Origin of the sequence: Acidovorax sp. M2(2025), from assembly GCF_049330835.1 — a bacterium.
Lineage (GTDB): Bacteria > Pseudomonadota > Gammaproteobacteria > Burkholderiales > Burkholderiaceae_C > Acidovorax.
This window is the reverse complement of record NZ_CP186262.1, coordinates 2351084-2406442: the sequence shown is the minus strand read 5'-3', so window position 1 is coordinate 2406442 and position 55359 is coordinate 2351084. Positions and strand designations below refer to the sequence as shown.

The window sequence follows — 55359 nt, the reverse complement described above, 5'->3', positions numbered from 1 at the left end:
AGCCACACTGCCCACCTGCACCTGCCGCTCGTCGGCGAGGTGCACGTGGCCAGCGCGCTGTTCTTCGACATCGGCGTGTTCACGCTGGTTGTCGGCTCCACCATGCTCATCCTGACCGGCATCGCCCACCAGTCGGTGCGCAGCCACCGCTACCACAACGCACGCGCGGCCGAGGAAGCCCAGGCCGCCGGCGCACCGGGAGAAGGCCCATGGAACTGATCCTCGCGCTGGCCATCGGCGTGCTCACCGGCTCGGGCGTGTGGCTGCTGCTGCGCCCGCGCACCTTCCAGGTCATCATGGGCCTGTCGCTGCTCTCGTACGCGGTCAACCTCTTCATCTTCAGCATGGGCCGGCTGGGCCTGGCCATCGACAAGGAGCCCGTGCTGCAGCCCGGCGTGCCAACGGACCTGGCGCACTATGCCGACCCCATGCCGCAGGCGCTCACGCTCACCGCCATCGTGATCGGCTTTGCCATGACGGCGCTGTTCCTGGTGGTGCTGCTCGCATCGCGCGGCATGGCGGGCACCGACCATGTGGACGGGACCAAGGGCAAAGACGTGCAGGAAATGCCATGACGGGAGGAAGCAGCATTACTGCCTCGATCACTGCGTGGCTGATGCCCCACCTGATCCTCGCGCCCATTGCGCTGCCCCTGCTCACGGCCGGGCTGATGCTGCTGCTGCGCGAGGAGCGCCAGCGCACCAAGGCGGCGCTCAACATTGCGTCCACCTTCCTCGGCCTTGTCATCGCGGTACTGCTGCTGGTGCAGGCCAAGGCGCCGGGCCAGCCTGGCAGCCTGGGCGTGTACCTGCCCGGCAACTGGCCCGCACCGTTCGGCATCGTGCTGGCGGTGGACCGGCTTTCCGCGCTGATGCTGGTGCTGGCCAGCACGGTGGCGCTGGCCACGGTGCTGTTCTCGGCGGCGCGCTGGCACCGCGCGGGCGTGCACTTTCACCCGCTGTTCCAGTTCCAGCTCATGGGGCTGGCGGGGGCCTTTCTCACGGCGGACCTGTTCAACCTGTTCGTGTTCTTCGAGATCCTGCTGGCGGCCTCGTACGGCCTGCTGCTGCACGGCTCGGGCCGGCCGCGCGTGGCCGCCGGGCTGCACTACATCGCCATCAACCTCGCGGCCTCGTCGCTGTTTCTCATCGGCGTCTCCATGCTGTACGGCATCACCGGCACGCTCAACATGGCAGACCTCGCGCAAAGCGTGGCGGGCGTGGCCGAGGCGGACCGGGGCCTGCTGCACGCGGCGGCCGCGGTGCTGGCGGTGGCCTTCCTCATCAAGGCCGCGGTGTGGCCGCTCAACTTCTGGTTGGTTCCGGCCTACAGCGCCGCCACGGCGCCAGTGGGCGCACTGTTTGCGCTGATGACCAAGGTGGGCGTGTACAGCGTGCTGCGCCTGTGGACGCTTTTGTTCGGCCCGGAAGCGGGCGAGTCGGCCGGGTTCGGCAGCCAGTGGCTCGTCGGCTCCGGGCTGTTCACCATGGTCTTCGGCGCGGTGGGCATGCTGGGTTCCCAGCGCCTGGGCTACCTGGCGGGTTTCAGCGCCATCCTGTCGTCGGGCACGCTGCTGGCGGCCATGGGCTTCGGGCAGAACCTGCTCACCGCCGGGCTGCTGTACTACCTGCTCAGCTCCACGCTGGCGGTGAGCGTGCTGTTCCTGCTGGCCGACCTGATCGAGCGCTGGCGCAACGACGGCTCGAACCTTGCGCCCCACGAGCGCAGGGACGATGCGCCCTTCCTGTCGGCCGACCTGGTGCCACGCGAAGGCCTGAACCTCGACGACCAGGAAGAGGCGCTCATCGGGCAGGTGATCCCGGCCGCTGCGGCGTTCCTGGGGCTGGCCTTCGTGGCCTGCACGCTGATCATCGCGGGCCTGCCGCCGCTGCCGGGCTTCATCGGCAAATTCGCCATGGTGCATGCGCTGCTCAATCCGCTGGGCCTGGGCGCGTCCTCCGGCCTGCGGCCGGGCGCGGCGGGCTGGGCCCTGGTGGCGTTGCTGGTGGGCTCGGGCCTGGTGGCCCTGCTGGCGCTGGTGCGCGCCGGCATCCGCCACTTCTGGGCCGCGCAGGGCCGCCCCGCCCTGCGGCTGCTGGTGCTGGAGGGCCTTCCCATCGCCCTGCTGCTGGCCGCCAGCGCCGTCCTGGTCTGGCAGGCCGGCGCGGTGATGCGCTACACGCAGGCCACGGCCGATGCGCTGCACGCCCCCGCGGGCTACGTGCGGGCCGTCATGTCCGCCGCCCCGGTCCCCAACCCGCCCCGCGACAGCGCGCCAACGCCCGAAGGAGCGCGCCCATGAAGCCGCCCCGCAACGCATCTCCGGCGCGGCGGCCCCTGCGGCGCCTGGTGCCCGCCCCCGTGCTGTCGCTGGCACTGCTGGTGCTGTGGCTGCTGCTCAACCGCAGCCTGAGCGCCGGGCACATCGTGCTGGGGGCCGTGCTGGCGCTGGCCATTCCGCTGCTCACGGCCGGGCTGCGCCCCTTGCCGGTGCGCCTTCGCAAGCCCGGCGCCGTGCTGCGCCTGGCCGGGACCGTGGTGGCCGACACCACGCGCTCCAACCTGGCGGTCGCGCGGCTTCTGCTGGCCCCCGGCCGGCGGCGCCACCCCGCGGGTTTCGTGCATATCCCGCTGGACGTGCGCGACCCCAACGCGCTGGCTGTGCTGGCCATGATCGTGTGCATCACCCCGGGCACCGCCTGGGCCGAACTCTCGCTGGACCGCAGCGTGCTGATGCTGCATGTGCTGGAGCTGAAAGACCCCGCGGCCCTGATCGCCGACGTAAAGCGGCGCTACGAAGCCCCCTTGATGGAGATCTTTGAATGACACCCGTTCTGGACTGGGCGCTGCCCACGGCCTTGTTCATGCTGGCCCTGGCCATGGGCTGCGCGCTGATCCGCCTGCTCAAGGGTCCCTCGGCGCAAGACCGCGTGCTGGCGCTGGACTGCATGTACCTGTGCGGCATGCTCATGATGCTGGTGCTGGGCCTGCTGTACGGCAGCAAGAACTATTTCGAGGCGGCGCTGCTGCTGGCGCTGTTCAGCTTTGTCGGCAGCATGGCCATGGCCAAGTTCCTGCTGCGCGGCGAGGTGATCGAATGAGCGGCGCCGTGGCGCTGCCCCTGTGGCTGGAAATCCTGGTGGCCGCGCTGGTGCTGGCGGGCGCGGCACTGGCGCTGCTGGGCGCCACGGGCCTGCTGCGCCTGCCCACCTTTTTCGAGCGCGTGCACGCGCCCGCCATCATCGCCACGCTGGGGTGCTGGCTGATCATGCACGGCACGGTGCTGTACTTTTCGGTGGCCGACCGCAGCCTCGCGCTGCACGCGCTGCTGATCGCGGTGTTCGTGGCGGTCACCGTGCCGGTGATGTCGATCTTCCTGATGCGCGCGGCGCTGTTCCGGGCGCGGCAGATGGGGCAGGACGTGCCGCCAAGCCTGAGCCAGCCCAAGGCGCCGCCGGAAGCCAAAGACTCCTGATTTGATAGCTGCCAGCGCTTGCTGGATAAGCGCTAGAGGCAAGTTTTATTCAGAGTCCACCCACCTGCGCACTGTCAACCCCCTCGGCACTCCATCAGCTTCCAAATCCGCCACCGCCCGGCGTGTGGATCTCGAACACGTCGCCCGGCTGCATCTCGGCCTGGCCGATGTGGTCCAGCAGCTCCACGCGGCCGTCGCTGCGCACCACCTTGTTGATGCCCACCGCGCCCGGCTGGCCGCCGGCCATGCCGAAGGCGCCGTGGTGGCGGCCGTTGGACAAGATGCTGGCCGTCATCGGCTCCAGGAAGCGCACGCGGCGCACGCCGCCGTCGCCGCCCTTCCACCGCCCCGCGCCGCCCGAGCCCTTGCGGATGGCATAGCCCTCCAGCCGCACCGGAAAGCGGAACTCCAGCACCTCGGGGTCCGTCAGGCGCGAGTTGGTCATGTGGCACTGCACGACGCTGGTGCCGTCAAACCCGCCCACCAATTTCCCATCGGCATCCCACACGCCGCCCGCGCCGCTGCCGCCCGAGATGGTCTCGTAGTACTGGTAGCGCGTGCTGCCAAAGGTGAAGTTGTTCATGGTGCACTGCCCCGCCGCCATCAGGCCCAGCGCGCCGTACAGCGCATTGGTGATGCAGGTGGAGGTCTCCACATTGCCCGCCACCACCGACGCCGGCGGGTTCGGGTTGAGCATGCTGCCGGGCGGGATGATGACCTTGAGCGGCTTCAGGCATCCGGCGTTCAGCGGAATGTCGTCATCGACCAGCGTGCGGAACACGTACAGCACCGCCGCCATGCACACCGCCGTGGGCGCGTTGAAGTTGTTGGTCTGCTGCGGGCTGGTGCCGGTGAAGTCGATGGTGGCGCTGCGGCTTGCTGCGTCCACCTTGACGGCCACGCTGATCTGCGCGCCGTTGTCCAGCGGCAGGGTGAACTGCCCGTCCTTGAGCTGCGTGATCACACGACGCACCGACTCTTCGGCGTTGTCCTGCACATGGCGCATGTAGGCCTGCACCACGTCCAACCCAAACTCGGCCACCATGCGGCGCAGCTCCTGCTGGCCCTTCTCGTTCGCTGCGATCTGCGCGCGCAGGTCCGCCATGTTCTGCTGCGGGTTGCGGCTGGGGTATTCGCCGCTTTCCAGCAGCGCAATCATCTCCGCCTCGCGCAGCACACCGCGCTCCACCAGCTTCACGTTGTTGATCTGCACGCCCTCTTCCTCGATGCGCGTGGAGAACGGCGGCATCGATCCCGGCGTGGTGCCGCCCACATCGGCGTGGTGGCCGCGGCTGCCCACATAGAACGTAGGTGTCGCTTCATCGGCAATGTAGACCGGCGTGATGACGGTGATGTCCGGCAGGTGGGTACCGCCGTGGTACGGGTCGTTGAGCACGAACACATCGCCGGGCTGCATGCGGCCCGCGTTCTCGCGGATCACGGTCTTGATGCTCTCGCCCATCGAGCCCAGGTGCACGGGCATGTGCGGCGCATTGGCGATCAGGTTGCCCTCGGCATCGAACAGCGCGCAGCTGAAGTCCAGCCGCTCCTTGATGTTCACCGAGTACGCCGTGTTCTGCAGCTGCAGGCCCATCTGCTCGGCAATGTTCATGAACAGGTTGTTGAACACCTCCAGCAGCACCGGGTCCACCGTGGTGCCCACGGCATGCTGTACAGCCCGCGCCACACGGCGGTTGAGCAGCAGGTGGTCCAGCTCGGTCAGCGCGGCCTCCCAGCCGGGCTCAACGACGGTGGTGGCGTTCTTCTCGGCAATGATGGCCGGGCCGGGGATCACATCGCCGGGGCGCAGGTCCTCGCGCACCACCAATGCCGCGTCGTGCCAGGCGGGCACGCCGTCCACGCCGCCGGTGTACATGCGCACGGTGCTGCGGCGCGGCACCTCGCGGGCGGGCTGCAGCGCGTGGCGCGGCTCCACGGGGGCATCGCCGGGCACCACGGCCTCGACCGATACGGCTTCCACCACCAAGCCCTTGCCCTGCATCAGGAAGGCAAAGCGCTGGCGGTAGGCGGCTTCAAACCCTGCGGTGATTTCGGCCAGCGAGCCGAACGGCACGATGAGCGCGGAGTCGCTCCCCTCGTAACGCACATGCACGCGGCGGTGCACCACGGCTGTGCCTGCGCCCACCTGCTGGCGCTCCAGCTCGGTGCGGGCGGTGGTGGCCAGTTGCTCCAGGGTGGCTTCGATGCCCGCGAGTGCGTCGGGCACCAGCTTGGTTTCCACGGCCTGTTCGCGGATCACGTTCTGGTCCGCCAGGCCCATGCCGTAGGCGCTCAGCACGCCCGCCAGCGGGTGCACGAACACGCGGGTCATGCCCAATGCATCAGCCACCAAACACGCATGCTGGCCGCCCGCGCCGCCAAAACACTGCAGCGTGTAGCGCGTCACGTCATACCCGCGCGCCACGCTGATCTTCTTGATGGCATTGGCCATCTGCTGCACGGCGATCTGGATAAAGCCGTGGGCCACATCCTCGGCGCTACGGCCCGTTTGCGCGGCCAGGTCACCAAACTTCTGCGCTACCGCATCGCCATCGAGTGCCTCATTGGCCGCATGGCCAAACACCTTGGGGAAATGCGCGGGCTGGATCTTGCCCACCATCACGTTCGCATCGGTCACGGCCAACGGGCCGCCCCGGCGGTAGCTGGCGGGGCCGGGGTTGGCGCCCGCGCTCTCGGGGCCGACGCGGAAGCGTGCGCCGTCAAAGCCGAGGATGGAGCCGCCACCGGCCGCCACGGTGTGGATGCTCATCATGGGCGCGCGCATGCGCACGCCAGCCACCTGCGTCTCGAACTCGCGCTCGAACTCGCCCGCATAGTGGCTCACGTCGGTGCTGGTGCCGCCCATGTCAAAGCCGATGACCTTGTCGTGCCCTGCAAGGCCTGCGGTGCGCGCCATGCCGACGATGCCGCCTGCGGGGCCGCTCAAGATCGCGTCCTTGCCCTGGAACACCTGGGCATCGGTCAGGCCGCCGGAAGACTGCATGAAGAACAGCTTCACCCCCGGCATTTCGCTCGCCACCTGGTCCACGTAGCGGCGCAGGATGGGCGAGAGGTACGCGTCCACCACGGTGGTGTCGCCCCGGCTCACCAGCTTCATCATGGGGCTGGTGGCGTGCGATGCGCTCACCTGCGTGAAGCCGATCTGCCGCGCGATGCGGGCCGCCGCCTCTTCGTGCGCGGTATAGCGGTAGCCGTGCATGAACACGATGGCCGCGCTGCGCAGGCCCGCGTCGTAAGCGGCCCACAGGCGTTCCTTCAAATGCGCTTCGTCCAGCGGCTCGATCACCTCGCCGTGCGCGCCCATGCGCTCCTGCGCCTCGATCACGCGCTCGTACAGCAGCTCGGGCAGCACGATGTGGCGGTCAAACAGGCGCGGGCGGTTCTGGTACGCAATGCGCAGCGCGTCCTTGAAACCCTGCGTGGTGATGAGCAGCGTGGGCTCGCCCTTGCGCTCCAGCAGCGCGTTGGTGGCCACGGTGGTGCCCATCTTCACGCACTCCACCATCTCCGGCGTCACCGGTTCGCCAGGCTTGAGGCCCAGCAGGTGGCGGATGCCGGCCACGGCCGCGTCCTTGTACTGCTCGGGGTTCTCCGACAGCAGCTTGTGCGTGACCAGGGTGCCGTCCGGGCGCTTGCCCACCACATCGGTGAAGGTGCCGCCCCGGTCGATCCAGAATTGCCAGCGGGGGGGGGAAGCGAGGGGTTCCGTCATGGATTTACTCTGTTTTTGATAGCTGCTTGCGCTTGACCATCAAGCGCTGCAGTCATATTTGATTGAAATTTTTCCTGCGCGGCTACAGCGAGGCTGCCGAGCGTGCCGCCTGGTCGTATATGCCCGAGAGCACACGCAGCAATCGCGCCAGCTCGCCAATGTCCTTGTTCAGCGCGTCGTCGGCGTTGAGGGCATCGATCAGGCAGCTCTCGCGGATTTCGCGGTAGCGCTGCACGTAGCTGCGGCCAAGATCCGTGGCGGCGTAGGTCACTTCCTTGCCGTTCTTGTGCGAGGCGACCACGCCCAGGTTCTGCAGCTTTTTCAGCGAGTAGTTCACCAGGTGCGTGTCTTCCACGTTCATGATGAAGCAGATGTCCGCCAGACGCTTGTCGCGCGCGCGGTGCGTGACGTGGTGCAGCACGAGCACATCGAGCGGCATCAGGTCCTTGAGCCCGGCCGCGGCCATGCAGTGCACCACCCAGCGGTGGAAGGCGTTGCCCGCCACGATGAGGCCGAACTCGAACTCGCTCATCTCGGCGCTCTGGGCCGACACGAGGTGCGCGGAGGACACGATGGGCACGGTATCGGAAGGGTTCTTGGCCACAGGTTTGATCATCCTCGACTCCGCTGGCGCGCGGGCTGGCACAGGATGTGCATGCGCCGCATTGTAGGCATGTTGATAATAATTTGTCGGTAATTTGTCGACATTGAGGCAACTACCTATGCCGCAAACGGCCCGCCTCCGATACATTGCTTACATATCGTTTTGTCCCTCAACCAACCCACTGTGGAGTCTCCATGAAGCGTCGTCGCATCTTCCCCGTCACGGCATTGGGCGTGGCACTGGCCCTGGGCCTGTCCGCCGGTTCGGCGTTTGCACAGACCAAATGGGACCTGGCGGCCGCCTACCCGGCCACCAACTTCCACACCGAGAACATGGTGCAGCTGGCCAACGACGTGGACAAGGCCACGGGCGGCAAGCTCAAGATCACGGTGCACGCCAACGCAGCCCTGTTCAAGGCGCCCGAAATCAAGCGCGCGGTGCAAGGCGGCCAGGCCCAGATGGGCGAGATCCTGCTGGCAAACTTCCAGAACGAATGGCAGCTCTTCGGCGTGGACGGCCTGCCCTTCCTGGCGGACAGCTACGACGCGTCCAAGAAGCTCTATGCCGCGCAGAAGCCTTTCCTGGAAAAGAAGCTGGCCGAGCAAGGCATGGTGCTGCTCTACGCCGTGGCATGGCCGCCGCAAGGCATCTACACCAAGAAGGCACTGACCTCTGCTGCCGACCTCAAGGGCATCAAGTGGCGCGCCTACAGCCCCGCCACGGCCCGCATTGCCGAACTGGTGGGTGCCCAGCCCGTGACGGTGCAGGCGGCCGAGTTCTCGCAGGCGCTGGCCACGGGGGTGGTCGAATCGACCATGACCTCTGGCGCCACGGGTGTGGACAGCAAGCTGTACGAGCACCTCAAGTACTACTACGACACCCAGGCCTGGCTGCCCAAGAACGCCGTGCTGGTGAACAAGAAGGCGTTTGACGCGCTGGACAAACCGCTGAAGGACGCCCTGCTCAAGGCCGGCGCCGACGCCGAGGCGCGCGGCTGGGCCGCCAGCGCCAAGGTCAACACGGACACCGTGGCCAAGCTCAAGGCCAACGGCATGGCCGTGGAGGCCCCGCCCGCAGCCCTGAAGGCCGACATGGCCAAGGTGGGCGACACCATGCTCAAGGAGTGGCTGGACAAGGCCGGCCCCGAAGGCAAGGCCCTGATCGACGCCTACCGCAAGTAAGCCCGGGCACCCACGCAAATGCGCCGTCTGCTGGACTTTCTGTACGACAGCGCCGCCGCCCTGGCGGCGCTTTTCATGGTCGGGCTGCTGGGCATGGTGCTGCTGTCCATTGCCAGCCGGCAGTTCCACTTCCACGTGCCGGGCACCGACGCGTATGCCGGCTACCTGATGGCCGCGTCCGGCTTTCTGGCGCTGGCCCACACGCTCAAGCGCGGCGAGCACATCCGCGTGACGCTGCTGCTGAACTTCCTCAAGGGCGGCGCCAAGAAGGCCTTCGAGGTGTGGGCCCTGGCCATCGCCACGCTGCTGGCCGCGCTGTTCGCGGTGTACAGCTGCAAGCTGGCGTGGCAGTCGCTTGAATTCCACGACATCTCCACCAGCAGCGACGCCACGCCGCTGTGGATTCCGCAGATCGCCATGGCCGTCGGCACGGTGATCCTCGCCATCGCCTTTGTCGACGAGCTGGTGCTGGAGCTGCTGGGCCGGCGCGCCCAGGCCGCGCCGGGCGAAGCCCTGCGCAACGAATAGACCTTTCGACCTACCGGACGTCCCCATGAGTGACCTTGCCATTACCGGACTGCTGGTCCTTTCGCTGTTCCTGATCCTGGGCAGCGGCGTGTGGATCGGGCTGACCCTTTCGGGCGTGGCCTGGATCGGCATGCAGCTGTTCTCCTCGCGCCCCGCGGGCGATGCCATGGCGGTGACGATCTGGGGCAGCGCCTCCAGCTGGACGCTCACCGCCCTGCCCCTGTTCATCTGGATGGGCGAGATCCTGTTCCGCACCCGGCTGTCGCAGGACATGTTCAAGGGCCTGGCGCCCTGGGTGCAGGCCCTGCCGGGGCGGCTGCTGCACACCAATGTGGTGGGCTGCACCATCTTTGCGGCGGTGTCGGGGTCGAGTGCCGCCACCTGCGCCACCATCGGCAAGATGACGCTGCCCGAGCTGACGCGCCGCGGCTACCCCGAGCACATGGTGGTGGGCACGCTGGCGGGCGCGAGCACGCTGGGCCTGCTGATCCCGCCCTCCATCATCATGATCGTCTACGGCGTGTCGGCCGAGGTGTCCATCTCGCAGCTGTTCATTGCCGGCGTGCTGCCAGGCGTGCTGCTGGCCGCGCTGTTCTCGGGCTACATCATGGTCTGGGCCTTGCGCCATCCCGAACAGGTGCCCGCCGCGGACATGCGCATGACGCTGGCGCAGAAGCTGTCCGAGTCGCGCAGCCTCATCCCCGTGGTGCTGCTCATCGCGGCCGTGCTGGGCAGCATCTACACCGGCTTCGCCACGGCCACCGAAGCAGCTGCGGTGGGGGTGGTGGGCTCGCTGGTGCTGTCGGCCGTGCAGGGCTCCATGAACTGGAGCACCTTCAAGGAATCGCTGATGGGCGCCACGCGCCTGTACTGCATGATCGCGCTGATCCTGGCGGGCGCGGCGTTCCTCACGCTGTCCATGGGCTATATCGGGTTGCCACGCCACCTTGCGGAGTGGATCGCCTCCCTGGGCCTGAACCAGGCGCAGCTCATCGTGGCGCTGGCGGTGTTCTACATCGTGCTGGGCTGCTTCCTCGACGGCATCTCCATGGTGGTGCTGACCATGGGCGTGCTCATGCCCACGGTGCAGGCCGCGGGCATCGACACCATCTGGTTCGGCATCTTCATCGTGCTGGTCGTGGAAATGGCGCAGATCACCCCGCCCGTGGGATTCAACCTCTTCGTGCTGCAAGGCATGACGGGCCGCCAGCTGCCGTGGATTGCCAAGGTCGCGCTGCCCATGTTCCTGCTCATGTGCGGCGCCGTGGCCCTGATCTACCTGTTCCCCGCCATCGTGACCTGGCTGCCCCAGCAGATGGCGGCGCGCTGAAAAGCCCGGCTCCGGTGCCGCCCGCGGACCGGCGTCGTTGCGCGACAATGCCGTGATGCTGAACGTTCTTGCCATTTGCCTGGGTGCCTGCGTGGGCGCGCTGGCGCGCTGGCGCCTGGGGCTGTGGCTCAGCCCCGGCGGCCTGATCCCCTGGGGCACCGTGGCCGCCAACCTGGTCGGGGGCTATCTCGTCGGCCTGTGCGTGGCCCTCTTCCACGCCCTGCCGCAGATCGACCCGCTCTGGCGCCTTGCGCTGGTGACCGGGTTCCTGGGCGCACTCACCACGTTCTCCAGCTTCTCGGCCGAAGTAGTCGAAATGCTGATGGCCCAGCGCTACGCCCTGGCCCTGGGCACGGCGGCACTCCACCTGTTCGGGTCGCTGTGCCTCACGGCGCTCGGCATCCAGACCGCTTCACTATTCATAGCATCTCGCGCTTGATAGACTTGCGCCCCGGGCATTTTTTATGCTTATAGCCCGGTGCCAGGCCCCCGCAGTGCCGGCCCGCCCCGCGCCCCTGCCCCGACTGATTTCCTTTCAAAGCCTCCCATGGACGCCAACACCCAACTGAACGAACGCCGCCTGGCCGATGCCTGGGCGGAACTGCACAACCACGCCACCAACGGCAACCCGCTGCACGCCGACGCCTACCGCCTTGCCTTTGCCGACCCCGAGTTCCTGTTCCGCCGCGAGACACGCGGCATCCGCTTTCAGCTGGAGATGCTCAAGCCCGACCTGGGCCAGGCCGAGCAAGGCATCGAGAACACCGTGGTGGTCTACGGCAGCGCCCGCTTTGTGGCGCCCGACGAAGCCGCGGCCCAGCTGGCCGAGGCCGAAGCCAGCGGCGACGAAGTGCGCCTGGTGCGCGCGCGGCTGGCGGTGCGCAACGCCCGCTATTACGACCTGGCCCGGCAGTTCGCCAAGCTGGTGGCCGAATACAGCGAACGCCAGCGCCCGGCCGACCGCATCTACATCTGCACCGGCGGCGGCCCCGGCATCATGGAGGCCGCCAACCGCGGCGCCCACGACGCTGGCGCGCTGAACGTGGGCCTGAACATCGCCCTGCCCCATGAGCAAAGCGGCAACCGCTTCATCTCGCCCTCGCTGAGCTTCAAGTTCCACTACTTCGCGCTGCGCAAGATGCACTTCATGATGCGTGCCAAGGCGCTGGTGGCCTTCCCGGGCGGCTTTGGCACGCTGGACGAGCTGTTCGAGGTGCTGACCCTGGTACAGACCGGCAAGGCCAAGCCGGTGCCCATCGTGCTGTTCGGCACGGACTACTGGAAGCGCCTGATCAACTTCGACGTGCTGGTCGAGGAAGGCACCATCTCGCAGCAGGACCTGGGCCTGTTCCACTACACCGATGACCCCGAGGAAGCCTGGAAGCTGATCAAGGCGTTCTACCAGCTCTGACGCCGCCCCCGGCCCGCCGGGACCGGCGGGCACCAACTACCGCCCCGCGATCCGCCAGGCCAGCCGTGCGCCCAGGCCGCTGAGCGCGCCCACCGCCCAGAACAGGCCGTTGACCCCCACCACCGCGCCGGCGGACCCGAACAGCAGCGGCATGAGCACGCTGGACGCATTGATGGCCATGAGCCGCAGGCCGAGCGCCTCGCCCTGGCGGTGGTGCGGCGTGATCTGGTGCAGCAGGCTCATCACCATGGGCTGCCCCGTGCCCAGCACCAGGCCCAGCAGCACCGAGCACAGCCCCATGGCCCAGGCGCTGCCCAGCCACGGATACACGCCAAAGAGCACGGCCGTGGCCACCAGCGCCCCCGCCATCACGGCCTGTTCGCGCAGCCGGCCCGCCACGAACGGCATCAGCACGCGGACCAACGTCGCCGCCACGGCAAACGCGCCAAAGATGGTGCCGATGACGGCCGCCGACAGTCCGCGCTCGTGGCCCAGCAACGGCACGGCAAACGCGTGCACATCCCAGCACGAGGAGATCATCCAGTTGACGATCAGCAGGCGCCGGAACGGCGCGTCCTGCAGCAGGTCCCAGGCCCGCCGGGGTCCGTCGCCCGCGGTGGCGGCCGCTGGCGCGGGCGGAAGCTCCGGCACGCCCCGCACGGCCCACCACCCCAGCAGGGGCAGCACCGCCAGCAGCACGAAGGCGGCGCGGTAGCCCTGCAGGCTGCCGGGCGCGCCGGCCGCATGGTCGATGACCAGCCCCGCGGCAAACGGGCCGATGAAATTGGACACCGCCGGGCCGATGGACAGCCAGCTGAACACCCGCTTGAGCTCCGTGGCATCGTGCACGGCCCGCCCGGCGTGGCGCTGCACGGCAATGATGACGGCGCCGGAAGCACCGCCCGCCAGCAACGCAGCCAGGCACATGACCGGGAAGACCGGCCACGCGGCAGCCAGCCCGGCGCCCAGGCAGGTGGCGGCCACGGCGCCGCCCACCGGCCGGCGCAGGCCCCGCCGGTCCGCATAGCGGCCCGCGGGCAGCGCCAGGAACACCTGGGTCAGCGCAAACAGCGCCACCAGCAGGCCCACCGCCGCGGCGCTGTACCCCTCCCGCAGTGCCCACAGCGGCGCGGCCAGCCGCAGGCCCGCCATGCTGGCGTGCACGCAGACCTGGCCGGCGATCAGGCGGGCCAGCGTGGCGGTCACGGCGCGTCGTCCTCTGCGTCCATGCCGGGCAGCGCGGACGCGCCGCCGCCCGGCTGCGGCACGGCGGCCGCCCCGGCCTGGGGCGCCGGCAGCTCCTGCACGTCGCGCAGCTTGCGCTGGATGGCGCGGGTGCGCACGCCCACCTCGTCAAACTTCTTGGCGGCGGCGTCGATGGACTTCTTGGTCGCCTCCACCACGTCGCCGAACTTGGCGAACTCGGTCTTCACCGTGCCCAGCAGGCCCCACACCTCGGACGAGCGCTTCTCGATCGCCAGCGTCTTGAAGCCCATCTGCAGGCTGCTGAGCATGGCCGCCAGATTGGCCGGGCCGGTGATCATCACGCGGCAGTCGTTCTGCACGGCCTCCACCAGGCCGGGGCGTCGGATCACCTCGGCAAACAGGCCTTCGGTGGGCAGGTACAGCACCGCGAAGTCGGTGGTGTACGGCGGCGAGACGTACTTGGCGAAGATCTTGCGGGCCTCGAGCTTGATGGAGGTCTCGAAGGCATTGCCCGCCGCCACGATGGCCACCTTGTCCGCGGCGTCCTGCGCGTCCAGCAGGCGCTGGTATTGCTCCACCGGGTACTTGGAGTCGATGGGCAGCCACACGGGCTGCTCGTCGCGCTTGCCGGGCAGGCGGATGGCGAACTCGACCAGTTCGTCGCTGCCCGGCACGGTCTTCACGTTGCGGGCGTATTGCTCGGGCGTGAGCACGTTGTCGATGATCGCACCCAGCTGCATCTCGCCCCAGGTGCCGCGCGACTTCACGTTGGTCATCACGCGCTTCAGGTCGCCCACGCTGCCGGCCAGGGTCTGCATCTCGCCCAGGCCCTTGTGCACCTGCTCCAGCCGGTCGCTCACCAGCTTGAACGATTCGCCCAGGCGCTGCTCCAGGGTGGCGTGGAGCTTTTCGTCCACCGTGCGGCGCATTTCCTCCAGCTTGGTGGCGTTGTCGGCCTGGATGGCGGCCAGCCGCTCGTTGAGCGCGGCGCGCAGCTGCTCGGCGTTCTGCTGGCTGCCCTGCACCATGCCGGCAAGCTGCTGGGAAACCGCGTCCTGCAGCACGGCAAACTGGTTCCTGATCTGCGTGCCGTTGGCTTCGAGCTGGTCCTTGAGCGCTTGCGACATGGTGCCCAGCTGCGCATGGGTGTCGCCCTTGAGCGAATCGAGCGTCTGGCGCGTGGCGGCGTCCAGCGCTGCGAGGCGCTGCTCCAGCCGCGCCTCAAAGACGCCAAAGGCCGCCAGCAGTTCGGCGCGGCCGTTGCGCGATTCGGCCACCGCTTGCGCCAGGCGCTCGTCGACCGCGTGGCGCAGCCCCTCCTGCGTGGTCTGCGTGGTCTGCGTGAAGGCCCGCAGCTGCTGGCCCATGCCGTCCAGCGCCCCGTCGTTCTTGGCCACTGCCAGCTGGGTCGCCTGGACGGTGCGCTCCAGCACCTGCAGGCGGGCCAGCCATTCGGGCGGCAGGTCCACGCGGGGCCGGCGCAGCAGGAGCAGCACCAGCAGCACAAGAACCAGCACCACGCCAGCCAGCAGAACAAGGGTATCGGTCGTCAAGGTAAATTCACTATTATTTTGATAGCTGCTAGCGCTTTCTGCATAGGCTCTAGAGGCCATTTTTACCTGATTAGTTACTTGTCTCAGATACCACTCCATCCGTTCGGGCTGAGCCTGTCGAAGCCAGGGCTTGCAGCGTGCGGGCAAGGCTTCGACAGGCTCAGCCCGAACGGGTGGGGAAGAGAAAGCGTCTGAGGTAGGTCGCTAGTCAGGCAATTTTTCCAAAAAAGAAAATTGAAATATCTCAGCGATCAGCCATGCCGCTCGACAAGCTACTTTTCCCAGAAAGCGTCAATCAAATCGCCATCCTGGCTCATCAGCCACCATTCAATCACCAGATCACGGCGCCCGATTCCCACCACCCCGAGCATGCCGCGGGGTGCCGACAAACGAGGGCAACGCCACAGTACGTCGCCCGGTTGCATGACGGCGCGCACGGCCGTCCGCACAGCCTGCGGTACAGCGGGATCATCCACATCCACCGGACGGTCTTCAACCTCTTCTTCCATGCTGTTCCTTTACGGCGATCAGGTGCGCGCCGGCTGGTTCACCGGCGTGAGCGGGCCGCGCCCGTCAAAGAACGCAACCAGGTTGTCCGCGGCCAGGCCGGCCATGGCGCGGCGCGTGGGCACCGTGGCGCTGGCGATGTGGGGCGTGAGCACGACGTTGGGCACGGTGAGCAGGCCGGGGTGGACCTGCGGCTCGCCCTCGAACACATCCAGCCCCGCGGCGGCGATGCGGCCTTCGCGCAGCGCCACGGCCAGGGCGGCGTCGTCCACGATGCCGCCGCGCGCAATGTTGACCAGCGTGGCCGTGGGCTTCATCAGCGCCAGCTCGGCTGCGCCGATGGTGTGGTGCGATTCCGGGGTATAGGGCACCACCAGCACCACATGGTCGGCGGTGCGCAGCAGTTCCTCTTTGCCCACGTAGGTGGCCTTGCATTCGGCCTCCAGCGCGGGCGCCAGGCGCGAGCGGTTGTGGTAGACCACCTTCATGCCGAAGCCGTGCGCGCCGCGCCGGGCGATGCCCTGCCCGATGCGGCCCATGCCGATGATGCCCAGCGTGCTGCCGTGGATGTCGCTGCCGGCGAACATGTCGTAGCTCCACTTGGTCCACTTTCCGGCGCGCAGGTAATGCTCGCTCTCGGTCATGCGGCGGGCCGTGGCCATCAGCAGGGCAAAGCCGAAGTCGGCCGTGGTCTCGGTCAGCACATCGGGCGTGTTGGTGCCCTGCACGCCGGCGGCGGTCATGGCGTCCACGTCGAAGTTGTTGTAGCCCACGGCCATGTTGGCCACGATCTTCAGGCGCGGCGCCGCCGACAGCAGCGCCGCGTCGATGCGCTGGCTGCCGGTGGTCAGCGCACCGTCCTTGTCGGCCAGGCGCGCAGCCAGCTCGGCGGGCGTCCAGATGACGTCGCCGGGGTTGTCCTCCACGTCGAAATGCTGGCGCAGGCGGTCCACGATGTCGGGGAAGATCGCGCGGGCGACCAGGATGCGGGGTTTGCTCATGAGTCTTGAATCTCCAAACTATTCGCAAGGCACGCCCGCCTATGAACCTGGCGTGGTCCAAGCCAGTGGCCGCCGAGCTATCTAAACCAGATGAAAGTCATGACGATGAAGAGCGGCACCAGAATCCCGCCCGACCACAGCATGTAGCCGAAGAAGCTGGGCATCTTCACGCCGCGGTCCTCCGCGATGGCCTTGACCATCATGTTGGGCGCGTTGCCGATGTAGCTGTTGGCGCCCATGAACACCGAGCCCGCCGAGATGGCCGCAAGCGTGGGCGCCAGGGTGGTCATGAGCACGGCCGGGTCGCCGCCCGCGGTGTTGAAGAACACCAGGTAGGTGGGCGCGTTGTCCAGGAACGAGCTGAGCGCCCCCGCAGCCCAGAAGTACATGGCCGGGTCGGGGGATCCGTCCGCGCGGGTCACGGCCGACACGATGGCGCCGAACGGGCCGTTCACGCCCGCCTTGAGCATGGCGATGACGGGAATGATGGTGAGGAAGATGCCGGCGAACAGCTTGGCCACCTCCTGCATGGGGCCCCAGCTGAACTGGTTGTCCTCGTGCACCTGCCGCGGCGTGACGGCCAGCGACACGAGGGTGACCAGGATCAGCCCCGCGTCGCGCATGATGCCGGGCAGGCCGACTTCGGCACCCGCGACCGTGAACGACACCGGCGACTTCCAGAGCCCGCTCATCAGCACCAGCGCCACCACCACGCCCAGCAGCGCGAAGTTGGCCTTGCCGTCGAAGCCTATGGCAGGAGTGTCGGGCGTGGGGTCGGTCTTGAGCAGTTCTTCGCGGCGGTGGTAGTACCAGGAATCCAGCGCGAAGAACAGGGCCAGCAGCACGCCCACCAGGAACAGCGTTTCCGGCAGGATGTGCCCCACCGTCCAGAAGAAGTCCACGCCCTTGAGGAAGCCCAGGAACAGCGGCGGGTCGCCCAGCGGGGTGAGCGAGCCGCCCGCGTTGGAGACGATGAAGATGAAGAACACGACCACGTGCGCCACGTGCTTGCGGTTGTCGTTGGCACGGATCAGCGGGCGGATCATCAGCATGGACGCCCCGGTCGTGCCCATGAAGCTCGCCAGCACGGCGCCAATGGCCAGGATGGCCGTGTTCAGCAGCGGGCTGCCGTGCAGGTTGCCGCGGATGTAGATGCCCCCCGCCACCGTGAACAGCGCCGTCAGCAGGATCACGAAGGGAAGGTACTCGGCCACCAGCGCATGCAGGAAGCTCGCGCCCGCGGCGCCCGGCCCGAAGGCGACGGCGAAAGGCAGCAGGAACGCGAGCGCCCAGCCCGCGGCCACCTTGCCGAAGTGGTGGTGCCAGAAGATCGGCGCCAGCAGCGGCATCAGCGCGATGGACAGCAGGATGCCTGCAAATGGCACGCCCCACAGCACCGACAGCGTGCTGCCGTCGATGTCGGCCGCCTGCGCCAGGCCCGGCAGCAGGGCGAGAAGGCCGGCCCCCGCCAGCCCACGCGAAATCTTCATGGTCGTTGTCTCCGTCTCTGGGTCAAAAAACAGTGCGCCCCGGCCCCGGGTGCGCCGCGCCGCGCTTCAGGCGGGCGAAGGGATCTCGAACACCTGTCGCAGGTAGGCCAGGTACTTCTCGTCGTCGCACATGCCTTTGCCCGGGGTGTCCGAGAGCTTGGCCACCGGCTGGCCGTTGCAACGCGTCATCTTGATCACCACCTGCAGAGGCTCGTGCGCGGGCGGGCTACCCAGGTCGTTGGTCAGGTTGGTGCCTATGCCGAACGCCAGCTGGCACCGGCCGCGGAATTGCTGGTACAGCTCGATGGTGCGCGGCACGGTGAGCGCGTCGCTGAAGATCAGGGTCTTGGTCAGTGGGTCGACCCGGTTCTTGCGGTAGTGGTCCAGCAGCCGCTCGCCCCAGGCAAACGGATCGCCGCTGTCGTGGCGCGCCCCGTCGAAGAGCTTGCAGAAGTACAGGTCGAAATCGCGCAGGAAGGCGCTCATGCCGTAGACGTCCGACAGGGCAATGCCCAGGTCGCCGCGGTATTCCTTGGCCCACATCTCGAAGCCGAACACCTGGCTGTCGCGCAGGCGCGGGCCCAGGGCCTGGCAGGCCTGCAGGTATTCGTGCGCCATGGTGCCCAGCGGGGTGACGCCGAGCTTCATCGCGTAGAGCACGTTGCTGGTGCCGGCGAACTGGCCAGGGCCGGCCGGCGCGCCGGGGCGGCGGTCGCCCGTGCCCAGGCGCGCCACCAGCACACGCAGCACCTCCTCGTGCCACGCGCGCGAAAACCGGCGGCGCGTACCGTAGTCGGCAATCTTCAGGTCCGACAGGCCCTCGCCCTGCAGCAGCGCGATCTTCTCGTCCAGCCGCCGGCGGCCCTCCGGAAAGTCGGGCACCTTCTGCGTGTTGCGGAAATAGACCTCGTTGACGATGGCCAGCACGGGGATTTCAAACAGGATCGTGTGCAGCCACGGCCCCCGGATGGTGATGTCGATTTCGCCGTTGTGCTGGGGCGTGAGCGTGATGTACTTCTCGTTGAGCTTGAAGAGCCCCAGAAAGTCCACGAAATCGCTCTTGATGAAGCGCAGCGAGCGCAGGTAGGCCAGCTCGGCATCCTGGAACTGCAGGCTGCACAGCGAGCGGATCTCGTCACGGATCTCGTTGGCAAACGGCGCCAGCTGCACGCCGGGATTGCGGCACTTGAACTTGTATTCCACCTGCGCGCTGGGAAACTGGTGCAGCACCACCTGCATCATGGTGAACTTGTACAGGTCGGTGTCGAGCAGGCTGGTAATGATCATGGGCAGGGCGGGCGCAGGAGCAGGCGGGTGGGCCGCGGCCGGGGCAGCGAAGCCGCAAAGTGTAGGCCATCGGCGCCGGCCGCGCCGTGCAGCCGCCACGGCGTCAGCCCGGGTTCAGCCACGGCGCGGCGGCGCGGGGCCGCCCGCGTTTCAGACCGCGTTCCAGCCCGTCCCTTGACCGGTGTCTCAGCCCGGCACCACCAGGGCCTGCAGCACGGAGCGCAGGGCCTCCGGCACCGGCACGGGCCGGCGGGTGGCGCGGTCCACATACACATGGATGAAATGGCCTGCGGCGGCCGTCATCGGTTCGCCTTGCGCAAACAGCCCCACCTCGTAGCGCACGCTGGAGCCCCCCAGGCGCGCCACCCGGATGCCGGCCTCCACGGTCTGCGGGAACGCCAGCGGGGCAAAGTAGTTGCACTGGGTCTCGATGACCAGGCCAATGGTGCCCCCGGCGTGGATCTCCAGCACGCCCTGGTCGATCAGGTGGGCGTTCACCGCCGTATCAAACCAGCTGTAGTACACGACATTGTTGACATGGCCATACACGTCGTTGTCGGCCCAGCGGGTGCTGATGGAACGAAACGCGCGGTAGGCGCTGCGCGGCTGCGGGGCCGGACGGCCGGTGGGGGCGGAGGAAGTCATGGCCGGGCATTCTGCCAGCGGCGGTGGTATTCCAGCGCGACCCGCCAGGTGGTGAGCTGGGCCTGCACGGTGTCCGCAAGATCGCGCCCGTAGCCGCCAGCCATCACGAACGCCAGCGGAATGCGCCGCTGCCACGCCCAGTCGAACACGCGCCGGTCCCGCGCTTCCAGCCCGTCGTGGGTGAGGGACAGCCGCCCGAGGCGGTCGCCCTGGTGCGGATCGGCGCCCGCCAGGTACAGGAGGAACTGCGGGGCGAACTGCTGCTCCAGGGTGTCCAGCGCCTGCTCCAGCACCTGCAGGTAGTGCGCGTCGCCGCAGCCGTCGGGCAGCTCGCAGTCCAGGTCGCTGGCCTCCTTGCGGAACGGGAAATTGCGCGCGCCGTGCAGCGACAGGGTGAACACGCTGTGGTCCTCGCTGAAGATGTGGGCCGTGCCATTGCCCTGGTGCACATCCAGGTCGATCACCGCCACGGCCAGCGGGACGGCGCCGCGCCGCGCGCCAGCCGCCCGGCCCTGCTCCCGCTGCATCTGCCGCGCGGCCACCGCCACGTCGTTGAACACGCAAAAGCCGCTGCCCTTGTCGGCATAGGCATGGTGCGTGCCGCCCGCCAGGCTGCCGGCAATCCCGCGCTGCAGTGCGTCCCGGCTCGCGGCCAGGGTGGCGCCCACGGAACGGCGGGCGCGCTCGGCCATGGCCTCGCTCCAGGGAAAGCCGATCTCGCGCTGCGCGGCCGGCGCGAGGGTGCCCTCGGCCACCGCGTCGATGTAATGCCGCGTGTGAACCGTCGCCAGTTCGTGGTCAGTCGCTGCGGGCGCGGCGCACAGCGTCACCTGCGGCAGGTGCTGCACGATCGCGTCGCGCAGCAGCCGGTACTTGGCCATCGGAAAGCGGTGGCCTTCGGGCAGCGGCAGCACGAAATGGTCTGCGTAGTAGGCATGCATGACACGATTGTGGCCGGCGGGGGCGTTCTGGGGCCGCACCCCTAATTTGCTGCAGCGCAACAAAAACCCCTTGCAATGCCTGCGCAACGCCCTAGAATTCGCCCCATGCTGCACTGCAACATGACTTGATCAGTACAGGGCAGTTGTCTGTAGAACCACCTCGCTCCGCTGCGGAGCACCATCCTTAGGAGAGATGACATGACGCTGACCGCTGAACAAATCCTGGCCTCCCACAAAGCCAACATCGAAACGCTGTTTGGCCTGACCACCAAGGCCTTCGAAGGCGTGGAAAAGCTCGTCGAGCTGAACGTGACCGCCTCGCGCGCTGCCCTGTCCGAAGCCTCGAACCACGCACAAGCCGTGCTGGGCGTGAAGGACGCGCAAGAACTCCTGGCCCTGCAAGCCGGCCTGTTCCAGCCCCTGGCTGAAAAGACCGCTGCCTACAGCCGCCACCTGTATGACATCGCCTCCGGTACCGGCGCTGAATTTGGCAAGGCTTTCGAAACCCAGGCCGCTGACGCCCAGAAGGCGTTCACCAACCTGGTGGACAGCGCCGCTAAGAATGCCCCCGCCGGTTCCGAAACCGCCGTGGCCGTGATGAAGAGCGCCGTCTCGGCCGCCAACAACGCGTTTGAATCGGTGCAAAAGGCCGTCAAGCAGGCCTCCGATGTGGCCGAAGCCAACTTCAACGCCGTGGCCAGCACGGCAGCGAACGCCGCCAAGACGGCCGCTCCGCGCAAGCGCTAAGCCCTGCCGCGGTCTGGAGTCCCGACTCTAGGCCACGGTCCGGGAAAACCCGGATAATCCGATCACGCGTCGGGCCCTTGCGCTCCACGCACCAGTTGTCTCCTTGGATCCTCTCGAAACCCCCGTTTCAGGGATCCTTTTAAAGCCCGGTATCCACCGGGCTTTTTTTTGGCCGCGCGCCCACGGAACGGAGGGTTTCGCGGTCGGCACGCCCCCCTCGCCCGCGCTGCGCCGCAGGGCCTTGCGCGGCGCCATGGTGTCTCCAGCGCGGCCTGGGCCCTCCCCGAATTTCCGGCCTCAGCCCGGTTTTTTATTAAGAATAATTCGCGTTTGCTTTATCATTGGACGGTTACAACCTTGAAAGAAGTTTCCATGTCGATGACCGTGAAAGCCTTGCTGGGTGCTTGCGCCCTGGCCGCCGCCGCAGGTGCCGTACAAGCCCAGGAACAGGTGGTGAACCTCTACTCGGCCCGCCACTACTCCACCGACGAGGCGCTGTACAACGGATTCACCAAGGCCACGGGCATCAAGATCAACCGCGTGGACGCCGACGACGCCGGCATCCTGGCCCGCCTGAAGGCCGAAGGCGCCGCATCGCCGGCCGACGTGATCCTGCTGGTGGACGCCGCCCGCCTGTACAAGGGTGAGGTCGACGGCCTGTTCCAGCCCATCCACTCCAAGGTGCTCAACGACGCGATTCCCGCCAACCTGCGCAGCCAGCCGGCGGCCGACGGCGGCATCTCGTGGTTTGGCCTGTCCACCCGCGCCCGCCTGATCGTCTACAACAAGGTCAAGGTGCAGAAATCGGACGTGGACACCTACGAGGAGTTGGGCGATCCCAAGAACAAGGGCAAGCTGTGCATCCGGTCCGGCTCCCACCCCTACAACCTGAGCCTTTTCGGCGCCGTGACCGAGCACCTGGGCGAGCAAAAGGCCGAGGCCTGGCTCAAGGGCGTGGTGGCCAACCTCGCGCGGCCTCCCAAGGGCGGCGACACCGACCAGATCAAGGCCGTGGCGGCGGGCGAATGCGATATTGCCGTCACCAACAGCTACTACCTGGCCCGCATGATGCGGTCCAACAAGCCCGAGGACGTGGCCGTGGTCAACAAGGTGGGCGTGGTGTTCCCGAACCAGGAGTCCTGGGGCACTCACCTGAACATTGCCGGGGGCGCCGTGGCCCGGCATTCCAAGAACCAGGCCAACGCCATCAAGTTCCTGGAGTACCTTGCCAGCCCGGAGGCCCAGAACTATTTTGCCAACGGCAACAATGAATGGCCGGCCGCCAAGGGCGTGGCACTGGACAACCCGGCCCTCAAGGCCATGACGAACGGCCAGCCCTTCAAGAGCGAGACGATTCCGATCAGCGCCGTGGGCGCCAACACCACCAAGGTGCAGCAGATGCTGGACCGCGTGGGCTTCCCGTAAACCGCTGGACTGTCCCCTCCCCAGAGAGCCCGGCCCTGCCGGGCTTTTTTGTGGCACGGGCCGCCCCGGGCGGCTTTTCTGGCAAGGGTGGGCCATAATTGACGTTTACGTTAACGTCACTTACGGAGACAGCACATGGAAATCAAAGGCAAGGTATTCATCGTGACCGGCGGCGCGTCGGGTCTGGGCGAAGGCACGGCCCGCATGCTGGCGTCCCAGGGCGGCCAGGTGGTGATTGCCGACATGCAGCAGGAAAAGGGCGAAGCGGTCGCACGGGACATCGGCGGCGCCTTTGTGAAATGCGATGTGAGCAACGAGGCCGACGGCCAGGCCGTGGTGGCCAAGGCCGTCTCGATGGGCAAGCTGATGGGCCTGGTGAACTGCGCCGGCATCGCCCCCGCCGAAAAAACCGTGGGCAAGAACGGCGCCCACGCACTGGCCCTGTTCAGCAAGACCATCACGGTGAACCTGATCGGCAGCTTCAACATGATCCGCCTGGCGGCCGAAGCCATGAGCAAGAACGAGCCGGAAGCGACCGGCGAGCGTGGCGTGCTGATCTCCACCGCCAGCGTGGCAGCGTACGACGGGCAGATCGGCCAGGCGGCGTATTCGGCATCCAAGGGCGGGGTGGTGGGCATGACGCTGCCCATCGCCCGCGACCTGGCGCGCAACGGCATCCGCAACATGACGATCGCCCCCGGCATCTTTGGCACGCCCATGCTGTTTGGCATGCCGCAAGAGGTGCAGGACGCCCTGGCCGCCGGGGTGCCCTTCCCCAGCCGGCTGGGCACGCCCCAGGACTATGCCAAGCTGGTGCGCCACATTTTTGAGAACGACATGCTCAACGGCGAGGTGATTCGCCTGGACGGCGCGATCCGGCTGGCGCCGCGCTGAGCCATAGGGGCCGCGCAGCTGGCGCGATTCGCTCCTTCTTTAATAGCTGCTTGCGCAATCGGGGCGGGGGCGGATTCAAGTCCAAGTGCAACACTTATTCGCTCAGTGCATCGAACCAGGCTGTTGAGTCAACCGCTGTAAGTGCTGCGCATAAATCTCAAGAGGGGTGCTGTACCCCAAGGTCATCCTGGGGCGCCCATTGAGCTCGTCAGCCACCGCATCAAGTTGCTGCTGGGTGTAGCCACTGAGGTCGGTGCCCTTGGGGAAGTACTGGCGCAGCAGCCCATTGGTGTTCTCGTTGCTGCCCCGCTGCCAGGGACTGTAGGGATCACAGAAGTACACCTTCATGCCCGTTTTCTCGGTGAGCCTGGCATGCTCGGCCATCTCGCTGCCACGGTCGTAGGTCAGGCTCTGGCGCATGGGGCTGGCTATTGCATTGAGCTTGTCGCTGAACGCCTGTAGCACGTGCGCAGCCGTGGCCGGGTTGGGGTGTGGCAGCTTGACCAGCAGCACCAGGCGCGTGGTGCGCTCGACCAAGGTGCCGATGGCGCTGGCATTGTTGGCGCCCTTGATGAGATCCCCCTCCCAGTGGCCTGGCAGCTGACGGTCCTCAACCTCTGGAGGGCGCACATGGATGCTCAGCAGATCCTTGATCTCCCCACGCCGGTCATTGCCCTTGGAGCGAGGCCAACGCTTGGCATGGGCCAGGCGCAGGCAAGACACCAGCTCTTTCTTTAGCTCGCCGCGCGGCTGGGCGTAAATGCAGGTGTAGATGCTCTCGTGTGACACTCGTTGGCGCCGGTCGTTGGGGTGGAGTTTTTTCAGGTGCCCTGCAATCTGCTGGGGCGACCAATGCAGGTGCAAATACTCGCACACCTGCTTGAACAAGGCCCCTGGCCGGCTCAGTTTGGATTGAGGGCGACTAAAAATGCGGCGCCTACAACAGCGCTGATGGGCGAACCGGCTTGCGTAGCCGTTGCCCCCCGAGTTGCGGCGAACCTCCCTGCTGATTGTGCTGGCGCTGCGTCCCAAGGCTCTGGCGATAGCCCGGATGCTTTGCTTTTGCTGCAGCCCCAGCGCTATAGCGTGGCGTTCTGATTCTGTGACCTGCTCGTAGGTTCTTTTGCTCATAGACGTCTCAATTCTGAAGGGTGTTGCACTTCAGAATTGAGGCCGCCGGGCGCTAGCAGCCATTTCCCTGAGGCGCCCCGGCGCCTCTTGCTTTTTACAGGGACTCGCGCCCGGCCGGGCACACGAAATCTGTGGCCATCCAGGGGGCGAGCTCTTGCGCCGGAACGGGCCGGCTGAAGTAGTAGCCCTGCCCCGTCTGGCAGCCCAGCGCCCGCAGTGCCTCGCACTGCACCGCGGTCTCAACGCCCTCGGCAATGGCCTCCAGCTCCAGGCTTTGCGCCAGGCCGATGATGGCGCGCACGATATGCTGGGCGCTGGCGTCCTGGCCCAGGTGGCGCACAAAAGACTGGTCGATCTTGAGCTTGTGCACCCGCAGCCGCTGGATGTAGCTGAACGAGGAGTAGCCCGTGCCGAAGTCGTCGATGGACAGCTGAACGCCCAGCTCGAACAGTTGCTGCACGATGGCGATGACCTTCTCGGGAGCGTCCATCGCGATGCTTTCGGTCAGCTCCAGCTCCAGCACTTGTGCGGGAACGCCGCTCTCCTGCAGGGCTTCCCGCACCATGTCCACGAGCCCCGGATGGCGGAACTGCGCCATCGACAGGTTCACCGCCACCGTGAAGTCCGCACGCCCGGCCTGCCACCAGGTGCGCGCCTGGGCCAGCGCGGTTCGCAGCACCCATTCGCCAATGCCCAGGATCTGCCCGCTGCTTTCGGCCACCGGCACGAACTCCGCGGGGCTCACCGCCCCCAGCTCGGGGTGGTTCCAGCGCAGCAGTGCCTCCACGCCGGTCAGTTTTCCGTCCTTGAGCCGCACCTGCGGCTGGTAGTGCAGCGCCAGCTGGTTTTGCACGACCGCACTGCGCAAGGCATTCTCGATCTGCAAGACGCGCAGGGAGTGGGCCTGCATGTCGGCCGAAAAAAAGCGGTAGGTGTCGCGGCCCGTTTCCTTGGCGCGGAACATGGCCGCGTCGGCCCGCTGCGCCAGCGTCTCGAACTCGCGGCCGTCCTCCGGATACAGGGCAATCCCCACGGAGGACGTGACCACCAGTTCGTGACGGCCCAGCCTGCAGACCTGCCGGACCTCGGCCTGCAGTTTCTCGGCCACGTGGGCGGCATGCTGCGCATCGGTCAGCGGCAGCACGATGATGAACTCGTCCCCGCCGGGGCGGGACACGGTGTCTTCGTCGCGCAGCACATGCTGCAGGCGCCGCGCGATCTCTACCAGCAGTTCGTCGCCCACCTGGTGCCCCAGCGATTCATTGACGTTCTTGAAGTGGTCCAGGTCCAGGTACAGCAAGGCCAGGTGCTGGCCGCTGCGCTGGGACAGTGCCAAGGCCTGGCTGAACCGCGAAGCGAACATGGTCCGGTTCGGCAGCCCGGTGAGCGCGTCAAAGTTGACCAGCTTGCGGATGCGCTCCTCGTCCCGCTTGCGCTCGGTCACGTCCTCCTGCACCGCCAGATAGTGCGTGATGCGCCCGTGCTCATCGTGCAGCGGGGAGATGATGGCCGATTCATGGTACTCGCGGCCGTCCTTGCGGCGGTTGACGAACTCCCCCCGCCACGGCCGTCCGCTGGACAGGTGGGCCCACAGGTCGCGGTACACCGACTCGGGCGTCGTACCCGCGCTGAGCAAGCGGGGGTTGCGACCCATGACCTCCTCGGGGCCGTAGCCCGTGGTGACCGAGAACGACGGGTTCACGTACTCGATCCCCCCGTCCGCGCTGGTGATGACGATGGAGTTGGGCGCCTGCTCCACGGCATGCCGCAGCTTGCGCAGGGTGTCCAGGGCCTCCACACGCTCGGTGATGTCGCGCGCCAGCACCACAAAATGCGCCTCCGTGCCCTCCTCCATGGCCTGGCGGGCCACGGAAAGCTCGAACCAGTGCTTGCCGTCCGGCAGGTCCAGCGCATACTGGAAATTTCGGGCTACGCCGTGCTCGGCGGCGGCATCGATGGCCGCCTGGGCCACCGCCGCCACGTCCGGCGGCAGCACCTCTTGCAACGACCGGCCCAGCACGCGCTCCGCTGGCACCAGCAGCAGTTCGGGCTGCCGGGTGTGGATTCGCACGTACCGGCCTGTCCGCGTCATCTCGAACATCAGGTCGGGCACGGCGTCGAGCACGGCGCGCAGTGCCTTGTCCGACTGCTGCAGCGCGTTGTAAGGCGCCTCGATGGTGCCCACGAAGATCGCACGGTACAGGTAGTAGTAGCCCACCACCTTGTAGACGTGCCCGAGCAGGTTGAAAGGATCCGTCGCGGTGACGTAGAGCGTGAAGAAGAATTCGCTCAGTGCCATCACCCACACGGCCGCGAAGAGCCGCGGCACATCGAAGGACGCCCGCATGCGCGCACGCTGCAGCAGCACGGCCATGGAAACCGCATACAGGGCGATCACGCCATACTCCGCAGCCACCTTGAAGGGCGTGAGGCCCTGGGCGTCATAGGTTTGCGGATACCAGTGCGGGAATCCAAATATCACCGTGTGCACGGCGGCGACCACGAGCACCACCAGGGCCAGGATCCCGAACCGCCCGCCGCCCGCCGCGCCCAGCTCGCCCGGTGCCCGCCAGGGAATCGACAGCGCCCATAGCAGGCTCAGCGCTCCCATATAGCGTGCGGGCAGCCAGAAATTGATGGCTTTGGCGACGGAATTGGGCGTGACGTAGTCGGGCATGCCCGCATACGACAGCATGTGCGAGTAGTCGAGCAAGGCCACGCCAAGGAACCCGCACGCAAGGATGAAGACATTGCGCTGCGGATTGATGCTGTGGGCCTTCCACCCCACGGCGGCCACCAGCGCGGACACGACGATGGACAGCATCTCCAGCCCCTGGTGGAGCATCAGGTAGTGCTGAATCCGCCCGAGGTCCGCGGTCGAAAAATAGGCCCAGGCCGCCAGCATCGCCCCCGTCAGCCCCCACAACACCGGCATCACCGCCTTGAATCCGGTGATGTGCTGGGGATGGAAAAGCCAGTGGCGCGGAATCATGGCGGCGGTGTCGTTGTTATTTTTCCCCGGTCGAAACGCAGAGTGTTACACATTTTTGCACACCCGACGGCCATACTGCAGATGGCAGCGGCGAATAAAAAAACCGCTGCAGCCTGTTGACTGCAGCGGTTTTGGAACTGGCGGAGTGGACGGGACTCGAACCCGCGACCCCCGGCGTGACAGGCCGGTATTCTAACCAACTGAACTACCACTCCTGGCAGGCAGCTTTTTGCTTGCATTCCATGCAAGCCAAGCGCTACAAACTTGGCGACCCTACGGGGATTCGAACCCCGGTACTCACCGTGAAAGGGTGATGTCCTAGGCCTCTAGACGATAGGGTCAAAACCTGGGAACTAACCGTTCTCAATTATCAGATTGGTGGAGGTAAGCAGGATCGAACTGCTGACCTCTTGCATGCCATGCAAGCGCTCTCCCAGCTGAGCTATACCCCCACTTGAAGCAACAAACACTTTGTATTTGTTGTCATCATCTGAGCCTTGAATTATAGACAGATTTTTAGCGGTTTCGCAAACGCGCTACAACTTTTTCGCGTCCGACCAATTCAAGCACCGCATCCACCGAGGGCGTGTGCGCTGTACCCACGGTCAGAACGCGTGCCGGCATGGCCAGTTGCGGCATCTTCAGGCCGTGCTGGGCCAGCACCTGCTTGAAGGCCGCGGTGATGGACGCCTTGTCCCATGCGCAGGCGGCCAGGGCATCGGCCAGGGCGTCGAGGGCAGGCGCCACGGCTTCCGTGACATGCTGGGCACGCTCGGCCTCCACGGGCGTGACGTCGCCATAGAACACATGGGCCCAATCGGCCAGCGCAACCGTGGTGTCGCAGCGGTCCTTGAACAAGGCGCAGATCTTCACCAGGCGGCCATCGGCCAGGGCATCCTGCGCCACACCCCGTTGCAGCAGTTGCGGCGCCACCAGCGCGGCGAGCGCATCATCGGCCATGGCCTTGAGGTGCTGCGCATTCACCCACCGCAGCTTCGCTTCGTCGAACTGCGCCGCACTGCGGCCCAGGTGATCGAGGTTGAACCACTGCAGGAACTGCTCCCGGCTGAAGATCTCGTCGTCGCCATGGCTCCAGCCCAGGCGCGCCAGGTAGTTGACCATGGCGTCGGGCAGGAACCCTTCGTCGCGGTACTGCGTGACGGGCTTGGCGCCGTTGCGCTTGCTCATCTTCTCGCCCTGTTCGTTGAGCACGGTAGGCAGGTGGGCAAATACGGGCACCTGGGCGCCCAGAGCCTCGAAGATGTGAATCTGGCGCGGCGTGTTGTTCACATGGTCGTCGCCGCGGATCACATGGGTGATGCGCATGTCCATGTCGTCCACGCAGACGCAGAAGTTGTAGGTCGGCGTACCGTCGGGGCGCGCGATCACCAGGTCGTCCAGCTCGCTGTTCTGGAATTCGATGCGGCCCTTGCACTTGTCATCCCAGCCCACGACGCCGCCCTGGGGCGTCTTGAAGCGCAGCACGGGCTTCACGCCCTCGGGAACGGGCGGCAGCACCTTGCCGGGTTCGGGGCGCCACGTGCCGTCATAGCGCGGCTTTTCCTTGTTGGCCATCTGGCGCTCGCGCAGGGCGTCCAGTTCTTCCACGCTCATGTAGCAGGGATAGACGTGGCCTTTCTCCTGCAGCTGGGACAGGACCTCCTTGTAGCGGTCCATGCGCTGCATCTGGTAGAACGGGCCTTCGTCGTGGTCCAGCTCCAGCCACTTCATGCCCTCCAGGATCACATCCACCGCCGCCTGGCTGGAACGCTCGATGTCGGTGTCCTCGATGCGCAGGATGAAGTCGCCTCCCGTGGCCCGGGCGTAGGCCCAGGGGTAGAGGGCCGAACGAATGTTACCCAGGTGGATGAAGCCGGTGGGCGACGGGGCAAAACGGGTGCGCACGCGGGCGGAAGAAGCAGTGGTGTCAGTCATGATCAAGCAAGTCCGGCCCCGGTGGGGCCAGTGTCAGGGGTCTATCGATCCGCAGGGCCGTTCACACAGGGCGGCCCGCAGTCTTGTCCAGGGAAGGTACTAGGCCTCTTGCGCGTTTGGCAAGGCCAGGCGGGAAGTGTCTTCCTCGCCCTCTTCCGTTCCCACGCGCCCTTCGTTCATGCTCGCAATCCCTTCGGCGGTGATGTCTCCGGTCACATAGATGCCGTCGAAGCAGGACGCATCAAAGCCGGTGATGGCGCTGTTGAGTGCGCCCACGGCCTTCTTCATGCCATCCACATCCTGGTAGATCAGCGCATCGCAGCCAATGGCCTGGCGCACTTCTTCCACGGTCCGGCCGTGGGCCACCAGCTCACTGCTGGTGGGCATATCGATGCCATAGACGTTGGGATAGCGCACCGGGGGCGCGGCGCTGGCCAGGTAGACCTTGCGGGCGCCGGCGTCGCGGGCCATCTGCACGATCTCGCGGCTGGTGGTGCCCCGCACGATGGAGTCATCCACCAGCAGCACGTTGCGGCCCTTGAATTCGCTGCCGATCACATTGAGCTTCTGGCGCACGGATTTCTTGCGCACGCCCTGCCCCGGCATGATGAAGGTACGGCCCACGTAGCGGTTCTTGACGAAACCTTCGCGGTACGGGATGCCCAGCAGGTGCGCCAGCTGCGTGGCGCTCGGGCGGCTGGACTCGGGGATGGGGATGATCACGTCGATCTCGTTGGGCGGCACGGTGGAGATCACGCGCTTGGCCAGCGCCTCGCCCAGGTTCAGGCGCGCCTGGTACACGGAAATGCCATCCAGCACGGAGTCCGGGCGCGCAAGGTACACGAACTCGAAGATGCAGGGGTTGAGTTGCGGCTTCTCGGCACACTGGGCCGAATGGACCTTGCCGTCCAGCGTAATGAAGACGGCCTCCCCGGGGTCCACGTTGCGCTCGAACACATGGGACGTCCCTTCCAGGGCCACGGACTCGCTGCCGACCATGACGGTGCCGTCCTGGCCCCGGCCCAGCGCCAACGGACGGATACCGTGCGGGTCGCGGAAGGCCAGCAGGCCGTGGCCGGCGATCAGGGCGATCACGGCGTAGGAGCCCTTGATGCGCTTGTGCACGGCGCGGACGGCGGCAAACACGTCCTCCACCTGCAGCGGCACGCCCCGGGTGGCGCGCTCCAGTTCGTGCGCCAGCACGTTGAGCAGCACCTCGGAATCGCTCTCGGTATTGGTGTGGCGGTGATCGGTCTGGAAGAGCTCAGTGCGCAGTTCGCGGGCATTGGTCAGGTTGCCGTTGTGCACCAGCACGATGCCGAAAGGCGCGTTCACGTAGAAGGGCTGCGCCTCCTCCTCGCTGTACGCGTTGCCGGCGGTGGGATAACGCACCTGCCCCAGCCCCACGTTGCCGGGCAGCGCCCGCATGTTGCGCGTACGGAATACGTCGCGCACCATGCCCTTGGCCTTGTGCATGAAAAACTTGCGCCCTTGCTGGGTCACGATGCCCGCTGCGTCCTGGCCGCGGTGCTGCAGGAGCAGCAAGGCGTCATAGATCAGCTGATTGACGGGCGCTGTGCTGACGACGCCGACGATTCCACACATAGTTGATTTCCATCCGTTTGCGGGAACAGCCCCGCGGCAACCCGATGGCCGCGGCTTCCGGCCACGGCCACTTCGCTTTCAGGAAGGCAGATGCCTTCCAAATTCGTCCGGCAACGCCGGTTTCAAGCCCCGGAGCACCCCGGCCAGTACCGGCGCGCTTTGCGACTCCTGCCACCAGTCGGCCTCGTGCAGGGGCGTCAGGCCAGCCACCACGGCCACCGCCAGCAGCAGCACCACGCCCCGCAGCAGCCCGAAGGCGGCGCCCAAGGCCCTGTCCGCGGGCCGCAGGCCGATGGCCTCGACCATCTTCTTGGCCACCCAGGTCAGAAACCCGCAGGCAAACACCGCGCCGACAAACACCAGCGTGAACCCCGCCGCATAGCGCAGCGCCGCAGCCGAATTCCCCATCGGCAGCACGGCCGCCATGTCGTCGGCAAACCACTGCGCCACAAAGAACGAGACCACCCAGCCAAGCAAGGACAGCACTTCAAACACCAGTCCGCGCCACGCCCCGATGAGCATCGACGCCAGCAGCAGGCCGGCAAAAATCCAGTCCAGGGCGGTCATCACTGCGCGAAGCCCTCACGCGGCGCACGTCACAGCGTCAGCACAGAAGCAGAGAGGCCCAGCCCCTTGATCCGGGCGGCGGCCTTGTCCGCCTCGGCCCGGTTGGTAAACGGCCCCACGCGCACCCGCGTGCGCTTGCCGTCCTTGGTATCCGCCACCTGGGTATAAGTCTTCAACCCTGCACGCTCGACCTTGGTGCGGGCCTCCCGCGCCTTGTCGGCATCGGCAAACGCCCCGACCTGCACGATGAAGCGGCCCTCCTCGCCCTGGGCGCTGGCGCCCGCGGACTCGGTGGAGCGCCCCTCGAGCAGGGCGCGGGCGCGCGCCGCTTCGTCCGTGCGGGGCGCGGGCTTGGGCTCGGCGGGTGTCGGTGCGGGCTTGGGCTCAGGCTTGTGTTCCGGCTTGGCCTCGGGCTTCGATTCCGGCTTCGATTCCGGCTTCGATTCCGGCTTGTGTTCTGGCTTTGGCTCGGGCTTTGCTTCAGGCCTGGACGGCGCCTGGGCCGCTGGCCGCGGCGCCGCGGGGCGTTGGCTGGGCACCAGCTCCTCGCCCTCGGAGAGCCCGTTTGCGGCACCGGCACCGGTGCTGCGCGGCGCCGTCGCAGCCACCTGGGACGGCGCGGGGGATGCGGGCTTGGCCGACGCGGGAGCCTCTGCCACCGGGGCGGGCACCACGAGCGGGGCCACCTTGTTGCGGTCGGGAATCTCGATGGGGATGTCGACGGGCACCGGCCGCGGCTGCGTGTCGAACAGCATCGGGAAGCCGATCACCCCCAGCAGCACCAGCACGGCCGCCCCAATGAGGCGATGGCGCGCACGCCGGCGCATCACCTCAATGCTCTCGCCCTGCGGCGAGCGAGGGCGTTTGGCAGGCTTTTCGGCCTGGGGTTGCTCACTCTGACCGGGCCACCGAAACTTGAAAAATGCCATGGAGTAACGACTCGTTCGGGCCTCAGAACCTGCCTAATGGCCCAGATGTTTGGCCTGCAGGCGGGGTGTTCCGTGGAGCAGCACACCGCCGACTGTGTAAAACGAGCCAAAGACCACGATTCTATCAGCCGGGTCTGCGGCAGCCACGGCAGCCTGCAAGGCCTCCAGGGGGTCGGCATGCAGCGAGGAGTGCACCTCCCGCCGCCCGCCCGCAACCATCTGCACCGCGTTCCATTTCTGCTGCAGAACGGCGGCCGTTTCGGCCCGCGGGGTCGGCAGGTTGGTGAAATACCAGCGGTCCACCAGGGGCCCCACCTTGGCGAGCATCGGGCCCAGGTCCTTGTCGGCCATGGCCCCGAACACCGCGTGGGTGGTGGGGAAGTACCCCATGGCGTCCAGGTTGGCCGTGAGCGCCGCCACGGAATGGGGGTTGTGCGCCACGTCCAGCACCAGCGTGGGCTGGCCGGGGATGATCTGGAAGCGCCCGGGCAGTTCCACCAGCGCCAGCCCGTTGCGCACCGCCTGGGCGGTGACGGGAACCCGGTCGCGCAGCGCTTCCAGCGCCGCCAGCACGCCAGAAGCGTTGATCAGCTGATTGGCCCCGCGCAGGGACGGATAGGCCAGCCCCGCGTAGCGGCGCCCCCGCCCTGCCCAGCTCCACTGCTGCTTGTCGCCGGCAAAGTTGAAATCCTTGCCAAAGCGCCAGAGATCGGCGCCGATTTCGCGGGCGTGGTCGACCACACTCTCGGGCGCCATGGGGTCGCTCACGATCACGGGACGGCCGGTGCGCATGATCCCGGCCTTCTCCCGGCCGATGCTCTCGCGGTCCGGCCCCAGGAATTCGGTGTGGTCGATGTCGATGCTGGTGATGATGGCGCAGTCCGCGTCGATGACGTTGGTGGCGTCCAGGCGCCCCCCCAGCCCCACCTCCAGAACGGCCAGGTCCAGGCGGGCATGGCTCATCAGCCGCAGGATGGCCAGCGTGGTGAACTCGAAGTAGGTCAGCGACACATCGTCACCCTGGAGCGTCCTCGCGGCTTCCACGGCCTCGAAGTGGGGGACCAGATCCGCCGCCGCCACACTCTCGCCATGCACCCGGCAGCGCTCTTCGAAATGCACCAAGTGGGGCGAGGTGTACACGCCCGTGCGGTAGCCCGCCTGCAGGGCCACGGCCTCCAGCATGGCGCAGGTGGACCCCTTGCCGTTGGTGCCGGCCACGGTGATCACCGGGCAGTCAAAGCGCAGGGCCATCCGGCGGGCCACTTCGCGGACGCGGTCCAGCCCCATGTCGATGTTGCGGGGATGCAGCTGTTCGCAGTGGCGAAGCCAGCCTTCCAGGGTGTGGATTTTGGTGTGCATACAGCCCTGGATTGTCACCGAGGCCGCGCTTCGCGCATGATGCGCGGCATGACAACCTCACGCCACATCACCCTCTACGGCATTCCCAACTGCGACACCGTCAAGAAAGCCCGCACGTGGTTCGCCGCGCAGGGGCTGGACTTCACCTTTCACGACTTCAAGAAGCAGGGCGTGCCCGCCGAGCTGCTGCCCGGCTGGATGGCCGCCGTGGGCTGGGAAAAGCTGGTCAACCGCCAGGGCACCACCTGGCGCAAGCTGGACGCGGCCACCCAGGCCGCCGTGCAGGACGCTCAAAGCGCCAGCGCGCTCCTGCAGGCGCAGCCGAGCGTGATCAAGCGCCCCGTGGTGGCCTGGGCCCAGGCGGGGCAGAACCATGTTTCGGTGGGCTACGTGCCGGACCAGTGGCTGGCCTGGATGGGGCCAGCGCGCCCGGGCGCGTGAATTCTTGCGGCAAAGCGCGGAGATATTGCACAAATCTTTACGCAGCTTTACGGCCTCCCCTCGCCCAATTCACCCGGCCGGTCTAAACTTTTTTGCAGTCTGGTGCGTTATGTACCGACCGAAAGGAGTCTCTCCATGAAGAAGATCGTGATTTTTTCTGCCCTGGTGGCCGTGGCCGCCGTGGCCAGCGCCCAGGAGCAAGGGCGCGTGCTGTCCGCCACCCCCGTCGTGCAGCAGGTAGCCGTTCCCCAGCAGGTGTGCGGCAACGAGACGGTGTACTCCGGCAACCGCACCTCGGGCGCAGGTGCCGTGATGGGCGCGATTGCCGGCGGTGCTGCGGGCAACGCCATTGGCAAGGGCAGCGGCCGGGCCGCGGCCACCGCCCTGGGGGTGATTGGCGGTGCCGTGCTGGGCAACCAGATCGAGGGAGGCCAGCCCGAGTACCAGAACGTGCAGCGCTGCACCACCCAGACCTACTATGAGAACCGCACGGTGGGCTACGACGTGGTGTATGAATACGCCGGGCGCCAGTACACCACCCGCACGCAAACCGATCCGGGCCGCTGGATCCCGGTGAGCGTGCAGGCAACGGAGCCGGCCTACTCCACCAACCCCTACGCCCCTTCCGGCGTGTACAGCCAGCCCGGCGTGGTGACCTCCCCCTACCCGGCGCAGCCGGTGTACCAGCAGCCCACGTACGTCACGCCCCCGGTCACGGTGATCGAGTACGGCTACGACCGGCGCCCGTACTACCCGCCCCACCACAACCCGTACTGGCGCTGAGCGATCGCGCGCCGCCCCACGAAAAAGGAGCCCTCGGGCTCCTTTTTTTGTGCTTCGGCGCTGCCGCGCGCCGGTTTGCCCCGCAAGACCCCGCCCACGTGCAGTCCGGCAAGACCCCCTTGCCCCTAAAATCCCGGGTTTTTCCTCTACCTATCCAGCGCACCCATGACCACCGAAAAAATCGACGGCGTGTCCGTCACCACCCAGGCCAATGTGTACTTTGACGGCAAGTGCGTGAGCCACGGCATCACGTTCCCCGATGGCACGAAGAAGTCGGTGGGCGTGGTGCTGCCCTCCAGCCTGACCTTCAACACCGGAGCCCCCGAGATCATGGAATGCGTGGGCGGCGCCTGCGAATACAAGCTGGCAGGCTCGGACACCTGGGTGAAATCCGGCCCGGGCGACAAGTTCAGCGTGCCCGGCAATTCCAAGTTCGACATCCGCGTGACCGAGGCCTACCACTACATCTGCCATTTCGGCTGATCTGGCTCAGCGCAATCCACCAGAGCAAACCACGGACACCTGCACATGGCCACCATTCTCCAAAACCTGCCCACCGGCCAAAAGGTCGGCATCGCCTTCTCGGGCGGCCTCGACACCAGCGCAGCCCTGCACTGGATGAAGCTCAAGGGCGCCGTGCCCTACGCCTACACCGCCAACCTCGGCCAGCCTGACGAGCCCGACTACGACGCCATCCCCCGCAAGGCCATGGAATACGGCGCCGAGAAGGCCCGCCTGGTGGACTGCCGCACGCAGCTGGCCCACGAAGGCATTGCCGCCCTGCAGGCCGGCGCCTTCCACATCAGCACCGGCGGCCTGACCTACTTCAACACCACGCCGCTGGGCCGCGCCGTCACGGGCACGATGCTGGTGGCCGCCATGAAGGAAGACGACGTCAACATCTGGGGCGACGGCTCGACCTTCAAGGGCAACGACATCGAGCGCTTCTACCGCTACGGCCTGCTCACCAACCCCTCGCTCAAGATCTACAAGCCCTGGCTGGACCAGCTGTTCATCGACGAGCTGGGCGGCCGCGCCGAGATGTCCGCGTTCATGACCAAGGCCGGCTTTGGCTACAAGATGAGCGCCGAGAAGGCCTACAGCACCGACAGCAACATGCTGGGCGCCACGCACGAGGCCAAGGACCTGGAGTTCCTATCCAGCGGCATCCGCATCGTCAACCCCATCATGGGCGTGGCCTTCTGGAAGCCTGAAGTGGACGTGAAGGCCGAGGAAGTGTCCGTGACCTTCAGCGAAGGCCAGCCCGTGGCGCTGAACGGCAAGGAGTTCAACGACCCGGTCGAGCTGATCCTGGAAGCCAACCGCATCGGCGGCCGCCATGGCCTGGGCATGAGCGACCAGATCGAGAACCGCATCATCGAAGCCAAGAGCCGCGGCATCTACGAAGCCCCCGGCCTGGCTCTGCTGCACATCGCCTACGAGCGGCTGGTCACCGGCATCCACAACGAAGACACCATCGAGCAGTACCGCATGAACGGCCTCAAGCTGGGCCGCCTGCTGTACCAGGGCCGCTGGTTCGACCCGCAGGCCATCATGCTGCGCGAGACCGCCCAGCGCTGGGTGGCCCGCGCCGTGACCGGCACGGTGACGCTGGAGCTGCGCCGCGGCAACGACTATTCGCTGCTGAACACCGAATCGCCCAACCTGACCTACGCGCCCGAGCGCCTGTCGATGGAAAAGGTGGAAGACGCGCCCTTCAGCCCCGCCGACCGCATCGGCCAGCTCACCATGCGCAACCTGGACATCTCGGACACCCGCGGCAAGCTGGGCGTGTACGCCAAGGCCGGCCTGCTGTCGCTGGGCGGCAATGCAGCCCTGGCGCAACTGGAAGACGGCGCCAACGCCAAGAAATAAGCAAAAAAAGGCAAAAAATGGCTCTAGCGCTTGCCTAGCAAGCGCCAGCAGCTATTAAAAAATGAGCAAACCGCCCGGCTTTCCAGCACGGGCGGTTTTTTATTGGGCCGCCAGCCCGGGGTTCCCTGCCGTGTCAGGCGGCGGCCGGTGCGGCGTCGCGCCGCGCCAGGGTGCGCACGATGGCGGCCAGTGCCACGCCGTAGGCCGGCACGAACAGCAGCAGGCTCACGCCCAGCTTGATGGCGTAGTCCACCCAGGCAATCTCTACCCAGTGCGCGGCCATGAAGGCGTCGGGACTGCGCCAGAACGCGATGGCGAAGAAGGCTGCCGTGTCCAGCGCCTGGCCGAACACCGATGCGGCCGCGGGTGCCAGCCACCACGCCTGGCTGCGCTGGCGGATGCGGTCAAACACCTGGATGTCGAGCAACTGCCCCAGCACGTAGGCGGCAAAGCTCGCAAACGCGATGCGGAAGACGAAGGTGTTGAACTCCGCCAGCGCCGCCCAGCCGTTGAAGCGGCCGTCGTGGAACAGCACGCCCACCGCGTACGACGCCAGCAGCGCAGGCACCATGGCGCGGGTGATGACGCGGCGTGCGTGCTGCTTGCCGATCAGCCGCACCGTGAGGTCCGTGGCCAGGAAGATGAACGGGAAGCTGAACGCCCCCCAGGTGCTGTGAAAACCCAGCAGCGTGATGGGCAGCTGGACCAGGTAGTTGCTGGCGATGACGATGGCGATGTGCAGCGCCACCAGAACGGAGAGGAAAAGCGGCACACGCGAGGGCGTGGCCTGAGAGAAAGGCATGGTGGTCCTTTTTGGTGAATGGGGGCGAGGGAACCCATGGTGGCGAAATGCCGGGGGCGAAGTGTACCCACTTTGCAAAAGGCCCGGGCTGGCGGTGGCGGCCGCAGCACGGGACTTTAGAAGGAAAATCAGCCTCCAGCGCCCACGCAGCAAGCGCCAGCAGCTATCAAAAAAAGAGCTTCAAACCACCACCGGCTCGGGCTCCAGCCGGATACCGAAGCGCTCGTACACGCTGGTCTGGATCGCTTTGGCGAGCGTCATCACCTCGCCCCCCGTCACGCTGTCGGCGCCGCAGCCGCGGTTGACCAGCACCAGGGCCTGCTTTTCGTACACGCCCGCCTTGCCGATGGTCTTGCCCTTCCAGCCGCAGGCGTCGATCAGCCAGCCGGCCGCGAGCTTGATGCTGCCGTCGGGCATCGGGTAGTGCACGATCTTGGGGTCGCGCGCGATGATGTCCGAGCATTGCTCCGGCGAAACCGTGGGGTTCTTGAAGAAGCTGCCGGCGTTGCCCAGCACGGCGGGATCGGGCAGCTTGGCCCGGCGGATCTCGCACACCCAGTCGAAGATCTGCTGCGCGCTGGGCTGCTCCACGCCCGCCTCCACGCGGCGGCGCTCCAGGTCCAGATACCCCAGCACCGGCTTCCACGGCTTTGGCAGCCGAAAACGCACGTGCGTGATGACCGCCCGCCCGCCCAGCCCCATGCCGCGCGGCAGGCCCTGCGGGCCGAGGGCGTCGGACGGGCTGTGCTTGAACACGGAGTCCCGGTAGCCGAAGCCGCATTGCGCGGCATCCAGCGTGAAGGGCTGGCCGGTGACCAAATCGATGGCATCGAGCGAATCGAAACGGTCCTGCAGCTCCACCCCATAGGCGCCGATGTTCTGCACCGGCGAGGCACCCACCGTGCCCGGAATCAGCGCCAGGTTCTCCAGCCCGGGAAAGCCCTGCTCCAGGGTCCAGGCCACGCAGTCGTGCCACACCTCGCCCGCCCCCGCCTCCACGATCCAGGCCTTGGAGGTTTCCTCCACCAGCCTGCGGCCCTTGATCTCCATTTTGAGCACCACGGGCTTCACGTCGCCCGTGAGCACGATGTTGCTGCCGCCGCCCAGCACGAACTTGGGTTGCGGGGCCAGCGCGGCATCGGCCAGCACGGCATGCACGTCGGCCGCGGAACGCACGCGCACGAGCGTGTGCGCGCGGGCCGCGATGCCAAAGGTGTTCCAGGGCTGCAAAGGGGCGTTTTTCTCGACTACCATTGGCCCGATTGTCGCACCCGGCCCCCCGGCGCCCCGCGACGCATCCCCCCAGAATCCCCGAGATAAGAGACCGCCATGCCATCTTTTGACACCGTCTGCGAAGCCAACCTGGTTGAAGTGAAGAATGCCGTGGAAAACACGGCCAAGGAAATCGGCACGCGCTTTGACTTCAAGGGCACCTCCGCAGCCATCGAGATCAAGGAGCGCGAGATCACGCTCTTCGGCGATGCCGACTTCCAGCTCCAGCAGGTGGAGGACATCCTGCGCAACAAGCTCACCAAGCGCAACGTGGACGTGCGCTTCCTGGACGTGGGCAAGCCCCAGAAGATGGGGGGCGACAAGGTCAAGCAGGTGGTGAAGGTGCGCAACGGCATCGAAAGCGAGCTGGCCAAGAAGATTCAGAAGCTGCTCAAGGAAAGCAAGCTCAAGGTCCAGGGCGCCATCCAGGAAGACAAGGTCCGCGTGAGCGGTGCCAAGCGCGACGACCTGCAGGCCGCCATGGCCCTGATCCGCAAGGACGTGACCGACGTGCCCCTGTCGTTCGACAACTTCCGGGACTAGGGCATGCGGCACCTCCCTGAGGCGCTTCGCTCGCGCTTTGCGCGGGAAGGGGGACGACGCCAGCGCGGCGGGGCGGCCCTTGCGCGGCGCCTGCTGGCCTGGGCAATGCCCGTATCAACGGGAGAGCGCTCCACGGCGCAGTGCTGTGAGCCCCGGAAAACCCGGTCCCTCCTCGCGCTTGCTCCCCTGCTGGCCACGCTCTGCCTGGCCCCTTGCGACGCCTTCGCCCAGTCGGTGGGCATTGCCGGCATGCTGGGCAGCAAGGCGCTGCTGGTGGTGGACGCGCATCCGCCCCGGGCGCTGGGCGCCGGAGACGAGTTCCAGGGTGTCAAGGTGCTGTCCGTCGGCAAGGACGAGGCCGTGGTCGAGGTCAAGGGCGCGCAGCGCCTGCTGCGCCTGGGCGAGGCCCCCGTCAGCGTGGGCAGCCGCGGCGGCAGCGGCAAGCGCGTGGTGCTGGTGGCGGACAGCCGCGGGCACTTCATCAACAGCGGCACCATCAACGGCCGGGTCATGCAGTACATGGTGGACACCGGCGCGTCCACGGTGGCCATTGGCCGGCCCGACGCCGACCGCATGGGGCTGGACTACCAGAAGGGCCAGCCCGTGCGCATGAGCACGGCCAACGGCGTGGCCCAGGGCTGGCGCATGCGGCTGGACTCGGTGCGCATTGGCGACGTGGAAGTCCTGGGAGTGGACGCCGTGGTCACCCCGCAATCCATGCCCTACGTGCTGCTGGGCAACAGCTTCCTGACGGCGTTCCAGATGACCCGGGTCAACGACCAGATGGTGCTGGAAAAGCGCAACTGAGGCATTTTTTCGCATGCACGCCCATCTGTCTGCCCACGCCCCCGCGGGCTCCGTCCCGGAAGGGGAGTACGAAGACCTGCTGAGCCTGTGGGCCGATCTGGAGGCCGGCCTGTCGGTGCTGCTGTCCCGCCCCCTGCAGGTGCAGGACTTCCCGGCGAAAGTGCGCCAGTTCGACGGCTGGCTGCAAGACCTGGTGGCGCACGACATCGACGCCGCGCTGTACCTCATGTTCCAGCTGGCCGCCACGTCGACCGTGGGCTACAGCGCCTCGCACGCGCTGGTGTGCGGCACCCTGTGCCATATCCTGGCCCACGAGCTGCAGCTGCCCGCGCACGAGCGCGACAGCCTGGTGCGCGCCGCGCTGACCATGAACATCGGCATGACCGCCCTGCAGGACGAACTGGCCGAACAGCGCGAGCGGCCCTCCGCAGCCCAGCAGGAAGCCATCCGCAACCACCCCGAGGAAAGCCAGGCGCTGCTGGAGCGCCTGTTCATCAGCGATCCGCTGTGGCTCGACGTGGTGGGCCAGCACCATGCCGCCGTGGCCGACCGCGTGCCCCTGGCCAGCCAGCCGCCGCAGGACCGCCTCACGCGCATCCTGGGCACCATCGACCGCTACGCCGCCATGATCAGCCCGCGCAAATCGCGCGCGGGCCGCAGTGCCACGGACTCCGTGCGCGCGCTGGTCGGGCAGGAAACAGACCAGCGCGACGAGGTGAGCTACACCCTGGTGCGCTCGGTGGGCCTGTGTCCGCCCGGGACCTTCGTGAAGCTGGACAACGGGGAGACCGCCATCGTGCTGCGGCGCAGCGAAAAGGCCAACCACCCGCTGGTGGCCAGCCTGCTGGACCGGCACGGGCACCACCACGCGCAGCCGAGCCTGTACCAGACGGCCACCGGCAAGCCCCGCATCCAGTCCGCCCTGGCGCGCTCCGCGGTGAGCCTGGAGCTCAACCACCGCACCATGGTGCGGCTGGGCCTGTACGCCGCGCAGCACAGCGCGGGCCTGCGCGGGCTGCTGACGGGCCCCGGCGCGCTGTGATGGCACTGTAATGGCGCTCTGACGGGACCGGCGGCACACCCTGCGCCCGCAGCCCCCGCGGCGGCTTTGCCGCCACACTGCCCTTGCCGGGCTTACTTGGCGGGCTTGCCGCCGTCCTTGGCGGCCGCGGCCTTCTTGCTGCCCAGGCGCGACTCCTTGCCCTGCACCAGCCGACCGATGTTTTCCCGGTGCCGCCAGGCCAGCAGCAGCGCCATGACCACGATGGCCGCCGCGATGGGCGTCTCGGCATTCCAGGCCACTCCGTCCACCAGCAGGTAGTACACCGGCGCAAAGGCCGCCGCCACCAGCGATGCCAGCGACGAGTACCGGAAGAAGAACGCGATGATGAGCCACGTGGCGGCCGTGGCCAGCCCCAGCCAGACGCTGATGCCCAGCAGCACGCCCAGGGCGGTGGCCACCCCCTTGCCCCCCTCGAAGCGGAAGAACACGGGCCACAGATGGCCGAGGAATGCGGCCAGCCCCACCAGGGCCACGGTGCCCTCGCCCAGCCCGTAGGGCTTGCCCCACCAGGCCACCAGCGCAACCGGCAACCAGCCCTTGAGGGCGTCCAGCACCAGCGTGACGATGGCCGCGGCCTTGCTGCCCGAACGCAGCACATTGGTCGCGCCCGGGTTCTTGCTGCCGTAGGTGCGGGGGTCCGAGAGGCCCATCACGCGGGTCACGATCACGGCAAACGAGAGCGATCCCAGCAGGTAGGCGGCCACGGTGGCCAGGAGGGAATACACGACGGCGGTCAAAAGGGACTCCTTGGGGATGTTCTTGGGGCGCCGGCAGGTCGGCGGCGCGGCGGCCTATTCTGCCAGCGCGCAGTGCACCGGCCGGGCGTCCAGCAGCTGCACGCACACCTGGGGATCGATCTGCACCAGATAGCCCCGGCGCCCGCCATTGATGGCAATGCGCGGCAGTTGCAGGATGGTGTCCTCGATATACACCGGCATGGCGCGCCGGGTGCCGAACGGCGACGTGCCGCCCACCAGGTAGCCGCTGTGTCGGTTGGCCACCTCGGGCTTGCAGGGCTCCACGCTCTTGGCCCCGATCTGGCGCGCCAGGTTCTTGGTGGACACCTTGCAGTCGCCGTGCATCAGCACGATCAGGGGCTTGGCATCCTGGTCCTGCATGACCAGCGTCTTGACCACGGTGTGCTCGTCAAGCCCCAGCTGGCGCGCGGATTCGCCGGTGCCGCCGTGCTCGACGTAGTCGTAGGGATGTTCGGTAAACGCCACGCCGTGCCTCTTGAGCATTTGCGTGGCGGGGGTTTCGGAAACGTGCTCTTTCTTGGCCATAGGGTGGCGGTGGAGGCGGTGGTTGCGGCGGCGGGTGCGGCGGTGTTGCGACAGTGTTGCAAAGGGTCCAGGGCGCAATGGTATCGGCAGGGCCGCCGTCAGCCGGCGGCCGGCCGCCGGCGCCCGCCCACCTTGCGCTTGCCGTACCGCTCGATGGCCGCGACCAGCGCCTGCGCAAACTGCTGCACCAGCGGCGAGGGCTCGCGGCCTTCCAGGCCCAGGACCTGCAGGCGCCGCTGCTGCAGCTGGGGCTCGTCAAACGCCAGGGCCACCAGGGTCCCGCCCTCCACCCCCGGGGCCGCCGTGAGGTAGCTGGCCAGCACCACGTCCCGCTCGCCCAGCAGGGGCAGCAGGGCCGAGGAAAAGTTGCTCTCCACCGCGGGCGCATAGCGCAGCCCCTGCACCGTGCAGCTCAGGTCGAACAGCCGGCGGCCCGTGGTGCTGACACCGCCCAGCAGCAACGGAAACTCCACCACGTCCGCCACCCGCACCGAACGCCGCCGCGCCAGCGGATGGTGCACCGACACCACCGCATGCACCGGCGCCACGGCGGAATGCAGCACCTGCACGCCCTTTTCCGGCGCCATGCTGTACTTCAGCGCCAGGTCGGCCTCCCCATGCAGCAGCAGGGCCGACACCTCCTCGGGCTCGGCCACCCGCAGGTGCAGGTGCACGCGGGAGTGCTCCGCGCGGAACGCCGCCATCACGCGGGGCAGGAAGCTGGCGGCGAAGCCTTCGGTGCAGGCCACGCGCACCTGCTGGGCCTGCTGCTCCGCCAGGTCCTGCAACTGCTGCACCAGGCCCAGCGCCTGCCCCTCCTGCGCGCTCAGGTGCGCCAGCAGGCGGGCTCCCGCCGCCGTCAGCGCCATGCCGCGCGCCTGGCGCTCGAACAGCGCAACGCCCAAGGCGTCCTCCAGCTTGCCCAGCTGCCGGCTGACGGCCGAGGCCGCCACATGCTGGCGCTGCGCGGCCTGGTTGACGGAGCCCGTGCGCGCCACCTCCAGAAAGTAGCGCAGCGGCAAGCTGAACAACGAAAAATGGGCGGCCATGGGCATTGCCTCCAATGCAACGGAAGATTGCCAATTCTCTATGAATGAGAACGCAACGCGGCGCTCCAGCAGCGCGATTTTGGGCTTCAATAAAAGCTACGCCGTGCCGCCGCTGCCGGCCAGCTCCGGCTCAGGCCCCGGCTGTGCAGCGCCTCCACGGCCTTTGAACAGGAGATCCGCCCATGAAACGCAACCACTTCCTGGCCCTGGGGGCCGCCGCCTGCGCCGTCCTGCTGTCCGGCGCCGGGCCCGCGCAGGCTCAGGGCGCGGGCGCCGCCCACTGGCCCCAGCGCACCGTCAAGCTGGTGGTGCCGTTTCCGCCCGGCGGAGGCACCGACGCCGTCGCCCGTGCCCTGGCGCAGCAGCTGGCCCAGCGCCTGGGCCAGCCCACCGTGGTGGACAACAAGCCCGGCGCCTCCACCATCATCGGCACCGACAGCGTGGTCAAGGCCGAGCCGGACGGCCACACGCTGCTGGTGTCCGGCTCGACCAGCTACACCGTGAACGCCGCGCTGCGGCCCAAGCTGCCCTACGACCCGCTCAAGGACCTGGCGCCCGTAGGCATCGTCGCGCGGGCACCGCTGGTGCTGGTGGTGAACGCCAGCGCGCCCTACAAGGACCTCGCCGCGCTGCTGGGCGTGGCCAAGGCCCAGCCCAAAGCCGTCCACTACGCCACGTTCGGCTCGGGCTCGGCACCGCACCTCGTGGGCGCCCTGCTGGAGCAGGCGGCCGGCGTGCGCTTGCAGGACGTGCCGTACCGCGGCAGCGCGCAGGCCATGATCGGGCTGCTGGGCGGCGAGATCCAGTTCGCCATCGACACCGTGGCCAGCGCGGCCCCGCATGTGCGTGCCGGCAAGCTGCGCGCCCTGGCCATTGCAGGCAACGAGCGCGCACGCGCCCTGCCCGGCGTGCCCACGGTGGTGGAGCTGCAACTGCCGGGCGCCGCGTTCGACGGCTGGTACGCCCTTGCCGCGCCCGCCCGCACGCCCGCGCCAGTGCTGGCCCAGCTCACCAAGGCGGTGGAAGCCAGCCTGCGCGAGCCCCACCTGCAGGAGCAGATCCGCAACCAGGGGATGGAGCCGGTGTTCATCGGCGCCCAGCGCATGGCCGCCATCATGGACGACGAGATCGGCCGCTACCGCGCGCTGGCCCACCGCGCGCAAATCGTGGTGGACTAAGCCGCCCGGCCGTCCACGCACCACCCCACCCCTTGACTTCCGAGCCCCGCCATGACCCGCGAACAACTCATCGCCGCCGTACAGCGCCATTTCGACCAGGGGCACTACGCCACCGACCTGGCCCGCCGCATTGCCTGGCGCACCGAAAGCGACACCGGCCAGGTGGTGCCCGCGCTGCGCACGTACCTGACCGGCGAAATGGTGCCCAGCCTGCAGGCCCTGGGGTTTGACTGCCAGGTGCTGGACAACCCGGACGCACACGGCGGCCCGCTGCTGCTGGCCCGCCGCGTGGAAGACCCCGCCCTGCCCACCTTGCTCACCTACGGCCATGGCGACGTGGTCAACGGCCAGGAAAGCGCCTGGCGCGAGGGCCTCTCGCCCTGGTCCCTCACGGTGGAGGGGGAGCGCTGGTACGGCCGCGGCACCGCCGACAACAAGGGCCAGCACACGGTGGTGTTCACCGCCCTGGACCAGGCCCTGCTCGCGCGCGGCGGCAAGCTGGGCTACAACGTGACGGTGCTGCTGGAGATGGGCGAAGAAGCCGGCTCGCCCGGCCTGGCCCGCTTTTGCGAGGAGCACCGCGAGGCGCTGCGCGCCGACCTCTTCGTGGCCAGCGACGGCCCGCGCATCAACGTGGAGCGCCCCACCCTCTTCCTGGGGTCGCGCGGCGCCATCAACTTTTCACTCACGGTGCGGGCCCGCGACAAGGCCTACCACTCCGGCAACTGGGGCGGCGTGCTGGCCAACCCGGCCCAGGTGCTCAGCCATGCCCTGGCAAGCCTGGTGGACGCCCACGGGCGCATCCTGGTGCCCCGGCTGCGGCCTGCCAGCGTGCCCGGCAAGCTGCGCGCTGCGCTGCGGGACGTGGCCATCGGCACCGGCGCGGACGACCCCGCCCTGACGCCCGGCTGGGGCGAGCCCGGCCTCACCCCTGCCGAACAGCTGGTGGGCTGGAACACGCTGGAGGTGCTGGCCCTGGGCGCGGGCAACGCGCAGCGGCCGGTGAATGCCATTCCTGCGCAGGCCGTGGCGCACTGCCAGCTGCGCTTTGTGGTGGGCACCGACTGGAAGAACGTCGAGTCCACGCTGCGCCAGCACCTCGACGCCCATGGCTTTGGCATGGTGGAGATCGCGATGGGCATGTTCTGCGGCGCCACCCGGCTGGACCTGGACAACCCCTGGGTGGACTGGACGCTGGCGTCCATGCAGCGCAGCGCCGGCCAGCCGGCCACGCTGCTGCCCAACCTGGCCGGCTCGCTGCCCAACGACATCTTTGCCGACCAGCTGGGGCTGCCCACGCTGTGGATTCCGCATTCCTACCCTGCCTGTGCCCAGCACGCGCCCAACGAGCACCTGCTGGCGCCCGTCGTGCGCGAGGGGCTGGCGGTGATGGCGGGGCTGTTCTGGGATCTGGGCGAACCCACGGGCGTGCCGTGGAAGGAAGGCGCGCTGGCGGCACAAGACGCCCTTTGACGACCTGCAGACCGCGACCAGGTGCGCGCAGCCTGAACAACTGGCGCGACCTGCGCGAGGGCCGCCGCGCAAGGGCCGCCCCGCCGCGCTGGCGGCGTCCCCCCTCAGGGGGGAAGGCGCCGCAGGCGACTCAGGGGGGGCCAATTACAGCGCAGGGTCGCGCACTTCCCAGCGGATGGCGTCGATCGCCTGCAGCACCTCGGGCGGGAGCTGCGTGCCCCAGGCGTCCAGGTCCTCGTCCAGCTGCGCCAGCGACGTCACCCCGATGATGGTGCTGGCCACCTGCCACTTGGTGTAGCAGAACGCCAGCGCCAGCTGCGTGGGCGTGAGGCCGTTGTCACGGGCCAGCTGGTTGTAGCGGCGCGCGGCGGCCAGCGCCTCGGGGCGGCCCCAGCGCTGCTTGCGCACCGATTCATAGCGCGCGATGCGGGCATCTTGCGGGGCGCCCGGCTCGGTGGGGGCGTGCTGGTCGTACTTGCCGGTCAACAGGCCAAAACCCAGGGGCGAATAGGCCAGCAGCGCCACGTTGAGACGGTGGCAGGTTTCGTCCAGGCCGTTTTCCCAGGTGCGGTTGATCAGGCAGTACGGGTTCTGCACCGTGGCCACGCGCGGCAGGCCGTGCTGCTCGGCCAGGCGCACAAATTCGTGCACGCCGTAGGGCGTTTCGTTGGACAGGCCGATGTGGCGCACCTTGCCGGCCTTCACCAGGCCGGCCAGCGCCTCCAGCTGCTCGCGGATGGGCGTTTGCGAGGTCTCCTTGGCGGGGTCGTAGTACAGGTTGCCAAAGGCCGGCACGTGCCGCTCGGGCCAGTGGATCTGGTACAGGTCGATCACGTCCGTCTGCAGGCGGCGCAGGCTGGCATCGCACGAGGCCACGATGTCCGCGGCCGTCATGCCCTTGCCTTCGCGCACCCAGGGCATGCCGCGCGAGGGGCCGGCCACCTTGGTGGCCACCACCAGCTTCTGGCGCGCGCCAGGGTTCTTGGCGAACCAGTTGCCGATGATGGTTTCGGTGGCGCCGTAGGTCTCCGCCCGGGCGGGCACCGCGTACATCTCGGCCGTGTCGATGAAGTTCACGCCGCGCTCCAGCGAACGGCTGAGGATGGCATGCGCATCGGCTTCGCGGACCTGTTCACCGAAGGTCATGGTGCCCAGGCAGATGGGGGTGACGCGCAGGTCGCTGGTGCCAAGTGGAATGGTTTGCATGGGAGGGGGAAAAGGGCTACAAGCGAAAAAGAGACTGCGCAGAATAATGGATTTCCCTGCATCCTGCTGGCCTTGCCCCGTGCCGGAAGAGCCCCGCTGCCTGGCGACGCACCGGGCCGACACCCTGGCGACACAGCACCGCTGCCGATCGGCGGCTGCCGCCTTACCATTCCACACCCTCCAGCCGCCCAGGACTGCGGCACCGCCCCCTTTCGCCGCCCCCCGCGCTACCCATGTACACGCCCCTCAAACCCTCCCGCAGCAGCATGCTGCCCCTGCGCCGCCTGAACTACCACGTCCGCCACTGGGGCCCGGAGCACAGCCCGCTGCCCACGCTGGTGCTGCTGCACGGCTGGATGGACGTGAGCGCGTCCTACCAGTTCACGGTGGACGCTCTGCAGCAGGAGCGGCGCATCATCGCGCCCGACTGGCGCGGCTTTGGCCTCACCTCCCGCACCGAGGCCGACCATTACTTCTTTGCCGATTACCTGGCCGACCTGGACCTGCTGCTGGACCACTACTGCGCGCCCGGCGAGGCGGTGGACCTGGTGGGCCACAGCATGGGCGGCAACATCGCCATGATGTACGCCGGCGTGCGGCCCGAGCGCATCCGCCGCCTGGTCAACCTGGAAGGCTTCGGCCTGCCCGCCACGCGCCCCGCGCAGGCCCCCGGGCGGTACGCCCAGTGGATCGACGAGATCAAGCAGCTGCACCGCGGCGAGATGGCGCTCAAGACCTACGACAGCCAGGCCGGCGTGGCCCAGCGCCTGGTGAAGACCAACCGCCGCCTGACGCAGGACAAGGCCGAGTGGCTGGCGGGCCACTGGGCGCAGGCCAATGCCCAGGGCCAGTGGGAAATCCTGGGCGACCCGGCCCACAAGATCACCAGCGCACAGCTCTACCGCCTGGACGAGGCGCTGGCGCTGTACGAGCGCATCACGGCCCCCGTGCTGGCCGTGGAAGCCAGCGACGACAGCCTGGGCCAGTGGTGGAAAGGCAAGTACCGCCTGGAGGAATACCACGAGCGCCTGACCCGCGTGCCCCAGGCCCGCATTGCCGTGGTCCAGGACGCGGGCCACATGCTGCACCACGACCAGCCCGCTCAGGTGGCGAATCTGATCGAGGAGTTTCTGGCGGGCTGAACGCCGGGCCACAGAGGATTTGAAGCAAAAATCGGCTCCCGCGCTTATGCAGAAAGCGCCAGCAGCTATGTAATTTATAGCAATTGAGCCTCACCCCGCCGGCGCAGCCGTGCCAGACCGCCCCCTTGGGGGCATTGGCGGGACGGTTTTGCATCCCATGAGAAAATCGCGGGTTACTTCATAGAACACGCAGGACAGAACACCATGGACGCAGAACACATCAACCTCATCGGCACCACCCTCGAAGACCTCGCTCAGCGCACGCAAGAGCTACGGAGGTATCTTTGACTTCGATGCCAAATTCGAACGCCTGCGCACGGTAAACGCATCGCTGGAAGACCCTGCGGTCTGGAACGATCCGAAGAAGGCCCAGGAGCTGGGCAAGGAACAAAAGTCGCTCTCCAGCGTGGTCGTCACGCTGGACAAGCTGACGCGCGAGCTGGCCGACAACGCCGAGCTGTACGAGATGAGCAAGGAGGAAGGCGACGAGGCCGGCCTCATGACCATCGAGGCCGAGACCGCCAAGCTGCGCCCGCTCATCGAGGAGCTGGAGTTCCGCCGCATGTTCAGCAACGAGGCCGATCCGCTGAACTGCTTTGTGGACATCCAGGCCGGCGCGGGCGGCACCGAGGCCTGCGACTGGGCCGGCATGCTGCTGCGCCAGTACCTCAAGTACGCCGAACGCAAGGGCTTCAAGGCCACGGTCGAGGATGAAACCCCGGGCGACGTGGCCGGCATCAAGAGCGCCACGATCAAGATCGAGGGCGAATACGCCTACGGCCTGCTGCGCACCGAGACCGGCGTGCACCGCCTGGTGCGCAAGAGCCCGTTCGACAGCTCGGGCGGGCGCCACACCTCGTTTGCATCGCTGTTCGTGTACCCCGAAATCGACGATTCGATCGAGATCAACATCAACCCGGCGGACGTGCGCACCGACACGTTCCGCGCCTCCGGCGCGGGCGGCCAGCACATCAACAAGACCGACTCGGCCGTGCGCCTCACGCACATCCCCACGGGCATCGTGGTGCAGTGCCAGGACGGCCGCAGCCAGCACAGCAACCGCGACGTGGCCTGGCAGCGCCTGCGCAGCCGCCTGTACGACTACGAGCTGCGCAAGCGCCAGGAAGAGCAGCAAAAGCTGGAAGACACCAAGACCGACGTGGGCTGGGGCCACCAGATCCGCTCGTACGTTCTGGACAACAGCCGTATCAAGGACCTGCGCACCAACGTCGAAGTCTCGGCCACGCAAAAGGTGCTGGACGGCGATCTGGACGTGTTCATCGAAGCCTCGCTCAAGCAGGGCGTGTGACCGATGAGGGCCCGCACCGACGCCATCATCTTTGACATGGATGGCACCATGATCGACTCCATGCCCTGGCACGCCCGGGCATGGGTCGAGTTTGCCCGCCGCCATGGCATGGACATCGACGTGCCCGACCTCATGGCGCGCACCACGGGCAAGAACGGCACCGAGTGCATCGTGGAGCTGCTGGGCCGCGCCGTGTCGCAGGACGAGGCCGACGCGCTGACCCACGAGAAGGAAACCATCTACCGCGAGCTCTTCGCCCCCCGCTTCGCCGAAGTGGCGGGGTTTCGCCAGTTCGCGGCGCAGGTGCACTCGCGCGGGCTGAAGGTAGCCGTGGGCACCGCGGGCGACATCGGCAATGTGGAGTTCGCGCTGGGCCACCTGGGCCTCACGCCGGCGCCACTGGCCATCGTGCGCGGCGACGAGGGCCTGCCCGGCAAGCCCCAGCCCGCCATCTTTCTGGAAGCCGCGCGCCGCATCGCGGCCGACCCGGCGCACTGCATCGTCTTTGAAGACGCCCCTTTCGGCATCGAGGCCGCGCGCCGCGCCGGCATGCGCGCCGTGGCCATCTGCACCACTCACACGCCCGAGCAACTGGGCGGGCCGCACGTGGTGGCCGCGGTGCGCGACTACACCGAACTCATGAACACGGACTTTCTGGAGAGCATTCATGTTGCAACTGCATAAAGCGGATGGAAGCGGAGACGGAACAGCCCAGCCTGCGGCCGTCCACCGCGAGGACTACACCGCACCCGCCTACTGGATCGACAGCGTCGAGCTGACCTTCGATCTGGACCCGGCCAAGACCCGCGTGCTCAACCGCATGGTGCTGCGCCGCAACCCGGGCGTGGCCGCACAGCCGCTCAAGCTCGACGGCGACGAACTGAACCTGGCCCGCGTGCTGGTCAACGGCCAGGGCACCTCGTTCAAGATGGAAGGCCAGCGCCTGGTGCTGGAGAACCTGCCCGAGGGCACCGAGCCCTTCGCGCTCGAGATCTTCACCACCTGCTGCCCGGCCAAGAACACGCAGCTCATGGGCCTGTACGTGAGCCAGGGCACCTTCTTCACGCAGTGCGAGGCCGAGGGCTTCCGGCGCATCACCTACTTCCTGGACCGCCCGGACGTGATGGCCAGCTACACCGTCACGCTGCGCGCCGACAAGGCGCAGTACCCCGTGCTGCTCTCCAACGGCAACCTGGTGGACAGCGGCCCGCTGGAAGACGGCCCGAACGGCGCGCGCCACTTCGCCAAGTGGGTGGACCCGCACAAGAAGCCCTGCTACCTGTTCGCCCTGGTGGCGGGCAAGCTGGTGGCGCGCGAGCAGCTCATCAAGAGCCGCTCGGGCGCCAATCACCTGCTGCAGGTCTACGTGCGCCCCGGCGACCTGGGCAAGACCGAGCACGCCATGAACTCGCTGATGTACAGCGTGGCGTGGGACGAGGCCCGCTTCGGCCTGCCGCTGGACCTGGAACGCTTCATGATCGTCGCCACCAGCGACTTCAACATGGGCGCCATGGAGAACAAGGGCCTGAACATCTTCAACACGAAGTACGTGCTGGCCAGCGAAGCCACGGCCACCGACACCGACTTCGCCAACATTGAAAGCGTGGTGGGCCACGAGTACTTCCACAACTGGACGGGCAACCGCGTCACCTGCCGCGACTGGTTCCAGCTGAGCCTGAAGGAAGGCCTCACCGTCTTCCGCGACCAGGAGTTCAGCATGGACCTTGCGGGCAGCCCGTCGGCCCGCGCGGTCAAGCGCATCGAGGACGTGCGCGTACTGCGCACCGCCCAGTTCCCGGAAGACGCCGGCCCCATGGCCCACCCGGTGCGGCCCGACAGCTATGTCGAGATCAACAATTTCTACACCGTCACCATCTACGAAAAGGGTGCGGAAGTGGTGCGCATGCAGCACAACCTGGTGGGCCGCGACGGCTTCGCCAAGGGCATGAAGCTGTACTTCGAGCGCCACGACGGCCAGGCCGTGACCTGTGACGACTTCGTGCAGGCCATTGCGGATGCCAACCCCGCGAGCCCCCTGGCACAGCACCTGCCGCAGTTCAAGCGCTGGTACAGCCAGGCCGGCACGCCCCGCGTGCGCGCCACGGGCGTGTACGACGCGGCCACGCGCTGCTATGCGCTCACGCTGTCGCAAAGCTGCCCGTCCACGCCGGGCCAAAGCGAGAAGCTGCCGTTCGTGATCCCGGTGGAACTGGGCCTGGTGGACGCGGCCACGGGCGCCGCCCTGCCCCTGCACCTGGCGGGCGAAGGCGCCGCCGACGAAGCGGCCGCCACCTCGCGCGTGGTCGTGCTCACGCAGGCGTCGCAGACCCTCACCTTCACGGGCCTGGACGCGGAGCCCGTGCCGTCGCTGCTGCGCGGCTTCAGCGCCCCGGTGGTGCTGGACATCGAATACACCGATGCGCAGCTGCTCACCCTGCTCGCGCACGACACGGACGCCTTCAACCGCTGGGAAGCCGGGCAGCGCCTGGCCCTGCGCACCGCTATCAATGCGATAGCTGCTGGCGCAGACCCAGCAAGCGCTGGAGCCCAGTCTGGCACAAAAATCCTGCCCGAGGCCTTCCTGCAGGCCATGCGCTCGGTGCTGCGCCACCCGGCCCTGGACGCCGCGTTCAAGGAGCTGGTGCTGACGCTGCCTTCCGAGACCTACATCGCCGAGCAGCTGGAGGTGGTGGACCCGCAGCGCATCCATGCCGTGCGCGAAGCCATGCGCAACGAGCTGGCCCTGGGCCTGCAGCCCGACTGGGAATGGGTGTGGGAGCAGAACCAGGACACGGGCGGCTACCGGCCCGACCCCGTTTCCGCAGGGCGCCGCGCCCTGAGCGGCCTGGCGCTGCAGATGCTGTGCATTGCCGCCCAGCACAGCGGCGACCCCGTCTGGCCAGGCAAGGCCTACCAGCGCTTCAAGACGGCCGGCAACATGACGGACCGGTTCAATGCGCTCACGGCGCTGGTGGTCAGCGGCAGCGAGCTGGCGGCCCCCGCGCTGGCACGCTTCCACGCACTGTTCAAGGACGAGCCCCTGGTCATCGACAAGTGGTTCGCGCTGCAGGCCGGCGCACCCGACCGCGGCGGCAACGTGCTGCCCGCCGTGCGCCAGCTGATGCAGCACCCGGACTTCAGCCTCAAGAACCCCAACCGCGCGCGCAGCGTGATCTTCAGCTACTGCAGCGCCAACCCCGGCGCCTACCACCGCGCCGACGCGGCGGGCTATGTGTTCTGGAGCGACCGCGTGCTCGAACTCGACGCCATCAACCCGCAGGTGGCAGCCCGGCTGGCCCGCGCGCTGGACCGCTGGAAGAAGCTGGCCGAACCGTGGCGCAACGCCGCGCGGGAGGCCATTGCCCGTGTCGCGGCCAAGCCCGACCTGTCCAACGACGTGCGCGAGGTGGTAACCCGCGCGCTGGCCGACTGACGGGCCGACCGATTGATTTTGAGAAAGAGACCGTTTCATGACCAAGCGCATCAGCCTGACCCGCTACCTTGTTGAACAACAACGGGTCGATGGCCTCATCCCCTCCCAACTGCGCCTGCTGCTCGAAGTGGTGGCGCGGGCCTGCAAGAGCATCAGCCACGCCGTGAACAAAGGCGCGCTGGGCGGCGTGCTGGGCGCCGCCGGCAGCGAGAACGTGCAGGGCGAGATCCAGAAGAAGCTGGACATCATCGCCAACGAGGTGCTCATCGAGGCCAACGAATGGGGCGGCCACCTGGCGGCCATGGCGTCCGAGGAGATGGACGGCATCTACCTCGTGCCCAACCGCTACCCCCAGGGCGAATACCTGCTGCTGTTCGATCCCCTGGACGGCTCCAGCAACATCGACGTCAACGTGAGCATCGGCACCATCTTCAGCGTGCTCAAGAAGCCCGAGGGCGACCGGGGCGTGGAGGAAGCCGACTTCCTGCAGCCCGGCACCCAGCAAGTGGCCGCCGGCTATTGCATCTACGGCCCGCAGACCACGCTGGTGCTGACCGTGGGAGACGGCGTGGCGATGTTCACGCTCGACCGCGAGCAAGGCTCGTTCGTGCTCACCGATGAAAACGTGCGCATTCCCGAGGACACCAAGGAATTCGCCATCAACATGAGCAACATGCGCCACTGGGACGCCCCCGTGAAGCGCTACATCGACGAGTGCCTGCAGGGCAAGGACGGCCCCCGCGGCAAGGACTTCAACATGCGCTGGATCGCCAGCATGGTGGCCGACGTGCACCGCATCCTGACACGCGGCGGCATCTTCATGTACCCCTGGGACAAGCGCGAACCCGGCAAGCCCGGCAAGCTGCGCCTGATGTACGAAGCCAACCCCATGGGCTGGCTGGTGGAGCAGGCCGGCGGCGCCGCCACCAACGGCCGCCAGCGCATCCTGGAAATCCAGCCCGCGCAGTTGCACGAACGCGTCAGCGTCATCCTGGGATCAAAAAATGAAGTGGAACGCGTGACAGCCTACCATTCCGCGCTATAATTTGAGGCTTACGCCGGTGTAGCTCAGTCGGTAGAGCAGCTCATTCGTAATGAGAAGGTCGGGTGTTCGATTCATCTCTCCGGCACCAAATGAAAAGCCCTGATTCGCAAGAGTCAGGGCTTTTTTCATTGCGCGCCAGAGATCTCGCCCGCCGCCTCCTGGGTCTCAGACTGCAAAGC

At 67.4% G+C, this 55359-nt stretch carries 51 protein-coding genes and 4 tRNA genes (1 of these 55 running past the window's edge); 29 read left to right on the top strand and 26 right to left on the bottom strand.

Annotation, left to right across the window (positions count from 1 at the left end; genetic code table 11):
- The 6 genes in view from ACOYR3_RS11170 to mnhG are tightly spaced (each overlapping or abutting the next) and all read left to right on the top strand, a layout consistent with a single transcriptional unit that may run on beyond the window.
- Window positions 1–219, top strand: the end of a protein-coding gene (locus tag ACOYR3_RS11170) for a monovalent cation/H+ antiporter subunit A (RefSeq protein ID WP_422846482.1). 2727 nt of this gene lie to the left of the window's left edge; 219 of the gene's 2946 nt are visible here — the last part of the coding sequence; its start codon lies beyond the left edge, outside the window; its stop codon occupies window positions 217–219.
- Window positions 210–575: a Na+/H+ antiporter subunit C gene (locus ACOYR3_RS11165; protein ID WP_422846481.1), complete on the top strand. Its 366-nt coding sequence runs from the start codon at window positions 210–212 to the stop codon at window positions 573–575. Before ACOYR3_RS11170 ends, ACOYR3_RS11165 begins: the two co-directional genes overlap by 10 nt.
- Window positions 572–2302, top strand: coding sequence for a monovalent cation/H+ antiporter subunit D (locus ACOYR3_RS11160; protein WP_422846480.1), 1731 nt, complete (start codon window positions 572–574; stop codon window positions 2300–2302). The genes ACOYR3_RS11165 and ACOYR3_RS11160 overlap by 4 nt, the downstream gene beginning before the upstream one ends.
- Window positions 2299–2826 (top strand): Na+/H+ antiporter subunit E, encoded by a 528-nt coding sequence (locus ACOYR3_RS11155; RefSeq protein ID WP_422846479.1) that lies wholly within the window; start codon window positions 2299–2301, stop codon window positions 2824–2826. Before ACOYR3_RS11160 ends, ACOYR3_RS11155 begins: the two co-directional genes overlap by 4 nt.
- Window positions 2823–3101 (top strand): K+/H+ antiporter subunit F, encoded by a 279-nt coding sequence (locus tag ACOYR3_RS11150; protein ID WP_422846478.1) that lies wholly within the window; start codon window positions 2823–2825, stop codon window positions 3099–3101. The genes ACOYR3_RS11155 and ACOYR3_RS11150 overlap by 4 nt, the downstream gene beginning before the upstream one ends.
- A complete protein-coding gene (gene mnhG, locus ACOYR3_RS11145; RefSeq protein WP_422846477.1) occupies window positions 3098–3475 on the top strand; it encodes a monovalent cation/H(+) antiporter subunit G in 378 nt (125 codons plus the stop codon). The genes ACOYR3_RS11150 and mnhG overlap by 4 nt, the downstream gene beginning before the upstream one ends.
- Window positions 3476–3569: 94 nt before the next feature.
- On the opposite strand, the gene ACOYR3_RS11140 is transcribed toward mnhG, so the two are convergent.
- Together ACOYR3_RS11140 and ACOYR3_RS11135 are read right to left on the bottom strand one after the other, a co-directional pair.
- Complete coding sequence (locus ACOYR3_RS11140) at window positions 3570–7208, bottom strand: hydantoinase B/oxoprolinase family protein (RefSeq protein WP_422846476.1); 3639 nt, start codon at window positions 7206–7208, stop codon at window positions 3570–3572.
- Between the two features lie 82 nt (window positions 7209–7290).
- Window positions 7291–7824: a winged helix DNA-binding protein gene (locus tag ACOYR3_RS11135; RefSeq protein ID WP_422846475.1), complete on the bottom strand. Its 534-nt coding sequence runs from the start codon at window positions 7822–7824 to the stop codon at window positions 7291–7293.
- A gap of 182 nt (window positions 7825–8006) precedes the next feature.
- On the opposite strand from ACOYR3_RS11135, the gene ACOYR3_RS11130 reads away from it, so the two are divergent.
- The 5 genes from ACOYR3_RS11130 to ACOYR3_RS11110 all read left to right on the top strand — a co-directional run bounded on the left by ACOYR3_RS11130 (window position 8007) and on the right by ACOYR3_RS11110 (window position 12262).
- A complete protein-coding gene (locus tag ACOYR3_RS11130) occupies window positions 8007–8993 on the top strand; it encodes a TRAP transporter substrate-binding protein (RefSeq protein WP_422846474.1) in 987 nt (328 codons plus the stop codon).
- 18 nt (window positions 8994–9011) lie between these two features.
- Window positions 9012–9521 (top strand): TRAP transporter small permease, encoded by a 510-nt coding sequence (locus tag ACOYR3_RS11125; RefSeq protein ID WP_422846473.1) that lies wholly within the window; start codon window positions 9012–9014, stop codon window positions 9519–9521.
- 25 nt (window positions 9522–9546) lie between these two features.
- On the top strand, window positions 9547–10851 hold the full coding sequence (locus ACOYR3_RS11120) for a TRAP transporter large permease (protein WP_422846472.1): 1305 nt from the start codon (window positions 9547–9549) through the stop codon (window positions 10849–10851).
- A 55-nt stretch (window positions 10852–10906) separates the two neighbouring features.
- Entirely contained in the window at window positions 10907–11290 is a 384-nt protein-coding gene (crcB, locus tag ACOYR3_RS11115; protein WP_422846471.1) for a fluoride efflux transporter CrcB, read from the top strand.
- A gap of 108 nt (window positions 11291–11398) precedes the next feature.
- Window positions 11399–12262, top strand: a complete 864-nt coding sequence (locus ACOYR3_RS11110; RefSeq protein WP_422846470.1) for a TIGR00730 family Rossman fold protein — start codon at window positions 11399–11401, stop codon at window positions 12260–12262.
- 36 nt (window positions 12263–12298) lie between these two features.
- Here the strand turns inward: ACOYR3_RS11110 and ACOYR3_RS11105 are convergent, their stop codons facing one another.
- The 8 genes from ACOYR3_RS11105 to ACOYR3_RS11070 form a co-directional block, all read right to left on the bottom strand.
- Window positions 12299–13468: an MFS transporter gene (locus ACOYR3_RS11105; RefSeq protein WP_422846469.1), complete on the bottom strand. Its 1170-nt coding sequence runs from the start codon at window positions 13466–13468 to the stop codon at window positions 12299–12301.
- Window positions 13465–15021 (bottom strand): DNA recombination protein RmuC, encoded by a 1557-nt coding sequence (gene rmuC, locus ACOYR3_RS11100; protein WP_422846468.1) that lies wholly within the window; start codon window positions 15019–15021, stop codon window positions 13465–13467. Before rmuC ends, ACOYR3_RS11105 begins: the two co-directional genes overlap by 4 nt.
- Before the next feature lie 272 nt (window positions 15022–15293).
- Window positions 15294–15530, bottom strand: a complete 237-nt coding sequence (locus ACOYR3_RS11095; protein WP_422846467.1) for a hypothetical protein — start codon at window positions 15528–15530, stop codon at window positions 15294–15296.
- Between the two features lie 18 nt (window positions 15531–15548).
- Complete coding sequence (locus tag ACOYR3_RS11090; protein ID WP_422846466.1) at window positions 15549–16529, bottom strand: 2-hydroxyacid dehydrogenase; 981 nt, start codon at window positions 16527–16529, stop codon at window positions 15549–15551.
- A 77-nt stretch (window positions 16530–16606) separates the two neighbouring features.
- Window positions 16607–18019 carry a sodium:proton antiporter gene (locus tag ACOYR3_RS11085; RefSeq protein WP_422846465.1) on the bottom strand — a complete coding sequence of 471 codons (1413 nt, stop codon included), beginning with the start codon at window positions 18017–18019 and terminating at the stop codon, window positions 16607–16609.
- A gap of 66 nt (window positions 18020–18085) precedes the next feature.
- Window positions 18086–19306 (bottom strand): nicotinate phosphoribosyltransferase, encoded by a 1221-nt coding sequence (gene pncB, locus ACOYR3_RS11080; RefSeq protein WP_422846464.1) that lies wholly within the window; start codon window positions 19304–19306, stop codon window positions 18086–18088.
- Between the two features lie 186 nt (window positions 19307–19492).
- On the bottom strand, window positions 19493–19951 hold the full coding sequence (locus ACOYR3_RS11075) for an acyl-CoA thioesterase (RefSeq protein ID WP_422846463.1): 459 nt from the start codon (window positions 19949–19951) through the stop codon (window positions 19493–19495).
- Window positions 19948–20892 (bottom strand): histone deacetylase, encoded by a 945-nt coding sequence (locus tag ACOYR3_RS11070; protein ID WP_422846462.1) that lies wholly within the window; start codon window positions 20890–20892, stop codon window positions 19948–19950. Before ACOYR3_RS11070 ends, ACOYR3_RS11075 begins: the two co-directional genes overlap by 4 nt.
- 198 nt (window positions 20893–21090) lie before the next feature.
- Between ACOYR3_RS11070 and ACOYR3_RS11065 the strand changes: the two genes are divergently transcribed.
- From ACOYR3_RS11065 to ACOYR3_RS11055, 3 genes are all read left to right on the top strand, one after another.
- Entirely contained in the window at window positions 21091–21639 is a 549-nt protein-coding gene (locus ACOYR3_RS11065) for a phasin family protein (RefSeq protein WP_422846461.1), read from the top strand.
- A gap of 372 nt (window positions 21640–22011) precedes the next feature.
- Window positions 22012–23064: an extracellular solute-binding protein gene (locus ACOYR3_RS11060; RefSeq protein WP_422846460.1), complete on the top strand. Its 1053-nt coding sequence runs from the start codon at window positions 22012–22014 to the stop codon at window positions 23062–23064.
- A gap of 135 nt (window positions 23065–23199) precedes the next feature.
- Complete coding sequence (locus ACOYR3_RS11055; RefSeq protein WP_291487528.1) at window positions 23200–23958, top strand: 3-hydroxyacyl-CoA dehydrogenase; 759 nt, start codon at window positions 23200–23202, stop codon at window positions 23956–23958.
- 102 nt (window positions 23959–24060) lie between these two features.
- Here the strand turns inward: ACOYR3_RS11055 and ACOYR3_RS11050 are convergent, their stop codons facing one another.
- The 10 genes from ACOYR3_RS11050 to folC form a co-directional block, all read right to left on the bottom strand.
- Window positions 24061–25089 (bottom strand): IS30 family transposase, encoded by a 1029-nt coding sequence (locus ACOYR3_RS11050; protein WP_422845032.1) that lies wholly within the window; start codon window positions 25087–25089, stop codon window positions 24061–24063.
- A 94-nt stretch (window positions 25090–25183) separates the two neighbouring features.
- Entirely contained in the window at window positions 25184–28081 is a 2898-nt protein-coding gene (locus ACOYR3_RS11045; protein ID WP_422846459.1) for a bifunctional diguanylate cyclase/phosphodiesterase, read from the bottom strand.
- 138 nt (window positions 28082–28219) lie between these two features.
- Window positions 28220–28296 (bottom strand) — tRNA-Asp (locus ACOYR3_RS11040).
- Window positions 28297–28346: 50 nt separating this feature from the next.
- Window positions 28347–28422, bottom strand: a tRNA-Glu gene (locus ACOYR3_RS11035).
- 35 nt (window positions 28423–28457) lie between these two features.
- Window positions 28458–28533, bottom strand: a tRNA-Ala gene (locus ACOYR3_RS11030).
- A gap of 64 nt (window positions 28534–28597) precedes the next feature.
- Window positions 28598–30016: a glutamate--tRNA ligase gene (gene gltX, locus ACOYR3_RS11025; RefSeq protein ID WP_422846458.1), complete on the bottom strand. Its 1419-nt coding sequence runs from the start codon at window positions 30014–30016 to the stop codon at window positions 28598–28600.
- 99 nt (window positions 30017–30115) lie between these two features.
- The gene (purF, locus tag ACOYR3_RS11020; protein ID WP_291487522.1) at window positions 30116–31621 is read right to left on the bottom strand and encodes an amidophosphoribosyltransferase; all 1506 of its coding nucleotides are present in this window, start codon (window positions 31619–31621) and stop codon (window positions 30116–30118) included.
- A gap of 78 nt (window positions 31622–31699) precedes the next feature.
- Window positions 31700–32188: a CvpA family protein gene (locus ACOYR3_RS11015; RefSeq protein WP_422846573.1), complete on the bottom strand. Its 489-nt coding sequence runs from the start codon at window positions 32186–32188 to the stop codon at window positions 31700–31702.
- Between the two features lie 29 nt (window positions 32189–32217).
- Entirely contained in the window at window positions 32218–33117 is a 900-nt protein-coding gene (locus ACOYR3_RS11010; protein WP_422846457.1) for an SPOR domain-containing protein, read from the bottom strand.
- Between the two features lie 33 nt (window positions 33118–33150).
- Window positions 33151–34476, bottom strand: a complete 1326-nt coding sequence (gene folC, locus ACOYR3_RS11005; RefSeq protein ID WP_422846456.1) for a bifunctional tetrahydrofolate synthase/dihydrofolate synthase — start codon at window positions 34474–34476, stop codon at window positions 33151–33153.
- 48 nt (window positions 34477–34524) lie between these two features.
- Here folC and ACOYR3_RS11000 point away from each other — a divergent pair, with 48 nt between their 5' ends.
- The 4 genes from ACOYR3_RS11000 to argG all read left to right on the top strand — a co-directional run bounded on the left by ACOYR3_RS11000 (window position 34525) and on the right by argG (window position 37575).
- Window positions 34525–34917, top strand: coding sequence for an ArsC family reductase (locus ACOYR3_RS11000; RefSeq protein WP_422846455.1), 393 nt, complete (start codon window positions 34525–34527; stop codon window positions 34915–34917).
- 135 nt (window positions 34918–35052) lie between these two features.
- Window positions 35053–35700, top strand: coding sequence for a glycine zipper 2TM domain-containing protein (locus tag ACOYR3_RS10995; protein WP_422846454.1), 648 nt, complete (start codon window positions 35053–35055; stop codon window positions 35698–35700).
- Between the two features lie 165 nt (window positions 35701–35865).
- Window positions 35866–36183 (top strand): pyrimidine/purine nucleoside phosphorylase, encoded by a 318-nt coding sequence (locus ACOYR3_RS10990; protein WP_422846453.1) that lies wholly within the window; start codon window positions 35866–35868, stop codon window positions 36181–36183.
- Between the two features lie 45 nt (window positions 36184–36228).
- Window positions 36229–37575: an argininosuccinate synthase gene (gene argG, locus ACOYR3_RS10985; RefSeq protein WP_422846452.1), complete on the top strand. Its 1347-nt coding sequence runs from the start codon at window positions 36229–36231 to the stop codon at window positions 37573–37575.
- Between the two features lie 133 nt (window positions 37576–37708).
- Here argG and ACOYR3_RS10980 read toward each other — a convergent pair whose 3' ends face one another.
- The gene (locus ACOYR3_RS10980; RefSeq protein WP_422846451.1) at window positions 37709–38377 is read right to left on the bottom strand and encodes a 7-cyano-7-deazaguanine/7-aminomethyl-7-deazaguanine transporter; all 669 of its coding nucleotides are present in this window, start codon (window positions 38375–38377) and stop codon (window positions 37709–37711) included.
- A 180-nt stretch (window positions 38378–38557) separates the two neighbouring features.
- On the bottom strand, window positions 38558–39631 hold the full coding sequence (gene murB / locus ACOYR3_RS10975) for a UDP-N-acetylmuramate dehydrogenase (protein WP_422846450.1): 1074 nt from the start codon (window positions 39629–39631) through the stop codon (window positions 38558–38560).
- Between the two features lie 75 nt (window positions 39632–39706).
- Here murB and ACOYR3_RS10970 point away from each other — a divergent pair, with 75 nt between their 5' ends.
- The 3 genes from ACOYR3_RS10970 to ACOYR3_RS10960 all read left to right on the top strand — a co-directional run bounded on the left by ACOYR3_RS10970 (window position 39707) and on the right by ACOYR3_RS10960 (window position 42041).
- Window positions 39707–40192, top strand: a complete 486-nt coding sequence (locus ACOYR3_RS10970) for a YajQ family cyclic di-GMP-binding protein (RefSeq protein WP_422846449.1) — start codon at window positions 39707–39709, stop codon at window positions 40190–40192.
- Window positions 40193–40297: 105 nt separating this feature from the next.
- On the top strand, window positions 40298–40999 hold the full coding sequence (locus ACOYR3_RS10965) for a retropepsin-like aspartic protease family protein (protein ID WP_422846448.1): 702 nt from the start codon (window positions 40298–40300) through the stop codon (window positions 40997–40999).
- A gap of 13 nt (window positions 41000–41012) precedes the next feature.
- A complete protein-coding gene (locus ACOYR3_RS10960) occupies window positions 41013–42041 on the top strand; it encodes an HD-GYP domain-containing protein (RefSeq protein WP_422846447.1) in 1029 nt (342 codons plus the stop codon).
- Window positions 42042–42133: 92 nt separating this feature from the next.
- Here ACOYR3_RS10960 and plsY read toward each other — a convergent pair whose 3' ends face one another.
- The 3 genes from plsY to ACOYR3_RS10945 all read right to left on the bottom strand — a co-directional run bounded on the left by plsY (window position 42134) and on the right by ACOYR3_RS10945 (window position 44394).
- Window positions 42134–42799: a glycerol-3-phosphate 1-O-acyltransferase PlsY gene (gene plsY, locus ACOYR3_RS10955; RefSeq protein WP_422846446.1), complete on the bottom strand. Its 666-nt coding sequence runs from the start codon at window positions 42797–42799 to the stop codon at window positions 42134–42136.
- A gap of 54 nt (window positions 42800–42853) precedes the next feature.
- Window positions 42854–43345: a Cys-tRNA(Pro) deacylase gene (ybaK, locus tag ACOYR3_RS10950; protein WP_422846445.1), complete on the bottom strand. Its 492-nt coding sequence runs from the start codon at window positions 43343–43345 to the stop codon at window positions 42854–42856.
- Window positions 43346–43443: 98 nt separating this feature from the next.
- Window positions 43444–44394 (bottom strand): LysR family transcriptional regulator, encoded by a 951-nt coding sequence (locus ACOYR3_RS10945; RefSeq protein WP_422846444.1) that lies wholly within the window; start codon window positions 44392–44394, stop codon window positions 43444–43446.
- A 182-nt stretch (window positions 44395–44576) separates the two neighbouring features.
- Here ACOYR3_RS10945 and ACOYR3_RS10940 point away from each other — a divergent pair, with 182 nt between their 5' ends.
- Window positions 44577–45572, top strand: a complete 996-nt coding sequence (locus tag ACOYR3_RS10940; protein WP_422846443.1) for a Bug family tripartite tricarboxylate transporter substrate binding protein — start codon at window positions 44577–44579, stop codon at window positions 45570–45572.
- 51 nt (window positions 45573–45623) lie between these two features.
- The gene (locus ACOYR3_RS10935; protein WP_422846442.1) at window positions 45624–47045 is read left to right on the top strand and encodes a M20 family metallopeptidase; all 1422 of its coding nucleotides are present in this window, start codon (window positions 45624–45626) and stop codon (window positions 47043–47045) included.
- Between the two features lie 144 nt (window positions 47046–47189).
- On the opposite strand, the gene ACOYR3_RS10930 is transcribed toward ACOYR3_RS10935, so the two are convergent.
- Window positions 47190–48251, bottom strand: coding sequence for an aldo/keto reductase (locus ACOYR3_RS10930; protein WP_422846441.1), 1062 nt, complete (start codon window positions 48249–48251; stop codon window positions 47190–47192).
- A gap of 233 nt (window positions 48252–48484) precedes the next feature.
- Here ACOYR3_RS10930 and ACOYR3_RS10925 point away from each other — a divergent pair, with 233 nt between their 5' ends.
- The 6 genes from ACOYR3_RS10925 (at window position 48485) to ACOYR3_RS10900 (ending at window position 55268) form a co-directional block, all read left to right on the top strand.
- On the top strand, window positions 48485–49393 hold the full coding sequence (locus ACOYR3_RS10925; protein ID WP_422846440.1) for an alpha/beta fold hydrolase: 909 nt from the start codon (window positions 48485–48487) through the stop codon (window positions 49391–49393).
- 204 nt (window positions 49394–49597) lie between these two features.
- Window positions 49598–50702 (top strand): peptide chain release factor 2 gene (prfB, locus tag ACOYR3_RS10920; protein WP_291487692.1). Its coding sequence is split into 2 segments (ribosomal slippage): window positions 49598–49678 and window positions 49680–50702, totalling 1104 coding nucleotides; the frame shifts between segments, so codons are not numbered across the junction.
- Between the two features lie 3 nt (window positions 50703–50705).
- A complete protein-coding gene (locus tag ACOYR3_RS10915) occupies window positions 50706–51386 on the top strand; it encodes an HAD family hydrolase (protein WP_422846439.1) in 681 nt (226 codons plus the stop codon).
- Window positions 51370–54135 carry an aminopeptidase N gene (gene pepN / locus ACOYR3_RS10910; RefSeq protein WP_422846438.1) on the top strand — a complete coding sequence of 922 codons (2766 nt, stop codon included), beginning with the start codon at window positions 51370–51372 and terminating at the stop codon, window positions 54133–54135. Before ACOYR3_RS10915 ends, pepN begins: the two co-directional genes overlap by 17 nt.
- 37 nt (window positions 54136–54172) lie before the next feature.
- The gene (locus tag ACOYR3_RS10905; protein WP_422846437.1) at window positions 54173–55180 is read left to right on the top strand and encodes a class 1 fructose-bisphosphatase; all 1008 of its coding nucleotides are present in this window, start codon (window positions 54173–54175) and stop codon (window positions 55178–55180) included.
- Window positions 55181–55192: 12 nt separating this feature from the next.
- Window positions 55193–55268, top strand: a tRNA-Thr gene (locus ACOYR3_RS10900).
- The last annotated feature ends 91 nt before the right edge of the window (window positions 55269–55359 follow it).

Coding starts and splice junctions, on each gene's coding strand:
- ACOYR3_RS11165 (WP_422846481.1), top strand. CDS start 210: ATGGAACTGATCCTCGCGCTGGCCATCGGCGTGCTCACCGGCTCGGGC.
- ACOYR3_RS11160 (WP_422846480.1), top strand. CDS start 572: ATGACGGGAGGAAGCAGCATTACTGCCTCGATCACTGCGTGGCTGATG.
- ACOYR3_RS11155 (WP_422846479.1), top strand. CDS start 2,299: ATGAAGCCGCCCCGCAACGCATCTCCGGCGCGGCGGCCCCTGCGGCGC.
- ACOYR3_RS11150 (WP_422846478.1), top strand. CDS start 2,823: ATGACACCCGTTCTGGACTGGGCGCTGCCCACGGCCTTGTTCATGCTG.
- mnhG (WP_422846477.1), top strand. CDS start 3,098: ATGAGCGGCGCCGTGGCGCTGCCCCTGTGGCTGGAAATCCTGGTGGCC.
- ACOYR3_RS11140 (WP_422846476.1), bottom strand. CDS start 7,208: ATGACGGAACCCCTCGCTTCCCCCCCCCGCTGGCAATTCTGGATCGAC.
- ACOYR3_RS11135 (WP_422846475.1), bottom strand. CDS start 7,824: ATGATCAAACCTGTGGCCAAGAACCCTTCCGATACCGTGCCCATCGTG.
- ACOYR3_RS11130 (WP_422846474.1), top strand. CDS start 8,007: ATGAAGCGTCGTCGCATCTTCCCCGTCACGGCATTGGGCGTGGCACTG.
- ACOYR3_RS11125 (WP_422846473.1), top strand. CDS start 9,012: ATGCGCCGTCTGCTGGACTTTCTGTACGACAGCGCCGCCGCCCTGGCG.
- ACOYR3_RS11120 (WP_422846472.1), top strand. CDS start 9,547: ATGAGTGACCTTGCCATTACCGGACTGCTGGTCCTTTCGCTGTTCCTG.
- crcB (WP_422846471.1), top strand. CDS start 10,907: ATGCTGAACGTTCTTGCCATTTGCCTGGGTGCCTGCGTGGGCGCGCTG.
- ACOYR3_RS11110 (WP_422846470.1), top strand. CDS start 11,399: ATGGACGCCAACACCCAACTGAACGAACGCCGCCTGGCCGATGCCTGG.
- ACOYR3_RS11095 (WP_422846467.1), bottom strand. CDS start 15,530: ATGGAAGAAGAGGTTGAAGACCGTCCGGTGGATGTGGATGATCCCGCT.
- ACOYR3_RS11090 (WP_422846466.1), bottom strand. CDS start 16,529: ATGAGCAAACCCCGCATCCTGGTCGCCCGCGCGATCTTCCCCGACATC.
- ACOYR3_RS11085 (WP_422846465.1), bottom strand. CDS start 18,019: ATGAAGATTTCGCGTGGGCTGGCGGGGGCCGGCCTTCTCGCCCTGCTG.
- pncB (WP_422846464.1), bottom strand. CDS start 19,306: ATGATCATTACCAGCCTGCTCGACACCGACCTGTACAAGTTCACCATG.
- ACOYR3_RS11075 (WP_422846463.1), bottom strand. CDS start 19,951: ATGACTTCCTCCGCCCCCACCGGCCGTCCGGCCCCGCAGCCGCGCAGC.
- ACOYR3_RS11070 (WP_422846462.1), bottom strand. CDS start 20,892: ATGCATGCCTACTACGCAGACCATTTCGTGCTGCCGCTGCCCGAAGGC.
- ACOYR3_RS11065 (WP_422846461.1), top strand. CDS start 21,091: ATGACGCTGACCGCTGAACAAATCCTGGCCTCCCACAAAGCCAACATC.
- ACOYR3_RS11060 (WP_422846460.1), top strand. CDS start 22,012: ATGTCGATGACCGTGAAAGCCTTGCTGGGTGCTTGCGCCCTGGCCGCC.
- ACOYR3_RS11055 (WP_291487528.1), top strand. CDS start 23,200: ATGGAAATCAAAGGCAAGGTATTCATCGTGACCGGCGGCGCGTCGGGT.
- ACOYR3_RS11050 (WP_422845032.1), bottom strand. CDS start 25,089: ATGAGCAAAAGAACCTACGAGCAGGTCACAGAATCAGAACGCCACGCT.
- ACOYR3_RS11045 (WP_422846459.1), bottom strand. CDS start 28,081: ATGATTCCGCGCCACTGGCTTTTCCATCCCCAGCACATCACCGGATTC.
- gltX (WP_422846458.1), bottom strand. CDS start 30,016: ATGACTGACACCACTGCTTCTTCCGCCCGCGTGCGCACCCGTTTTGCC.
- purF (WP_291487522.1), bottom strand. CDS start 31,621: ATGTGTGGAATCGTCGGCGTCGTCAGCACAGCGCCCGTCAATCAGCTG.
- ACOYR3_RS11015 (WP_422846573.1), bottom strand. CDS start 32,188: ATGACCGCCCTGGACTGGATTTTTGCCGGCCTGCTGCTGGCGTCGATG.
- ACOYR3_RS11010 (WP_422846457.1), bottom strand. CDS start 33,117: ATGGCATTTTTCAAGTTTCGGTGGCCCGGTCAGAGTGAGCAACCCCAG.
- folC (WP_422846456.1), bottom strand. CDS start 34,476: ATGCACACCAAAATCCACACCCTGGAAGGCTGGCTTCGCCACTGCGAA.
- ACOYR3_RS11000 (WP_422846455.1), top strand. CDS start 34,525: ATGACAACCTCACGCCACATCACCCTCTACGGCATTCCCAACTGCGAC.
- ACOYR3_RS10995 (WP_422846454.1), top strand. CDS start 35,053: ATGAAGAAGATCGTGATTTTTTCTGCCCTGGTGGCCGTGGCCGCCGTG.
- ACOYR3_RS10990 (WP_422846453.1), top strand. CDS start 35,866: ATGACCACCGAAAAAATCGACGGCGTGTCCGTCACCACCCAGGCCAAT.
- argG (WP_422846452.1), top strand. CDS start 36,229: ATGGCCACCATTCTCCAAAACCTGCCCACCGGCCAAAAGGTCGGCATC.
- ACOYR3_RS10980 (WP_422846451.1), bottom strand. CDS start 38,377: ATGCCTTTCTCTCAGGCCACGCCCTCGCGTGTGCCGCTTTTCCTCTCC.
- murB (WP_422846450.1), bottom strand. CDS start 39,631: ATGGTAGTCGAGAAAAACGCCCCTTTGCAGCCCTGGAACACCTTTGGC.
- ACOYR3_RS10970 (WP_422846449.1), top strand. CDS start 39,707: ATGCCATCTTTTGACACCGTCTGCGAAGCCAACCTGGTTGAAGTGAAG.
- ACOYR3_RS10965 (WP_422846448.1), top strand. CDS start 40,298: ATGCCCGTATCAACGGGAGAGCGCTCCACGGCGCAGTGCTGTGAGCCC.
- ACOYR3_RS10960 (WP_422846447.1), top strand. CDS start 41,013: ATGCACGCCCATCTGTCTGCCCACGCCCCCGCGGGCTCCGTCCCGGAA.
- ybaK (WP_422846445.1), bottom strand. CDS start 43,345: ATGGCCAAGAAAGAGCACGTTTCCGAAACCCCCGCCACGCAAATGCTC.
- ACOYR3_RS10945 (WP_422846444.1), bottom strand. CDS start 44,394: ATGGCCGCCCATTTTTCGTTGTTCAGCTTGCCGCTGCGCTACTTTCTG.
- ACOYR3_RS10940 (WP_422846443.1), top strand. CDS start 44,577: ATGAAACGCAACCACTTCCTGGCCCTGGGGGCCGCCGCCTGCGCCGTC.
- ACOYR3_RS10935 (WP_422846442.1), top strand. CDS start 45,624: ATGACCCGCGAACAACTCATCGCCGCCGTACAGCGCCATTTCGACCAG.
- ACOYR3_RS10930 (WP_422846441.1), bottom strand. CDS start 48,251: ATGCAAACCATTCCACTTGGCACCAGCGACCTGCGCGTCACCCCCATC.
- ACOYR3_RS10925 (WP_422846440.1), top strand. CDS start 48,485: ATGTACACGCCCCTCAAACCCTCCCGCAGCAGCATGCTGCCCCTGCGC.
- ACOYR3_RS10915 (WP_422846439.1), top strand. CDS start 50,706: ATGAGGGCCCGCACCGACGCCATCATCTTTGACATGGATGGCACCATG.
- pepN (WP_422846438.1), top strand. CDS start 51,370: ATGTTGCAACTGCATAAAGCGGATGGAAGCGGAGACGGAACAGCCCAG.
- ACOYR3_RS10905 (WP_422846437.1), top strand. CDS start 54,173: ATGACCAAGCGCATCAGCCTGACCCGCTACCTTGTTGAACAACAACGG.